The organism is Pseudoalteromonas sp. OANN1, from assembly GCF_024124685.1.
Classification (GTDB): domain Bacteria; phylum Pseudomonadota; class Gammaproteobacteria; order Enterobacterales; family Alteromonadaceae; genus Pseudoalteromonas; species Pseudoalteromonas piscicida.
Genome location: NZ_JAMXSE010000034.1, coordinates 1 through 56,590 on the forward strand (window position 1 = coordinate 1; position 56,590 = coordinate 56,590).

Consider the following 56,590-nt stretch of genomic DNA (forward strand, 5'->3'; position numbering starts at 1 on the left):
TTAACAAATTTAGGGGGAAGCAACATGACATCATGCCCCAGCGACAGCGCTTTGCGAGCAATATGCTGGGCGCTACCGCAAGCTTCCATCACGACCTTTGAACCCTCGGCTTTTGCTAGCAACTCAACATAGGTTCGCGTTTCATTGGCTTATTAAACTTGAGTTTATTGCCTTTCAGCTGTGCTACTTGGAAAATGTTTTTTGCCAAGTCGATAGCGATTAAATTAGACTGTGTCATGTATGGACTCCTTATTTGGTAAAAGTGTTTTGCAATATCTTTATACCGTACTCTCCCGTTAAGGGGGAGGAGTCCATACATCTCCCACCACAGTATCAGCACAGCGCAATATGGTAGGGGGTGGTTCACCCACCGATAGGTTGCAATGAAAGTTTCCAGCCGATGATAGTGTGGATTCCCCATGTGAAAGTAGAACATCGCCAGGGCCAAATAAGAGAAACCCGTTGCAGTAATGCGGCGGGTTTTTTGTTGTTTGGGGTATAGAGGTTTTTCTATACCTAAGTGAATGCACTCCCAGCACAGTATTAGCACAATGCAACATGGTAGGAGGTAGTTTATCAGCCCAAAATCTTAATAATCTATTTCTTATTGCTTAGGGTCGTAGGTTATGCTTTGAGGCACAGACTTCGCTTCTTGTTAAATGCTACTCTAATTAATGCTATCAGCAAGTACACTTAAAATATGTCGAATAAAGAAACATTTGCGATTTTTTTTGAGCTGTATATACTTACAGTAAATAAACCACTGTATGGAACACCAGTTAATGCGTCCTCTAACAAAACGACAAGAACAAATCTTTGAATTAATAAAAGTATTCATAAAAGATACTGGCATGCCTCCAACTCGTGCAGAAATAGCTGATGCTTTGGGTTTTAAGAGTGCAAATGCAGCGGAAGAACATCTTAAGGCGCTTGCGAAAAAGGGAGTTATCGAAATGGTCCCTGGTGCAAGCCGAGGGATTCGACTTGTAGAGGATGAATCCGAACAACTTGGTTTACCTATTATCGGTCGTGTTGCTGCTGGTGAGCCTATTCTGGCAGAGCAACATGTAGAAAGTCACTGTAATGTAGATGCGAGTTTTTTTAAACCTAATGCTGATTATCTTTTGAGAGTTAATGGTATGAGCATGAAGGATATTGGCATTATGGATGGTGATCTACTAGCTGTTCACAGTACTCAAGTGGCTGAAAATGGCCAAGTGATAGTGGCTCGTGTAGAAGAGGACGTGACAGTTAAACGTTTTGAAAAGAAAGGAAAGAAAGTCTTATTGCATGCTGAGAATGAAGAGTTTAATGCGATTGAAGTGGATCTTGAGCATCAAAATTTCTCCATTGAAGGGTTAGCCGTCGGCGTTATCCGAAGTGCTGACTGGATGTAGTTTTTGAGAGCGAGCGTAGCGTTAAAGATAAAGTTGCGCTTGCTTTAACTATATTTTGTTTAAAAAGTGATAATTAACTTTTCTAACTATGTGAAAGTAGGATGATTATAGTGACTTTAATCATTTAGCAATATTTTTAGTTTTCTGATCTTTATACACTATTTTTCATCATTCTTCGTTTTAATCCCTATAGTCCCCAGTTTTGATTCTAAAGTCGGTCTTCTCAAAAATCTTGCAATTTGTTTGTTTTTTGACTAATTGGTTAATAGTCGTGCAGTAAGTCTATGTACAAATAGACAATATGACAGTCATCCAATAATAACAAAAGACAACCACGAGTTGTCTTGAAGGAGACGTCAAATGAAAATTTGTCGATTAGTTGTAGCATTCATCGCAGTGCTAATCGCCATGCCCTCACTTGCTAACAGCGCTTATAATATGAGGCAAGGTGTTACAGACATTAGTCATCAAGTGTATGAGCTTCACATGACCATATTTCTAATATGTTGTGTCATAGGTGTGATTGTGTTTGGGATTATGTTTTGGGCGCTTATAAAACACAGAAAGTCAAAAGGCGTTGTTGCAGCGCAATTTCATGAAAGCACCAAAGTGGAAATACTTTGGACTGCAATTCCCTTCCTGATACTCATTGGTATGGCAATACCAGCCACAAAAACGCTTATTGCTATGGAAGACACGAGTAAAGCTGATCTGACCATTAAAGTCACAGGTTCTCAGTGGAAATGGCACTATGAGTATATGGGGCACGATGTTGAGTTCTATTCCTTACTCTCTACTTCGAAAGATGAAATTAGTGATCTTAAAGAAAAAAATGAAAATTACCTGCTTGAAGTTGATAAGCATTTAGTTATTCCCACCGATAGGAAAGTTCGCTTTTTGATGACCTCAGATGATGTCATCCATTCTTGGTGGGTGCCTGATTTTGCGGTGAAGAAGGATGCCAATCCAGGCTTTATAAACGAGGCATGGACAAAGGTCAACGATGAAGGAATTTACAGAGGCCAATGTGCTGAATTATGTGGCAAAGATCATGGCTTTATGCCAGTCGTCGTCGAGGCTGTAAGTCCTGATAAATTTGATAGTTGGCTTAACGATGCTAAAGCTGAAAAAGCAAAAGCAGAAGCTGAGTCACAAGCAGTAGCCCAACAAACTCTTTCGAAAGAGGAGTTAATGGAGGTTGGTGAACAAACTTACATGGCTTATTGCGCAGCTTGCCATCAACCAACGGGGCTTGGGCTACCAGGTGTCTTCCCTGCAATGAAAGGGAGTAAAGTCGTCACTGGAGATATTAAAGCTCATATAGATATTCTCCTTTTAGGCCGCCCAGGAACTGCGATGCAATCTTTCGCAAAGCAATTAACAATCAAGCAGATCGCGGGGGTTATCACCTATAAAAGAAATAGCTGGGGTAATGACACCGGCGATGTTATTCAGCCAAGTCAAATACAGCGTGAGATAGATGCATTAGAGGAGGGTAAGTAATGAGTGCCATCGTAGAAGAACATTCACACCATACAGCTCCCAAAGGCTTAAAGCGCTGGCTGTTTACCACCAATCATAAAGACATTGGAACACTGTATTTATTGTTCTCACTAAGCATGTTTTTAATCGGTGGTGCTATGGCGATGGTGATCCGAGCCGAGTTATTCCAACCAGGGTTGCAGCTTGTAGATCCGCATTTTTTTAATCAAATGACGACAGTACATGGACTAATAATGGTATTTGGCGCAGTCATGCCCGCATTTACAGGCCTTGCCAACTGGATGATCCCAATGATGATTGGAGCTCCTGATATGGCGCTACCTAGAATGAATAACTGGAGCTTTTGGATACTACCCTTTGCATTTGCAATTTTACTGATGTCGTTATTTTTGGAAGGCGGCGGGCCTGCTTTCGGTTGGACTTTTTATGCGCCACTATCTACAACGTATAGCAATGACAATACAGCATTTTTTGTTTTTGCGATCCATATAATGGGTATTAGCTCTATTATGGGTGCTATCAACGTTATCGTGACCATTGTCAATCTTAGAGCTCCAGGTATGACATGGATGAAGTTGCCTTTATTTGTCTGGACTTGGCTGATCACTGCATTTCTTCTGATTGCAGTTATGCCCGTACTCGCTGGCGCTGTGACTATGGTATTGACTGATAAGTTCTTTGGAACGAGCTTTTTTGATGCAGCAGGTGGTGGTGATCCTGTTATGTTCCAGCATATATTCTGGTTCTTTGGTCATCCTGAAGTGTACATCATGATATTACCTGCCTTCGGCATAATCTCTACGATAGTACCGACATTTTCAAGAAAGAAACTGTTTGGCTATGCATCAATGGTTTATGCAACCGCGTCGATTGCTCTGTTGTCGTTCGTCGTTTGGGCTCATCATATGTTTACTACGGGCATGCCTTTAGCTGGTGAGTTGTTTTTTATGTATGCAACTATGCTCATATCTGTGCCTACTGGCGTTAAGGTTTTTAATTGGGTAGCTACAATGTGGCGAGGTGCTATTAGTTTTGAGGTGCCCATGCTTTTTGCCATTGCGTTTATCGTACTTTTCACAATTGGCGGATTTTCCGGTTTGATGTTAGCAATTACGCCCGCAGATTTCCAATATCACGATACCTACTTCGTTGTCGCGCATTTCCATTACGTGTTGGTTACGGGTGCAGTATTCTCAATAATGGCCGCCGCATATTATTGGTTACCAAAGTGGACAGGTCACATGTTTGATATCAAATTGGCTAAATTTCACTTTTGGCTCTCTTTGGTTAGTGTGAACGTATTGTTCTTCCCTATGCACTTTGTTGGTCTTGCTGGCATGCCAAGGCGGATCCCTGATTATGCTCTACAGTTCGCTGATTTCAACGCGATCATTAGTATCGGAGGGTTTGCTTTTGGTCTTTCTCAACTGTTGTTTGTTGCAGTGGTTTATAAATGTATAAAAGGTGGAGAGCAGGCCCCAGGGAAAGTGTGGGATGGGGCTGAGGGATTAGAGTGGCAAGTACCATCTCCGGCTCCTTATCATACCTTTTCAACGCCACCGGAGATTAAATAATGCAACATGGACGCCTGCTTAAGAAGCTAATTTTGTTGACGCTAGGTATGTTTGCTTTTGCCTTTGCACTGGTTCCTCTATACGACGTTTTTTGTGATGTCACAGGCCTAAATGGTAAGCCATCCATGGAAATCGCCAAGCAGAGCGAGTCAATTGTGCAAAGTCGACAAGTAGATGTGAGCTTCACAACGCATAGTCAAAGCCAGGCGCCATTTAAGGTCGATGCAGTCGAGCATTCGGTTAGAATTCAACCCGGTAAGCTAACCGATGTCAAATTCATTGCAAAAAATTTGAGTGATAGTGAGCGTGTGTTGCAAGCGATCCCTTCAGTGTCTCCAGGGAAAGCGGCAAAGTATTTACACAAAATGGCCTGCTTTTGTTTTGATCAGCAACCAATGAAAGGCAAAGAAGAAGTTGAGTTTGTCTTGAGGTTCTATGTAGATACGGAGCTCCCAAGTGATGTTGAGGAACTCACGCTTTCATATACGTTGTTTGATATTACAGAGCGAGTTAGCAAACAAGACAGTGATGGACTGAATATGCTGGCCACTCGAGAGGAGTTCAAATATGAACCATGAACAAGAAAAATATTACGTGCCTGAGCAAAGTCCATGGCCAATCGTAGGGGCTTTTGCGCTTTTCTTTATCGCTGTTGGCGCTGGCTTAACGATTATTCAACTTAAATCAACCAGTAATAGTGGAGTAATGCTACTGCTCGTGGGTATTGCTGTGCTGATCTATATGATTTTTGGTTGGTTCAGGAATGTGATCCAAGAATCTCAAACTGGATTATATTCTGCCCAAATGGATCGTTCGTTCAAGCAAGGAATGGGATGGTTTATCTTTTCCGAAGTTATGTTTTTTGCTGCTTTTTTTGGCGCACTTTTTTATGCTCGAATGATAGCTGTGCCGTGGTTAGGCGGTGCAAGTAATAACGCCAGTACCAATGAGTTTTTGTGGCCTCAATTTGAAGCTGTATGGCCATTGCTCACAACTCCAGATGGAACTGTAACTCAAGCTATGGGTTGGCAGGGACTTCCGCTGATCAATACGATTATTCTATTAGCATCATCAGTAACCCTTAGCTTTGCTCACGTAGCTTTAGAAAAAGAGCAAAGGGCGAAAGTGAAGGCGTTCTTAGGATTAACAGTACTACTTGGCGTCGCATTCTTAACCTTGCAAGTGGAAGAGTATATTCACGCTTACCAAGATCTGGGGCTAACTCTCCAGTCGGGAGTTTACGGTAATACGTTCTTTTTGCTGACAGGATTTCATGGTTTTCACGTCACACTTGGTGCGATCATTCTTTTCGTTATATGGATAAGGGTATTAAAGGGTCACTTTACCGCTAAGAATCACTTTGCTTTTCAAGCTGGGGCTTGGTATTGGCATTTTGTTGATGTTGTTTGGTTGTGCCTGTTTGTATTTGTTTATGTGTTGTAACAACGGGTGAAGAGTGTAGCTTTATAAAGCCAAATTGAGCGGCAAGACAGATTAGAAGTACGACAGCTATTGATGCATAAACTCTTTGTTGCAATAGCCTCGCCATCGACTCTTGTTGCTCTGACTTGAGCATGACTAGCATAGCTCTAAATAGATTTAGAAAAACGAGTAGTAGCAATACAACAATAATAATTTTAATCATAAGGGGTGTCCGATGGATTTAGGTGCACTTTTTAAAGGTAGATCAAAACCCCCCATATTGGCAGCATTAATCGTTGTTCTTTTATGTGGCTCGCTCTCTTATTGGCAGTGGCAAAGAGCGCAGCAAAAACATGTGTTGCAGCATAAAGTTGAGATTGAAAAATCGCTAGGCGTGGCTAATGAGCAGCAAGTAACATCCCAGCCGCTCACGCAATATGTTAATGCTGAAGTGTCGATTACAGGGAATTTTGTAGGCGATGCGGTTTGGTATTTAGATAATCAAGTCGTGAAAGGCCGAGTCGGTTTTGATGTAATTGGCATTATAAAAATTTCCGAAACTGATGAGTATCTAGCTGTTAATTTAGGTTTTGTGCCTCAGCAGGTTAGTCGCGTGCCTACCGTTTACTCTCTTCCAAGTGGCACCGTTTCTCTACCTGTCTATATCAAATCTAGTGCTAGTAAGCGGTTCACCTTAGCTAAGTCTGCGGCTGAGGAGACAACAAAACAATCTGTGATTCAGTATATTGATGTTGATTACTTGTCTGCGGAGTCAGGTAAACCTCTTTTACCTCTAATTGCCTACATGACTAAAAATAGACTTGCTGGGACTGAGCCCCATTATCAACCGGTCGTAATGTCACCGCAAAAACATGAAGCTTATGCATTACAGTGGTTGCTTATTGCCTTGGCCGCGGTAGTAATTGGCTGGAAACTTTCAAAAAAGGAGAATAAAGATGTCTAAAAGCGCGGCATGGTTTATAGGGCTGTTCGTATTCCCCTTACTATTGGCATTTGTTGCCTTGAAGGTCGGCTGGATACCACATAGTACGACTAATCACGGTGAATTTTTAAGTCAGGAGGTTCGCCAATCAGAGCTGGTTTTAGATACTGAGTGGAGTATCGTTTATCAGCGACCAAAGCAGTGTAATAAGCAATGTTCTTTACTACTAGATAGCTTACCTAATTTGTATTTAGCGCTGGGGAAAAACCAGCAGAAAGTATCGCTTGTGGTATTACAAGAGCAAAATGAAAAAGGTATTGAGTACGCTACTTCTTTGCCGATATACCTCAACCAGTTAGATGATAACTATCTCTACCTAGTTGATAAAACAGGGTTATTTGTACTTAAGTATGCACCAGTAGCAAGCTTAGAAGAAATACGAAGTGTACAAAAAGGGCTACTGAGTGATCTGAAGAAATTATTGAACTACTCTCGTTCAAGTTAGGAGGTAAATATGTCCAAGGTAAGAATAAAAATCGCAATATTTGCCTGTTTCGTCGCAATAACGGTAGTGACACTTGGCGCCTTCACGCGTTTAAGTGATGCGGGACTTGGGTGTCCAGATTGGCCTGGGTGTTACGGCTTTTTAACAGTACCAAATGAGACTCATGAACTATCTGCGGCGAAAGACAATTTTCCACATTTAGAAGTGGAAGAAGAAAAAGCTTGGATTGAAATGATCCATCGCTATTTTGCCAGCTTCCTCGGGTTACTTATTTTGGCACTTGCATGCATAAGGCTGTTCAAGAAGCAAAAAACAAAAAGCCCTAATCGTCACTACTACTTACTGCTATTGCTTGTGTTATTTCAAGGGGCACTTGGGATGTGGACCGTGACGATGAATTTACAGCCAGTTATTGTGATGGGTCATTTACTAGGTGGGTTTAGTATTCTTGCATTGCTGGTGTTATTGGTTTTAAGGCTGAAATACACCACTATTACTGCTAGTGTAACTAGCCTTACCTGTCGTTTATGTTATGTGGCTCTTGGTGTGTTGATTATACAAATTGCGCTTGGTGGGTGGCTTGCAGCCAATTATGCTGCTCCACATTGTACAGGCTTGCCGCTATGTGACAATCTGCAACTTTTCTCTTGGCAGAGTTTATTTACGCTTCCTGAAGCTTCAGCGACTTATGAGTTTGGTGTTTTGCCATTCGAATCTAGAGTATCTATTCACTTTATCCATCGGATATGGGCAGTTATTACCGTTTTAATGTTACTTGCTGCATGCTGGCCACTGCTTAAAGCAAGTCAAAACCGAGTACTCCGACACTCAGCGCTTGTCGTTTTAGCTTTAGTTTCTATACAAGTTTTGGTTGGGGCTGCAATAGTACATTTTCAGTTTCCTCTATTGTTGACACTATTCCATAACTTCATGGCAGCTATGGTGTTATTAGCAATGGTGAGATTATGCTTTTTTATCAGCTTGGCGCAAAAAGTAGGGGTGAAATATGCTTCAATTAACTAATTTTTCAGAGCTTCAAAAAGCAACTACGCTATTACAAGCCTACTTTGGCATGTGTAAGTTCAAAGTAGTATGTATGTTAGTTATTACTGCTTGGGTCGGGATGATGTTAGCACCGCAAAGTGATAAAACATTATTGGCACAGTTAATGAATTTGTTTGGCATTGGTTTACTTTCAAGTAGTGCAGCAGCTGTAAATCATATCGTGGATAGAGAAATAGATAAAAAGATGGCGCGAACACGAAACCGACCGTTAGCGACAGACTCCGTTTCTGTATCATCAGCTTTAATCTTCGCGACGGGCCTCGCAATTTCAGGATATGCTCTATTAACTATTTTCGCCAATCAGTTATGTGCGCTACTTACCTTAGCCGCGCTATTCGGTTATGCCGTGGTTTATACGTTATTGTTAAAGCGCGCAACACCTCAAAACATAGTAATAGGGGGGTTAGCAGGAGCGATGCCACCTCTGTTAGGTTGGGTCAGTGAGACTGGTCAGCTTGGTGCAGAGCCTTGGTTGTTAGTAATGATCATTTTTGCTTGGACACCTCCCCACTTTTGGGCATTAGCTATTGCTCGTAAACGAGATTACGAAAAAGCCGAAGTCCCCATGTTACCAGTAACGCATGGAAACGAATTTACAAAACTCTGTGTGCTATTTTATACCATCATTTTGACTTTAGTCTGTTTGCTACCTTACCTAGTGGGAATGTCTGGTTGGATCTACTTGCTGGTCTCCGGCATAGCAAATGTCGCTTTTATTTACAAAGCCACAAAGCTTATGAGAACAAATAGTTTAGAGTATGCTATGAGGGTATTCTATTTCTCTATCTGGCATCTTTTGATAGTGTTCATTGCACTCTTTGTGGATAAAGCATTTATATGAAAAAATTTTTCTTAATTATCTCTATGTTAATTCTGTTTGGTTGTGGGCCTGCGCCAGATGTGTCGGAAAAAGTGGTTTGGTACCCTAAGCCTAAGGACGTGAAAGCGTTTGAATTAAGGGATCAATACGGTGAGGTAGTCTCAAATCAAGACTTTACCGATAAATGGAACTTGCTGTTTTTGGGTTACACTAGCTGTCCCGACGTGTGTCCTATGACGCTGTTGAAGCTAACTCACGTATATCAATCCGTAAAAAACAAAAGTGACTTACAAGTATGGTTTGTATCGGTCGATCCTAACCGAGATACTGAAGAGAGGCGTTTAGCCTACATCAAGCACTTTGATCCTAATTTTAAAGCGGTATCTGCCGATCATTCGGCTTTATTTCCTTTTGTGAGAGATCTCGGTTTAATCTACGCAATAAATCAGGAACAGACAGAAGAGTATTATGTTGATCATAGTGCGTCTGTAGCATTAATTAACCCTAAAGGCCAGCTTGAGGCTATTTTCAAACCTACACATACAGCTGGAGCTGTCCCTACAATCGATGACAAACTACTTCTCGCTGACCTAGAGAAGATCATCAATTAGTCTTATATCGGCACTGGTCGACCCCAGTGTCGCTGTACTATCTTACCTCTAACGCTTTAATTATTTGCGGATTTTTAATCAATCTTTGTGGCATTTTTACCATCACGGTCTAAGCTAATTTTATTACTCATTTTTACAAGGATAGTCTTCAGCTCATGTTGAAACTTCCACCTGAAATGGCGATTAACCATGTGGAAAGCCTGTACCATCAGATTTTCCAAGACTCTATGGAAACATCAGACATCACGATTGATATTAGTGAAGTGCAAAGAGCCGACACAGCGTCTATACAACTGCTCTGTGCCGTACAGAAACACTTGCTCTCTTTAGAACATAAAATTGTATGGCATGGTGAAAGTGACGCTTTAGCGCAGGCGGTAGATGAGTTGGGATTAACCCATTATTTATTCCATAGTATTGAAAATTAAGAGGTGAATATGAAAAAGATTTTAGCTGTGGATGATTCGGCGTCAATGCGCCAAATGGTTGGCTTTACTTTGAAAAAAGCAGGTTTTGATGTCACGGAAGCCAAAGATGGCAGTGAAGCGCTATCTATTGCTAAGCAACAAGGGTTCGATGCCGTGATCTCTGATGTAAACATGCCTGTAATGGATGGGATCACTCTTATTAAAGAGCTGCGCAGCTTACCCAACTATAAGTTCACCCCTTTACTGATGCTGACAACTGAGTCGGGGTTAGATAAAAAAACAGAAGGTAAAGCGGCGGGAGCAACAGGTTGGATAGTGAAGCCATTCAACCCTGAACAACTACTAGCGGTATTGAAAAAAGTCATAAGATAGATACAGAGAGGCGTCGATATGAGTATTGATTTAAGCCAATTTTTTGATGTCTTTTTTGAAGAGAGCTTTGAAGGTCTAGACATAATGGAAGCTGAGCTGCTGAATTTACAGCCAGGCCATGAAGACTCAGAAACGATCAATACTATATTTCGCGCAGCACACAGCATTAAAGGTGGCAGTGGAACATTTGGTTTTACTTCTGTCGCTAACTTCACGCATGTTTTGGAAACCTTACTCGATCAGATCAGGGATGGGCGTCGACAGTTGACCGCTGAACATGTCAATTTGCTGCTCCAATCCGTTGATTGTTTAAGGGCCTTATTAACCGCATTACAAGCCGAAGAAGAGCCAGATCTTTCCAATGCGAATGAGTTGAAAGTTAAATTTGAAGAGATTTTAGGTGGTAAAGAGAGTGCTAGCTCAGATACTGCCGATAGCACACCTCAAGGGCAAGAATCTCAAACCTATCAAATAGACTTTAAACCGCTCCCTCATTTGTTTAAAACCGGTAACGAGCCGCTTTATATGTTAAGTGAGCTGTCAGAATTGGGGGATTTAGAAACTCATGCGTTTTGTGATGCTATACCTGAGATTGATGACTTCAATCCAGAGGATTGCTACCTCAGTTGGAGGTTATACTTAACAACCAGTCATCCAGAATCGGCGATTAAAGAAGTATTTGAGTGGGTTGAAGATGATGCTGAAATTTCTATTACCTTATGTGGTGGTTTATTTGAAGATGATGTGAGTGTCTCCACAACGCCAGAACCAGAGAGTGAGAAGAAAGAAGCGTCGAGCAACGACACTCAAAATATTGATGTACCAAAAACACCCTCAGCGACAAAAGCTAAGCCTGAGGCTAGCAAGAAATCAGCAGAATCGACTTCGATCCGTGTTGGGATTGATAAAGTTGATTCGCTTATCAATATGGTAGGGGAGTTGGTTATTACCCAAGCTATGTTGACTCAATTAGGCGAGCAAGAACCGACTGAAAATACGCTTGCTGCGATGCAAGAAGGCCTCGCTCAATTAGCCCATAACACGCGCGATTTACAAGAAAATGTAATGCGTATCAGGATGTTACCTATTAGTTTTGTCTTCAGCCGATTTCCCCGTTTAGTAAGAGATACGTCACAGAAGTTGAATAAACAGGTTGAGCTAAAACTGCTAGGAGAGCAAACAGAATTAGATAAAACCGTGATGGAAAAAATTTCCGATCCTATGGTTCATTTAGTAAGAAACTCTTTGGATCACGGCTTAGAAACACCGGAAGACAGAATAAAAGCCGGAAAAGATCCCGTAGGTACGGTGACACTGAATGCTTTCCACCAAGGTGGAAATATTGTGATTGAAATCATGGATGATGGCAGAGGCTTGAATACCGAAAAAATAAAAAGTAAAGCAATTGCCAATGGCCTAATTCAAGCAACTGATGAGCTGACTATTGAAGAGGTTAATGAACTTATTTTTAGGCCAGGGTTTTCAACAGCTGATGAAGTGAGTGATATCTCTGGTCGCGGCGTAGGTATGGATGTTGTTCGACGAAATATTCAAGCATTAAACGGCAGCGTCGAAGTGACCTCTGCAAAAGGGGTTGGCTCGACATTTACGATTAGGCTGCCATTAACGCTGGCCATTCTTGATGGTCAACTGGTTAAAGTTGCAAAGCATACCTACATCATTCCACTTATTTCTATTGTTGAGTCTTTACAAATAGATATTAAAAAAGTGAGCAAAGTAGGTAATGGTTTAGAGGTGCTTCGGTTACGAGATGAATACATACCAATACTAAGGCTATATCAACTATTTAACCATGGTGGTGCAATAGAAGAGTTGGATAAAACACTGTTAGTAGTTGTAGAGAGTGATAATCACAAAGTGGGATTGTTGGTGGATGATTTACTAGCGCAACAACAGGTCGTTATTAAAAGTCTCGAAGCGAATTATCAGAAAGTAAATGGGATCTCAGGGGCGACAATTTTAGGTGATGGAAGAGTCTCTTTAATTGTTGATATTAGTGGTCTTATCAAACTGAGTGGCTTAAAGCGTCCAGGAACTCAAGAGTTATTAGTAGAACAAGAGTTAGATGAGGTGGTGTCATGATCACTGAAAAAGCCTCGATTAATGAACAAGTCATGCTTGCAGACAGAGATGACGATACACAATTTCTCACCTTTATGATGGCGGGAGAAGAATATGGCATGGATATTCTGGCCGTACAGGAAATCAGAGGGTGGGAAGAAGTCACTGCAATTCCAAATGCTCCTAAGTATGTGAACGGTGCGATTAATTTACGTGGCACGATAGTGCCAATCATAGATTTAAGGGTTCGATTCGGCTTACCGCAAATCGAATATGGAGCGCTAACTGTGGTTATCGTTGTCTCCGTTGTAATAAAAGAGGCAACAAAAATTATGGGGTTAGTTGTTGATGCGGTATCTGACGTATACAGCATCAACGAAGAAACAGCGAAGGATGTTCCAGATTTTCAAGACTCGGAAAATAGTCAATTTGTACAAGGACTTGTAAATGTTGGTGAAAAAATGGTCGTACTTTTAAATTTGAAAAAGATATTAGATCTTGAAGTAAAGCAGAATGAGCAATTGGTTGTCGGGGGATAACATGAGCGATCAAGCATTAGCAAGTCAACTCAACAATAGGGTTCTGATAGCGGGTGCCATAATATTTGTGGGCTTGGCAATTAGTGTTCAAATGTTGAATATTAATATGTCTACACAAGCCTATGTGGCGATGGTTATAGCAGCTGTTAGTGTGGTGCTGGCAATTTTACTACTTAAGCAAAGCGCAAACATTCTGCTTTCTAAGTTGCAAGATGTTGAGGAAATTGTTCCCGCGATCGAGAGCAAAGATGCTAGCTTGCTCAATGCAAGTAATGCGTCACGTCAATCATCTTTATACAAAGCAGTTGCTAATTTATTAAGTGGTGACGCGGCAGATAGTCAAGACCATAGCCATAGTTTGTTGCTAGCTTTAAAGGTCTGTCAGGCCAATGTTATGCTTGCAGATGCCTCTCTCAACATTGTGTATTTGAACGACTCCGTAACCAGTATGCTGCGTAAAAATCAGGCTAAGTTACAGCAAGAGTTACCTGGTTTTAATGTTGATAGCTTGATTGGTGCCAACATTGATACGTTCCATAAAAACCCGAGCCATCAGAGAGGCATACTAGCTAATTTGACCCGTCCATATGTCACACAAATCAAAGTGGCAGGTTTGACCTTTGATCTTATTGCCACGCCTGTTTTCGATGATGAAGGACAAAGGATCGCGACTTTAGTTGAGTGGAAAGACCTTACAAGAGAATTAGCGTTAGAGAAAAAGCAGGCGGATTTGGCGAGCCACAATGCTCGTATATCGAGCGCGCTGGACGTTTGTCAGGCAAACGTAATGCTAGCGGACGAAGGGTTGAATATTATTTATGTTAATGATTCGGTTGTGCGAATGCTCAGAGACAATCAAACGCAGCTTAGAAAATCATTACCGAACTTTGATGTGGATACACTTGTAGGGCAATGTATTGATGTATTTCATGCAAACCCCAGCCATCAAAGAAACCTCCTTGAGAAGCTGAGCGATGTATACAGCACAGATATCAAAGTTGCTGGCTTTACCTTTGGCTTAATTGCGACCCCGGTGTTTGATGAAGAGAAAAAGCGGATTGGTACCGTCGTTGAGTGGGACGACAAAACAGAGCGTTTAGTTCGTGAAGAGGAAGAAAAAACTGCCGCAGCTGAAAACTTGCGCGTCCGAAGAGCATTAGATAACGTTTCAACGAATACGATGATAGCAAATGAGCAGTTTGAGATCGTTTACTTGAATCGTGCAGTGAAAGATATGATGAGAAATGCTGAAAGCGATTTAAGGCGTGACCTGCCTAATTTTGATAGTAACCACCTTATGGGAGCGAATATTGATGTATTCCACCGTAATCCAAGTCACCAACGCAGTATGCTCTCTCGACTTGAAACCGAGTATAAAACGGAAATCGTTGTCGGCGGAAGAACCTTTGGCCTAGTCGCTAATCCGATATTTGATGGTAATAACGAACGCGTAGGCACCGTTGTCGAATGGGAAGATAGAACCAAAGAAGTCACAATTGAGAAAGAGGTGAATGGCCTAGTTCAGTCGGCTAATGGCGGTAATCTTAGTGTTCGTTTATCAGAAGATGGGAAAGATGGCTTCTACTTACGACTAACCAAAGGGTTAAATAGTTTAGTGTCTACAGTTGATGAAACGGTTACAGATATGGGGGACATGTTAGACGCCTTAGCAACTGGTAATTTAACCAGACGTATTGAAGGTGAATACCGTGGAGCATACGAAAAACTTAAAAAAGATGCCAATACTACCGCTGAGAAGTTAACTGAGGTACTTGGCCGGATCCGTACTTCTGCAAACTTGGTTGCTAGTGGTGCTGATGAAATCTCCCAAGGTAACGCGGATTTGAGTCAGCGAACTGAAGAGCAAGCCTCCTCACTAGAAGAAACAGCTTCTAGCATGGAAGAAATGACGAGCACAGTTAGACAAAATGCAGATAACGCGAAAGTAGCTAATGAGTTGGCCGAAGAGACTTGTGATAAGGCGACCAAAGGCGGTGAAGTAGTCACACGCGCAGTTGAAAGCATGTCTGAAATTAATGATTCAAGTAAGAAAATTGCCGACATTATAGGCGTTATTGATGAAATCGCTTTCCAGACAAACCTATTGGCATTAAACGCAGCCGTTGAAGCTGCCAGAGCCGGAGAACAAGGTAGAGGCTTTGCAGTGGTCGCGGGTGAGGTCCGTAATCTAGCTCAGCGTTCTGCAGCAGCGGCGAAAGAGATTAAAGATCTGATCAGAGACAGTGTAAGTAAGGTTGAAGATGGTACGTTACTGGTTAATGAATCTGGTGAAACGCTAAAAGAAATAGTTGAGTCTGTTAAGCGGGTGACAAACATGATTTCTGACATTGCTGAAGCGTCGATTGAGCAGAGTTCAGGTATTGAGCAGGTTAATAAAGCAGTGTCACAAATGGATGAAATGACGCAGCAAAATGCTGCCTTAGTTGAAGAAGCGTCAGCCGCAGGGGAGTCGATGGCTGAGCAAGCAAATGATATGAGAAGATTATTAAACTTCTTCACTCTTGATGAATCTTCACACCGTAGCTTAGAAATGTCTGAGTCACCGAAGAACTATAAAGCGCCAGAAAAGCAATTACCAAAACGGACAATGAACTCTAATAAGCCCCCTCAGCAAAACACGAAAAGTAATCAGTTTGCAGATGACTCGGAAGAGTGGGAAGAGTTTTAGGGTTAGGCAATAGATCAATTCCGTAGTGGGGGTTGGCTGAAGGAATACGACGATGCGAGAGTTTCTGTTGACCGATAAGGATTTTTCCGAAATTTCGGCTCGAGTCTATGACACATGCGGCATAGTACTCGGGCCGCATAAAAGGGAAATGGTTTACTCAAGGTTGGCAAGGCGCATAAGAGCCAATGGGCTAAAATCATTTGAGGCGTACTTGTCGTTTTTGGAAGAAAATCAAGATGTTGAATTTAGTCATTTTATCAATGCAATTACGACCAATTTAACCTCATTTTTTCGGGAAAATCATCACTTCGAATTTCTAACAAAGAAAATAGTTCCCGAAATTATTGCCAGACACAAACACGACAGAAGAGTCCGGATCTGGTCTGCCGGGTGCTCCACAGGTGAAGAACCCTATAGTATTGCGATGACCATTGCGAATGCTTTTCCTAATGGTTGGGATGTCAAAGTACTGGCAACAGATTTAGATTCCAATGTCTTAGGCAAAGCGAGTCTTGGAGAATATACGGCAAATAACGTCACGGGTTTAGACGAAGATAAGCTCAAAAAATGGTTTCTTAGAAGTGCTGATGGAGCAATGTATAAAGTGAAGCCTAAATTGCAATCCTTCATCCATTTTAAACGACTTAATCTTCTAGAACCATGGCCAATGAAAGGGCCCTTTGATGTTATTTTCTGTCGTAATGTTTTGATTTATTTTGATAAAGAAACAAAAGATAAATTGTTTGAGCAATATCATGACATGTTAGTTCCCAATGGTTACTTACTTATAGGGCACTCCGAAACGATGGGAAAAGAGCACCTAGAATTTAAAAATTTAGGTAAAACCATTTATCAAAAAGGCCAGTTGAATGAGAGAGTTTAGACCCGTTCTCAGAGGCTTCGAGCATGTAAAACGCTTTTGGGATTCAGGGCGTGCCAAAGTCGTTGCAAAAGTACTTCCGGGGGAGTTTTATGTATCTAAGCAGGATGAACTGATTTCGACTGTACTAGGTTCCTGCATTGCCGCTTGCGTATATGATGAGAAATTGGGGATAGGTGGTATGAATCACTTTATGTTACCCGGAGCAAAGGCACTAAGAGAAGTGCATGCGGATGACCTAAATTGCCGTTACGGTAACTGGGCGATGGAGTATCTGATAAATGAAGTACTCAAAAATGGGGCGTCTAGAAGCAATTTAAAAATTAAACTTTTTGGCGGCGGAAAAATTATTAGCGCTATGACTGATATCGGAGAAGGTAATATCAGGTTTGCTCAAGCCTATGTGGAAGAGGAAAGTTTAAATTTGATTTCACAGGATGTAGGCGGCCCCTGGCCAAGAAAAGTTATCTTTCATCCTCAAAGTGGCAAAGCGCAAGTGAAAAAGTTACGAACCATGCACAATAACACAATTGAACAACGTGAAGTGCGTTACTTACATGACATTGAGGCTCAAGACAATAAAACGGATATTGAGCTATTTTAGGTGTGAAATATGATCAAAGTTCTGATTGTTGACGACTCGCCGTTAATTCGTGGGTTGTTAAAAGAAATTTTAGGTCAGGCGGATGGTATTAAAGTCGTTGGCACCGCGGAAGACCCTTATGAAGCTAGAGAGCTCATTAAGTCTACTTCGCCTGACGTATTAACTTTGGATATAGAAATGCCAAAAATGAATGGCATTAATTTTCTTAAAAATTTAATGCGCTTAAGGCCTATGCCTGTTGTGATGATCTCTACGTTGACCCAAGAGGGCTCACCCGCCACGATAGAAGCACTAGAATTAGGTGCCGTTGATTTTATTTCTAAGCCCACCAGCAATGTTGCTGATACCTTAATGTCTTATTCCGATTTGCTGGTTAAGAAAATTAGAGTAGCGGCCGGTGCAAGAGTGAGGGCTTTTAAAGCACCAAAACAGGAAAGCGAATTAGAAATTGGCCGTAATTATACATTTTCTCGTAATACTATTTTAGCCATAGGCGCCTCAACTGGAGGAACTGAAGCTATCAGAGAGGTGCTTATGCGATTACCAACACACGCCCCTCCTGTTGTTATCACCCAACATATCCCACCAGTTTTCAGTACCTCATTCGCGCAAAGAATGGATCGCACCTGTGCGGTATCAGTCAAAGAAGCGGAAGATGGTGATGTTTTATTACCTGGTCATGTTTTCATAGCACCGGGAGACAAACATCTTAAGGTGGCACACACTGCAACCGGATATGTTTGCCGATTAGATGATACTGAGCCTGTTAATCGTCATAAACCCTCAGTTGAGGTGTTATTTAACTCCCTTGTGCCAATGGGGAAGCATGTTTGTGCTGCTATGCTTACGGGAATGGGTAGTGATGGAGCAAAAGCAATGCTAGCTTTGAAAACCGCTGGTGCCAATACATTTGCACAAGATGAACTTAGCTGTGTGGTATGGGGAATGCCTAGAGCGGCGTACGAGCTTGGCGCAGTGCAAAGCCTAGTACCTTTGAGTAAAGTGACTGAAACCATGCTGAGCGCGGTTAAAAAGTAGGGGTAAGAGCTAATTTGCTCCTACCCAAAGCTGTCATTTTTCAATAACCCAAGGTTGTGAAAACCAATAATATCGTCCTGTGTCTTTGATTGAAGGTGCCGTACAGTTATATCGAGACCGTCCTATGGATAGTGCTTTCGGGGTTTGGATACGTACGCTGGTTTCTGATAGCCACGTCAGCTCAGCTTGTCCAACACCTGAAACGTAGCATGCAAATTGACTCTGATGAAAATCCTTATTGTTAAAATGCAACGTGATTGCTGGGGTTTTATTGTTCGTAACGCTATCAAGGTAATCTAATTTTTGTAGAGAGAACGCTTTGGTCTCGAGCTTAGTTTTTAATGTTTCTAAGTTGCTGTAGTTTCCTGATGCGGGAAAGCGAGCGATACGTGTAAAATCTGAAGAAACACCAACCGCACCAGAGTGTTGGCCAATACCAATAAGTCCAAGCTCTGCTACTAGCTTTTGCAATTCATGGTTAAACTCACCGTAAGGGTATGCGAGGTAGGGGTAATCGTGGCCAATTTCTTCTTTAATACGCTGTTGTGACCATGTGATATCGTGCTCAACACGTGCACGCCACTGCGCCGCTGTTTCATTTTTTAGTTTGAGGTGGAGGTAATCGTGCTTAGCACTATGATTTGCGATAATAGCCCCGCGTTTTGCTAATGACCTCAGTTCATCCCACGTCATGACATAGCTTTTCTTTTCGTCAATAAGTTGAGGGTTGACGAAAATAGTATAGGGAAAGCCAAAAGATTCCAGGATCGGGGCCGCCGCAGTGATATTATTTTCATAGCCATCATCAAAGGTGATAGCTAACGTCTTTTCTGGTAGAGACTTACCCGACTTTAGGCTATCTAACAATTGTGGTAAAGGTATCACCGAAAAACCATGTTCTTTAATGTGGTTAAGATGAGATTTAAAGGTTTCTTCACTCACGCTGGTGACCGCTGGGAGTTTCTCACTCACGTGATGATACTGTAAGATAACCGCACCCCAACTATTTGCTGAGAATAGGGCCAAACCAAAAATAATATGTTGTATCAATTTCTTAAATGCCATAAAGCGCAACATCTGAGCCTCTTACTACTTGCAGGTCCGATGATACTATCAAATATTACGGTGCCACTGTTAGGATTAGTCGATACAGCAGTCATTGGTCATATGGGGGATGCGCATTTTTTGGCTGGGATAGCGCTAGGCTCTAGCGCTATCTCGGTACTATTTTGGCTTGCAAGTTTTCTGCGAATGAGTACTACAGGAGTGATCGCTCAATCAAGCGGCCAGCAAGACCATGACAAGCTAGCACGTTCACTATTTACCAGCATGCTCATTGCGCTGCTCTTTGCCGTGAGTTTGATTCTATTATCTCCTCTGCTGGTCCAAGTTATTGCTCAACTTTCAAATGCTTCTAGTGAAGTATTTGAGCAAGCAAAATTATATTTTCAAATCCGTGTATTTAGCGCGCCTGCAGCAATGTTAAATCTTGTGTTGCTGGGCTTTATGCTTGGAATGCATTACGGGCGAGGGCCATTCTATCTGGTGTTGTTCACGAACATAGTGAATATAGCTTTGGATATTTTATTTGTTGTCGGATTTGAGTGGGGAGTAGCAGGCGCAGCTTGGGCTTCACTGATTGCAGACTATTCGGCATTAGGCTTATCTTTGTTTTTGAGCGCATTGGTCGCAAAGCGCTACGGTATTTCGTTGAAATTCACTCTACCAAAGCGCGCGCAGTGGCTCAGTTTACTCACCTTGAATCGTGATATTTTTATTCGTTCCTTGATCTTACAACTCTGCTTTAGTTTTATGACTTTCTATGGCGCAAGACTTGGTGAGATCACGCTAGCGGCCAATGCTGTCTTACTGAATTTTTTGATGTTAGTTAGCTTTGCGATGGACGGTATCGCTTATGCTACCGAGGCAAAGGTCGGCAGAGCAAAAGGACAAGGCTCGTTGGGGCAATTGCAATTATGGGTAAAAGTAAGCCTGTTTTGGGGGGCTGCATTTGCGCTTTTATACAGCGCTATTTTTTATCTAGCTGGTGGCTGGATCATTAACTTATTAACCAATATCCCCGAAGTGATAACGTTGGCAGGTACTTATTTACCTTGGTTGGTGCTATTACCTTTGATTGCCATGAGTTGCTTTTTGTTTGACGGCATCTTTGTTGGGCTTACTCGTGCTAAAGAAATGCGAAATAGCATGTTAGTTTCTGCGGTATTCGGTTTCTTCTTGCCTTTTTTGATTGCCTTGCCACTCGGTAATCATGCGCTCTGGCTTGCGATGAGTTGTTTTATGGGGTTGCGTGGATTGACCTTGGCATATAAATATCACCTGCTCGCTCGAGAAGCTACTTTACTCGAATAATGGGGCTGTGTTAAGCAAATGGGTCGTTATCTTTTAGGGCTTGGCGGCGTTTTTCTCTGGCTTCTATCACTTGAGAAAAGCGATTAGCAAAAATACCAATATAACCGTAAAAGGCACAGCATAAACCAGGAAGTAAAAGCACTAAACCTGCGATTTGAAAGCGATGATCTTGATAATAACCCAGCGCGATAAAAGCACCCGCGAGTAACACAATAACAAGGCCAAAAAGGAAGAACTTGAGACTTCGCTTAGGGTGAGACCCTAAGCGATAAATGAGGGGTTTGCTCATTAATAGTAAGAGTGTTCGCCGCGCGCGTGCTCCGTGATGTCACGTACGCCGTTGATTTCTTCAAACTTAGCGATCATCTCTTTTTCGATGCCTTCTTTCAATGTGACATCAATCATTGAGCAGCCGTTACAACCACCGCCGAATTGAAGTACAGCAATACCATCTGCGGTAATTTCTACTAGGCTAACTTGACCACCGTGATTGGCCAGTTGTGGATTTACTTCTGTCACTAGCATGTGCTCTACGCGCTCAGCTAGGCTCGCATCATCACGTAATCGTTTAGCTTTGGCATTTGGTGCCTTAAGCGTCAACTGACTCCCCATTTTATCGGTAACGAAGTCGATATCGGCTTCTTCTAAAAATGGTGCGCTTTCTTCATCAACGATGGCTTCAAAACCATTAAACGGTAAGCGGATATCGCTTTGTTCAACGGCATCTGCTGGGCAATATGACACGCCACACTCAGCTTGAGAGGTGCCTGGATTAACCACGAAAACTCTAATATTAGTGCCTTCAGCCTGATCGGCTAATAGTTTCGCGAAATGGCTTTGGGCAGAATCTGAAATATGGATCATAATTCGCTCTATACTTGACTAAATTACTCGGTTAATACGTATCATACTCTCCTCGTCGTGTTGTCGCTAGTGTTCGGCGTAAAAATTTGGCAATCGGCGGTGCGCTTGTTAGCTTGAAAAGTAATCGGAATTAAAGGACATTATCATGCGGTTAATAAGCTGTATTATCGTGCTGTTGAGCTTTAGCTTGCAGGCCAAGCCCATTGCCTATTATTTTGGCGATGAAGTAAAATTTGATCCCACAATAACTACGCCAAAACAAGCGTTTGGATATGAAGTTGGGCAGTGGCATTTGCGCCACGATCAAATCGTTAATTATCTACATACCCTTGCAAGTGAAAGCCCAAGGCTGAGTGTCGAAACAATCGGATTTAGCCATGAGCGACGTCCTTTATTACTCCTAAAAGCGAGCTCGCCACAAAACCAACAAAACTTGGCGCGTATTCAGCAAGACCATATTGCTTCATTGAGCAGTAGTCAAAACCGTTCAGACCAGCCAGTTGTGATGTGGATGGGCTATAGCGTACACGGTAATGAGTCTTCAGGCAGCAATGCAGCGGTACTTATGGCATATTATTTAGCTGCGGCGCAGGGCGAGTCTGTTACACAGCTTCTTGATAATGCGGTGATATTGTTAGATCCAGCCTTGAACCCTGATGGCTTATCACGCTTTGCTACATGGGCAAACGCCAATAAGAGCATGTCTCTATCAACTGATCCTGCACATCGCGAGCATAATGAGTCTTGGCCTTCTAGTCGTACTAACCATTATTGGTTTGACCTCAATCGTGACTGGTTACTACTACAACATCCTGAGTCAAAAGCACGGATCAAAGCATTCCACCGTTGGAAACCTAACGTACTGACCGATTTTCATGAAATGGGCCCAAATAGTACGTATTTTTTTCAACCTGGGATCCCATCAAGGACTCACCCAATTACCCCATTACAAAACGTAGCGCTAACCAACGAGATTGGTAAGTTTCATGCCAAAGCCCTTGATGCGCAAGGGGAGTTATATTTTACTCAAGAGAGCTTTGATGACTTTTATTATGGCAAAGGTTCTACGTACCCCGACGTAAATGGTGCGGTTGGCATTTTGTTTGAACAAGCAAGTAGTCGAGGGCATGCACAAGAAACTCAGTATGGCGTGTTGAGCTTTCCTGAAACGATTAAAAATCAGGTTACGACGAGTCTCTCGACATTTCAAGCCAGCACGACACATAGACGCGCTTTACTTGACTATCAGCAGCAGTTTTATCAACAAGCGAACGAGCTTGCGAGTAAAGGTGAAATCAACGGTTACGTTGTTGCTCGCGGCAAAGATAACTACAGTTTTCAAGCGTTTGTGGATTTATTGAAACAGCATCAGATAGAGGTGAAATACCTCTCAAAAGCCAAAGAAGTTGATAACACCGAATATCAGCAAGGGGATTTATACATTCCACTAGCCCAGCCGCAATATCGCTTGATAAAAGCACTATTTAGCACACAGACGCATTTTAAGGACAACACGTTCTACGATGTTTCAGGTTGGACGATGCCGTACGCTTATGATTTAGATTTTGCCGCAGTAAAAAGTGGCTGGGGTTTAAAGCTTCAAGGTGAATCGAGCATTGAATCAAATATATTGGCTCCCGTTGCAGGAAGTTATGCCTACACCATAGAATGGCATCATTACCTGGCGCCACAATTAGCAAATCGCCTCTTACAGGCTGGAGTGAAAGTGGCAGCTGCAATGTCACCATTTTCAGCATCAACTACCTCAGGCTCTCATGACTTTCAGGCCGGTACATTGGTGATAGCAAGTGGTATTCAACAGCAAGCGGACTGGTTTACTCAGCTTGAAACAATCGCCAGAGAGCTTTCACTTCCAGTATATAGTGTGACTACAGGCATGACCCAAAGTGGCGTCGATTTTGGGTCAAGACAAATGCTGCAGCTGCAAAAGCCAGAAGCCCTCATCATAGGTGGTGCAGGTGTAAGTCAATATGAAGCGGGTGAGCTTTGGTATCATTTGGATAGACATTTAAAACTTGCTCCTTCAATTGTGGAAAAGCAGCATATCGAGAAACTCGATCTTACGCGCTACACCCACATTTTATTGGCTGATGGTAAATATGGAGATTTAAGTGACAAGAGCAAAGCTAAGCTCTTGAGCTGGGTCGCTAAAGGCGGTGTGATTTGGGGGCAAAAGCGTGGTGCGCAGTGGCTAATCGAACAGCAGCTACTAGACGCTGAAATGGTTTCAAGCAAAGAAATGCGAGCCCAGTTTGACAGCAAAAATCTCACCTTTGCAGATCAAGATAGCCTTTCGGCAAAACAGCGGATTGCCGGCGCGATTTTTGATGCGCGTTTGGATTTAAGCCATCCTTTGTCTTTTGGCTTTGAGAACCGGGAATTACCTGTCTTTAAAAATAGCACTTGGGTGATGCATCGTAATAATAAGCCATTTATCGAGTCGTTGACGTATACTAAAAAGCCTTTATTGGCAGGGTATGCTGATAATATTAACGTTGAACAGATCGCAGGTTCCTCTGTCTTGATAGCGTCAACGTCTGGACGTGGGGTGGCTGTAGGAATGACTGACAATCCTGTATTTCGTGGCTTTTGGTTCGGTTCTAGCCGACTGCTAAATAACGCGTTGTTCTTTGCACACGGCATAAGATAAGGTCCAGAACATTTAGCAAGTTGATTGATATCTGTTCTAGCTATATCAATCAAACAATACGCTTTTAAGCGTCGAATGGTGTGAGGCTGATAGCCATCGCCCACACCATTTTTGCCCCATTTTGTTTACACACTTTTGCCGCTGCATTCATGGTCGCACCCGTTGTGATCACATCCTCAAGTAATACTATATTTTTTCCTTCAACAGATTGGTTGAGCACAAAGGCATTGTTTAAGTTACGTTTTCGTTTAGCTTTGGTCAGCTCCGATTGTGGCTTGGTGTGTTTTGCTCTTTTGAGTATTGTCTGGCTGAGTGGTAGCCCTTGCCAAATTTGCTCAACTTGATTGTAACCTCGTCGGATTAACCGTCTTCGGTGTAGTGGCATACAACAAACAAGGTCTACGGGGAAAGCATCCTCTTCACTGAAGCGCTGCCATAGTGTTTGAGCCAGCAGGTTCAAGGCACATTGATACGCTTTGCTATGGTTAAACTTTACTCCTTGCAACCATGTGTTTATAGGCGTACGGTACCAACTCGCCACGGTTAACCCATCGCAGTCTTCAAGGCTAACCATGCGTTGGATATTGGGGTAATTAAGTAAATTTATCTCTTTATCCATAAAGTCTAAACAGGCTTGTAAGCAGTATGAACAAAGCAAGGTTTCTGTTGTGCTTTGTTCACAGCATACACAAGGCTGACACCACTTTTTAGGTAATAACCGATTAAGTTGGATCATTGCTTTCCATCCCGGGTTAGCTATCATGGCGTCAAGTTTGGTATAGAGAACAGATAAATGCAAAATGAAGTTGTGCTGCTCCATGGTTGGGGGATGAACAAAGCGGTGTGGCAGTTATGCGAGGAAGCTTTAGCACCTACAACACCAATTAAAGCGGTAAACCTTCCTGGGTTTGGTGGTACACCAAGCGCGGAGGGCGATTATTCTCTTGAGCGTAACGCTTTACTTATTGCTGAGCAGCTGATGCCACAAAGCGTATTGATAGGCTGGTCTTTGGGGGGCTTATTTGCATTGTATTTAGCTGCTCATTTTCCAGACAAAGTTAGCAAGGTTATTTTGGTCGCTTCAACGCCATTTTTTTGTGAGCAAGCTGATTGGCCCGGAATAGCCCCTAAGGTGCTAAACAACTTTGAGACTCAACTGCAAACCAATAGCGCAAAGACGATAGAAAGATTTTTAGCTATTCAAGCGATGGGCAGTGAATATGCCAGAGAAGACATCAAACAACTCAAAGCGCTACTAGGCACACTGCCGGAAGCGGAGGCGAAAGCACTAGCTGGTGGACTGGAGATATTGAAATCGCAGGACTTACGTGATGAATTTTCACGGCTGCAACTCCCCACAATAGGCATATTCGGCCGTTTAGATTCTCTTGTTCCACAAACGGCTGTAGAAAAAATGCAGGTACTCAATCCAAATTTTAAGGCTCATACGCTTGCAAAGGCCTCTCATGCGCCTTTTATCTCTCATAAAGAAGCTTTTTTATCACTCCTTAAATCAATTATTTAGAAATTTAGAATAATAAAGCGGCAAAAAATTGCCGCTTTTACTTTTCTTTGTTGATATTTTGCGCAATAATTAGTCAGTAAGAAAAGGTTTATCTAGGTGCGAATATGCCAATAGGTGATGTGTTAAATAATGGAATTGACGGTTATAACCGCGCTGCTCAGGGGATTGCCCAAGCAAGTGCTGATATTAACCGCGCTGCCATCGATCAACAAAGTGATTCTGAACGTGCATCTGGGCGGCAGTTGCAGGGTGCCAGTGCCGGTGAAGCTGTGACGGCTCCAGTGAGCGAAACCCCAAGCTTGACCGAATCAGTGGTAGCCTTAAAAGTTGAAGAGTTTAACGCGAAAGCCAATGTGCAAACTATTCGCACTGCAGATGAAGTGCTAGGTACGTTGATTGATATTAAAGTGTAATGAACATAGTAACGCCACCACCGGCGATGAATTTAAACACTGCCAACGTGTACACCGAAACGGTTGTACGCGATAATCAGCTGCGTGAAGCGATCCCAAAACCTGCACCAACTAATCCCTCATTTACTGAAAACCGCAACCTTTCCGATTCTGAAAAAGGCCGCTCTTCTAACGTAGACGATGCAAAAGTTTACGGTTCTGATGGTAAAACAGAGCAAAGCAAAACCATTCAAGGCAAAGAGGAAGGTGAAAAAGGCGAAGGCCAAGAAAAAGAAAAGAATGAACAAGAGCAGCAACAAACAGAGCAAGATGAGCAGGTCGTTCAAGAATTAAAATCTCGAGATAGAGAAGTAAGATTACATGAGCAGGCTCATGCCAGAGTAGGCGGGCAATATGCCGGATCACCGAGTTACGAATATCAGCGCGGTCCTGATGGCAATAACTACGCTATTGGTGGTGAGGTGATGATCGACGTTGCGCCGCTTGAAGGTGACCCACAGGGCACAATTGAAAAAATGCAAACGGTGAGAGCGGCAGCGTTAGCACCTGCAGAACCATCGGGCGCTGATAGGGCCATCGCAGCAGATGCTACTCAAAAACTCTCGGCGGCGCAGGCTGAGTTGGCAAAAGCTTCTATTAGTGGTGAAGAACAAATTGATAGCAAGCGGGTGCAAAATATTCAAACTCGTCGCTTGAGTGGTGAGCAGGCAAAAGCAGAGAGTGAAGAAGAGCAAGCCAAGCTGAAGCAGGATGCAGATCCTTACGCTGTCGCGATGCCAATTGAAGCTGATCCTGAAATCCAAGCAAGATCGCTCAGGATCTCAAACTTTTATCAACATGTAGCGATGCCTAATCAACCCGCATCGCTATCAGTGCAAATTTAACCGTAGGTATTGGCCTTCTCCTCCGCGGGTCATTGCAGTGAAAACGAGTTAAAACCCCCGACAAACGAAAAGCGCGACCAAGGCCGCGCTTTTCTTTGTTCATTGCATTGTTGAACCTGAACTCGGGATAACAACTTGTTCTCTAGCAGCTGTTATCCCTTACTACTGCGTTAAATTTGCTTGCAATAGGCCAGCTATTGACGCACAAATTTGCCTTGTATTAAGAAATAACTCCTGGCTAGAGCGATATTACACTTTTGAACTTAGTGATTTTAGTGGATTAACTTACTTCTTATCCCAAGTTCAGGTTATTGAGATTACTTCTTCAGCTTTGCGAAGGCTTCAGCAAACGCATTACCCATCGCGGCGTTACCTGCATCTCGTGACTTTGGCTTAGAAGACTTAGGCGCCGGTTTTCCTTTGTGCGGCTTAGCGTTTTGTTTTTGCGCTGGAGCTTGAGATATTTCATCGTTTAAGCGCATGGTAAAGCTAATGCGTTTACGAGGCACATCAACCTCAATCACTTTGACCTTAACGATATCTCCCGCTTTAACGACTTCACGCGGATCGGAAATAAACTTATCCGTGAGTGCTGAAATGTGAACAAGTCCATCTTGATGTACACCTACATCCACAAAAGCCCCAAAATTGGCAACATTAGAGACCACACCTTCTAAAATCATACCGACTTTAAGATCTGTGATTGTCTCAACACCAGCTTTAAACTGCGCCGTTTTAAATTCTGGGCGAGGATCTCGGCCTGGCTTATCTAATTCTTTGATAATATCAGTGACCGTTGGTACCCCAAACTTATCATCTACATAGTCGTTTGCCACAAGGCCATTCAAGACTTCGCGATTACCGATAAGGGTATTCACTTCCAGATTTTGTTTTTTACAAATCGCTTTGACAACCGGGTAAGCTTCTGGGTGCACTGCTGATGCATCCAGTGGATCGTCGCCATTGGCGATACGTAAGAAACCAGCTGCTTGTTCAAATGCTTTAGGTCCTAATCGCTCAACTTTTTTAAGCGCTTTGCGATCCGTGAAAGAGCCATTTTCGTCGCGGTATTTTACGATGTTGCTGGCTAATGTTTTATTCAAACCCGAGACGCGCGTTAATAATGGTATCGATGCCGTATTCACATCTACACCTACTGAGTTTACGCAGTCTTCGACCACAGCCGTTAGTGTTTGTCCTAACTGGCTTTGAGAAACATCATGCTGATATTGGCCAACACCGATTGATTTAGGTTCGATTTTCACAAGCTCTGCTAACGGATCTTGTAATCTTCTTGCGATAGAAACTGCACCACGTAGAGATACATCAAGATCTGGAAATTCGTTTGCGGCAAATTCAGAGGCTGAGTACACCGATGCGCCAGCTTCACTCACCATGATTTTGTTGAGCTTTAATTCGGTAGCACTTTTTAGCAGTTCTGCGGCCAGTTTGTCGGTTTCGCGAGACGCGGTTCCGTTACCGATAGCAATAAGCTCAACTTTGTATTGGCGGCACATTTGCTCTAGTGTCTTCAGCGACTTATCCCACTGGTTTTGAGGGGCATGAGGGTGGATAGTACTGGTTGCAATCAGTTTGCCTGTGGCATCGACAATAGCGACTTTACACCCGGTACGTAATCCCGGATCGATACCCATTGTCACTTTTGCACCAGCAGGCGCAGCCATCAGCAGATCTTTTAGGTTTTTCGCAAAAACTTCGATAGCGTCTAGCTCTGACTTTTCACGCATTGACCCTAAGAATTCATTTTCCAAGTGCAGGGTGATTTTAATTTTCCATGCCCACTGGACCACTCCCATTAACCAATCACTGGCAGCTTTACCAGAGACAGCTAGGCGGTAATGATCGGCAATGATCTGTGCACAAAACTGAGCTGGGTCCTCTGCGCTTGGTTCCGGGTTGATAGATAACTGCAAAAAGCCTTCGTTACGGGCTCTTAGCATCGCCAGCGCGCGGTGTGATGGAATTTTATTTAGCAGCTCATTATGTTCAAAGTAGTCACGGTATTTGCTTCCAGCTTCTTCTTTACCGGCAATGACTCTTGCTTCGATTTGCGCGTTGTCTTTAAGGTGTGCACGGAGTTTAGCAAGTAGCTTTGCGTCTTCTGCAAAACGCTCCATGAGAATAAACTTAGCGCCATCTAAAGCCGCTTTGCTGTCTGCAACGCCTTTGCTTTCATCAATGAAAGGAGTCGCTTGTTGCTCTGGGTCCAACGTTGGATCTGCAAATAAAGCGTCAGCTAAGGCTTCTAAACCTGCTTCTATCGCGATTTGGCCTTTTGTTCTGCGCTTTGGTTTGTATGGGAGATATAAATCTTCGAGTACGGTTTTGCTGTCGGCGGCTTGTATTTCTGCATTTAACTCAGCAGTGAGTTTACCCTGCTCATCGATGGTTTTTAAAATAAACTCGCGACGTTCATCGAGCTCTCGTAAGTAACCTAACCTTTGCTCAAGCAAGCGCAGTTGAGTGTCATCTAAGCCACCCGTTACCTCTTTACGGTAACGTGCAATAAATGGAACGGTTGCCCCTTCGTCTAGCAAACTAATAGCAGCATTAACTTGCTGTTCTCTGGCGTTAAGCTCCGTTGCTAAACGTTGTGTGATATTGCTCATGCAAAATCCTTATACTCTTCTTAATCGGTCTTTGTTGCCTAGATTATATTCACCTCAGGCAAACAAAATTTAGCTCAATGTTATCATTGTTCGGTGTTTCTGCGATATTCGATTTGGTTGATATACCAAAGTCTTCGGCCGTGCGGTGTGGTGACCGTAATTTCATCATCGACCTGTTTGCTTAGTAAGGCCCTAGCCATTGGCGCATCAATGGAGATGTAGTCATTGCGTTCATATATTTCATCAGGTCCAACAATACGAAATGCACGAACCTCGCCTTCTTCGCTTTCCACTTCTACCCAAGCGCCAAAAAATACTTTACCTTCTTGTTCGGGGCTGTATTCCACGACTTTTAGTTCGGGCATACGCTTTCGTAAAAAGCGCACCCGTCTATCTATTTGCCTTAATAAACGTTTATTGAAGGTGTAGTCGGCATTTTCGGAGCGATCGCCTAAACTCGCTGCCCAATTCACAATTTTGGTGATCTCTGGGCGCTTTTCAAACCACAGGTGATCATGTTCTTGCTGCAGTTGGCGGTATCCTTCGGGCGTGATCAAATTCGTTTTCATGTTTCTCAGGTGTTTTGGGTTAAACCCTTGTAATGTTCGGTAACAATCTAGTATCAATGTATGGTGTCGAAAAGCACCAAATTCAATTATATTTAAGCATAATAATATCATGGTCCATTATCGCCATGAGCGTTAAATGAACAGGATGATGATTTGTGCACGAAATGTCGCAGATCAGCAAGCTTTAGTAAATTAATAAATAGAAGAAATATAAATGGGAAATGAAACCACCAAAGTGCTCGTAGTTGACGACGATATGCGTTTGCGCAGTCTTTTAGAGCGTTATCTCGTAGAGCAGGGATTTATCGTCCGCAGTGCAGCCAATTCTGAACAAATGGACAGACTACTTGAACGCGAAAACTTTCACTTGATGGTGTTAGACTTGATGCTTCCTGGAGAAGATGGTCTTTCCATCTGTCGTCGTTTAAGACAAAAAGAGAATGAGATCCCAATTGTCATGTTGACGGCGAAAGGTGATGAAGTTGACCGTATTATTGGTCTTGAGCTTGGCGCGGATGATTACATTCCAAAACCTTTCAACCCAAGAGAACTGTTGGCGCGAATAAAAGCCATTCTTCGTCGTCGTGCCAAAGAAGTACCAGGTGCGCCTGCTGCAGAAGAAAATGAAGTGAGCTTTGGTAACTTTACCCTTAATTTAGCGACGCGAGAGATGCAACATGGGGAAGCGACGATTTCACTTACCTCAGGTGAGTTTGCGGTACTTAAAGCACTGGTGAGTCACCCTCGAGAGCCGCTGAGTCGAGATAAGTTAATGAACCTTGCTAGAGGGCGTGATTATAGCGCACTTGAGCGTAGCATTGACGTTCAGGTTTCGCGCTTGCGTCGTATGATTGAAGATGACGCCTCTAATCCTCGCTATATACAAACGGTGTGGGGTCTTGGATACGTATTTGTGCCTGACGGCGTGAAGTAGCCAGCATGTTACCTCGTAGTGCATTCGGGCAAACCGTCTTCTTTGTCGGCGCGTTACTATTAATAAATCAAGTCGTGTCTTACATTACCGTTACCTTATATGTCTTCAAACCAACTTTTGAACAAGTGAATCTGATGCTTGCTAAGCAGGTTAAAACGGTTTTCATTGATTGGGAAGATGGTGTTGAAGTCGACAATACGCTATCTCGCAAATTTTTCGAGATAACGGGTATTGAGGTGATGACGCAAAGAGAGGCCTATGTAAATGGGCTGGGGCAGGCCAAAGAATATACATTGCTGTCTCGTAGTATGTCGGAGCAACTAAATGGTTCTGCGCGAGTCAGGATAAGCCAAGGAGATCCGGTTGTTTATTGGGTCGAAGCACCGCAAGCGCCTGGGTATTGGGTAAGAGTACCGCTTAGCGGACTCAGTGAAACAAAAATGGAGTTTTTAGTTTTTTACCTCTCCAGTATTGGTTTTTTAAGTGTGTTAGGGGGGTGGCTTTTTGCTAGGCATCTAAACAAACCGCTAAAATCTCTACAAATTGCAGCTAGTCGAGTAGGCGTCGGGGACTTTTCAACACGTCTTGTCGAAGAAGGGTCAACAGAAGTTATTGAGGTGACTCGGGCATTTAATAAAATGTCTAAGGGGATCGCAGACCTAGAAAGTGATAGACGACTGTTAATGGCTGGTGTGTCGCACGATTTACGTACGCCCTTAACCCGAATTCGTCTAGCAACTGAAATGATGTCGGATGAAGAAGACTACCTGCGCGAAGGGATAATCGACGATATTGAAGACATGAATGCGATTATCGACCAATTCATTGAATACCTCCGTCATCACAACGGTGCGGAAATGTCGGCAGACGACGTTAACACGGTTATTGAAGAAGTCGTTCATGCAGAGCAGCAGCATCAGCGACCAATTCACTTGCAAGCAGAGGAATACTTACCAGCTGTGATGATGAATGCCGTCGCGTTAAAGCGAGTATTCACTAATATGATTGAAAATGCGATCCGTTATTCTGAACAAGATATTGAGGTGACGACAGAGTATAGCGCCAAGCACCGTGCTGTTATCGTAAAAGTAATGGACAGAGGGCCAGGTATCCCAGAGTCAGAGTTGGAGTCTGTATTCGAACCATTTAAACAGGGAGATCAGGCTAGAGGGAGTGAAGGGAGTGGCTTAGGGCTTGCCATTATCAAACGTATCGTGACTACACACGGCGGTAACGTAAGACTACGAAATCGAGATGGTGGTGGTCTGATCGCGGAGGTATCACTGCCAGCTTATCGGGGAAAGCTTGAGGAAGCATGATTTTCAAAAAGAGTAGGCGAGCAAGTTGAGCACAATAAAGCATAGGGATTTAAGCTATCAAAAGGGAATGTTAGATACACCGTATTTAAACCAATTGAAACGAGTGATAGCGACAAGCTTTTCCAATGTCGATGTAGAGCATTACTTTGCTCTGTACTTTGAAAAAGGCGAAAGCACAAAGCGCAGACTCCGGTTGTTTTTATCAGGCGGTGACATTGTCGGCTATTGCTTATTGACCTTTGATGATAGCAACAAGGATGTTTGCATTGTTGGCGCTTCAGCTGCTTTTTTACCTGACTTTAGAGGGAAAAACAGTACCTTTAGGTTTTCTCTTATCGAAGTATTAAAACGTTATATACGTAACCCACGTAGAAAACTGTTATATGCAGATACCATGCTCAGTCCCGCCATGTTCAGGGCCATGGCAAAAAATATCGCCGAAGTTTATCCAAATAACTTGCCTCAAAATAGCGCGATAGCAACGCTCTATGACACCATTAACCCGAGTGGCTTGGTAAGTTCCTATAACGGTCTAAGATGTTTGAAGGCTGTTGGACGCAAAACCAATTACAGCGAGGCTGAAATTACACGCTTTAGAGAAAGCAGCAAAACTGAGATTGCACTTTACTGTAGTGTTAACCCTGACTTTGATAAGGGGACTGCGCTTGTGACTATCATTCCAATCACATTGAAACAATTTGTTTTAACCTTTAAAAAGTTGGTGCTAAATAAGCTTTGGAATACGTCGGAATAGGGCTAATTTTCGCCCTATTGAGGGACTTGGCAATCGCTTTATTAGCAGATATCTACTGAACGACAAAGTCCCATTGACTCACAAATCGCAGGGTGAGTATCACAAATTTGCCAACTGCCACAATCAACTCTAGAGCCAAAAGTCGCGCCCGCGGCAGCAATTTTTCTAGTTGCCTGATTGTTTAGATCTTTCGCTTGCAGCGATTTTAGTTGTTTCTTTTTTAATTGTAATTTCATGGTTTTCCTTATACGTGCTGTTTAAATAATCAGCAATATATAAGCATGTATGTACCTAAATGTTAATACTAAGTTTGTTGAAAGATATTCATGTGTAAAAAATTAGGCACAAAAAAACGCCCAAACAAGGGGCGCTTTTGATAAAGGAATCTTTCTTAGATTAGCCGCGAGGACCTGCCGCTTTGATTGCTTCAGAAACATCGTATTTAGCGAAGTTTTCTTTGAAGTCAGCCGCAAGTTTAGCTGCATATTCAGCATACTTAGCTTGATCTTGCCATGTATTTACTGGATTAAGTAGCTTGCTATCAACACCTTCCACTGCCACTGGTACATCTAAATTTAGTGCCTCAATGTGCTGTGTCTCAACGCCCTCTAATGTATCGTTTACGATTGCATCAATCACGGCGCGAGTTGTTGGAATGTCAAAACGCTTACCAATGCCATAAGGGCCACCAGTCCAACCTGTGTTTACTAGGTAAACTTTAGCGCCAAACTCACGCACGCGTTTCATTAGTAGCTCAGCATACACGCCTGCTGGACGAGGGAAGAAAGGAGCACCAAAACAAGTTGAGAAAGTTGATTCGATATCAGAGGTTGAACCAATCTCAGTTGAGCCTACTTTCGCCGTGTAACCACTAAGGAAGTGATAAGCCGCGGCTTCTTCGCTTAGGATTGAAACTGGAGGTAATACGCCGCTCACGTCACAAGTTAAGAATACAACAGCACGAGGCTCGCCCGCGCGGTTTTCAACTTTACGCTTTTCAACATGCTCAAGAGGGTAAGCTGCACGCGTATTTTGCGTTAAGCTTGAATCGGTATAGTCAGGAGTACGCGTTTCATCTAGCACGACGTTTTCTAAAATAGTACCAAAACGGATTGCATCCCAAATAACAGGCTCGTTCTTTTGTGACAGGTCGATACATTTCGCATAACAACCGCCTTCAATGTTGAATACGCTACCAGGCGCCCAACCGTGCTCATCATCACCGATAAGAAAACGCTTAGGATCCGCAGAAAGAGTAGTTTTACCTGTTCCTGATAGACCAAAGAATAACGTTGTGTCGCCAGCTTCACCTACGTTTGCACTACAGTGCATAGGTAGCACACCTTTTGCTGGTAGTAAGAAGTTTTGTACAGAGAACATCGACTTCTTCATTTCACCGGCGTAATGCATACCTGCGATAAGCACTTTGCGCTGTGCAAAGTTAATGATAACGGTACCATCGCTGTTTGTGCCATCACGCTCAGGATCACAAACAAAAGAAGGAACGTTCATCACCTGCCATTCAGGTAAATCAGTTTTGTTATAAGAGTTAGGTTCGATAAACATGTTTTTAGCGAAAATGTGGTGCCAAGCAGTTTCAGTCGTTACAACGACTGGTAAATAGTGCTCTGGATCCGCACCGACTTCTAAGTGAGAGACGAAGTGGTCATTTTCAAGAACGTGCGCTTCTACGCGAGCCCATAAAGCATCAAACTTAGCACCTTCGAATGGGCGGTTTACGTTACCCCATTGGATGTCATTTTCTGTGCTTGATTCTTTTACGATGAAACGGTCGTTTGGTGAACGTCCAGTACGGCGACCAGTTTTTGCAACAAAAGCTCCATTTGCGGCTAAAGTGCCCTCGCCACGACGGATAGCGTGTTCGACAAGTTCAGCTGCGGTTAAATCGACAAAACGAGTAGCGCTTGAAGTCATGTTTATACCTAAAAAGTGAGAGTTGAACGGGATAGCTCTGGGGTACTCTTGCCCTTAGCTAAATTTATAGTAACAGATGAAATTGAGATATTCGAGCCTTTAGAGTGCTTAAAATTACATAAAAACGTCAAAAAACTTGAATAATTTCAATGATACCGGTGTCATAACTTTTGTATGTTTTATGACACCGGTATCACCCAATAGCCATAAAAAAACCGCCAAAAATGGCGGTTTCATTTTGTAATTAAGGGCTAAAGCGCAACTTAATTAAATAACGATTTAATATCTTGCTCGTTAAAAACGTAGTTTTTCAAGCAGTAATGACAGCTAATATTTACTTCGCCGTGCTTTTGCAAGTCTTCCATCAAGGCCTCTAATCCGACATTGGCCAGCGCATTCTCGGTTTTTTCACGGCTACATCCACATACAAACGAGATGGCTTGTGGTTCAAAAAGTTGAGGATTGTCTTCGTGATACAGTCTTGTTAGTACGGTATTGGCGTCTAAATCTAGTAGCTCTTCATCTTTAATCGTGTCGCTTAGTGCTTCAAGATGTTGGAAATCGGCGACAGACTTTTCCTTATTGACGGGCAGTACTTGTAAAAACAGACCTGCCGCTTTCACTTTATCGCCAACTAGGCTTGTTGCGAACCATAGGCGGGTTTTCAATTGCTCAGATTGTTCGAAGTATTCTTCTAAACATTCGGCAAGTGATTCTTTAGAAAGAGGAACTATGCCTTGATAGCGTTCGCCTTTTGTCGGTGTAATGGTGATAACCATATACCCTTTGCCCATTAGCTCAGGTACAGATGATCCTGAAACCTCAGATTGCAGCCTTGCCACGCCGCGCATCTGTTGTTTGTGATTACCATTGATCACCGCATATTTTACTGGACCATCACCTTGAAGCTGAACCGCAATGTCACCTTCAAATTTTAACGTAGCGGTCAGCAAACTTGTTGCAACTAATAACTCGCCTAATAGCTGTTGCACAGGCTCTGGGTAGTTGTGACCGCTAATGATGTCAGTAAAAGTCTGTTCTATTTGTACAAGCTCACCACGTACGTCTAGCTTGTCGAAAATATAACGATGAAGTAAATCAGTCTGCATCAATGAAAATCCTAGTTTGATTTCAATTTAAGTAATTCACGGCGTTGTTTCTTGTCCGGCTTAGTGGCAGGACGAGGCGCAAACAAGCTATTGTTTTGGCGCGCCAACGCGTTTTGCGTTCGTTTTTCAATACTTGCTTCAGACTCTTCATAAAGAGTTTGAGCAATAGGAGCCGCTTGTCGCTTTTCCATGATTTTGAGTATGGTTACTTCTTTCTCTTCATATCCTTGGGCCAACTTCACTACTGCGCCGACTTCAACCGTTTTACTTGGTTTACAGCGCTGACCGTTGTAATGTACTTTGCCACCTTGGACCATATCGCGAGCAAGCGCTCGTGTTTTGTAGAAGCGAGCAGCCCATAACCACTTATCAATACGAACTTTCTGTTCAGATTGGTTGTTTTCCTGTTGGAGTTTTGTCACAATTCGTTAACTATTTGCTAGTGTGAAATTTAACCTAACAAATTTAGCATATTTCGTTATGCAAACAAAGTAGATGACAGGCACTAAACTTGTGAGTTAATCGCACTTTACCTAAAAAATGAACTAATATGTGTGTCTATGTTCCAAGGTTAAGTTTAGATTCAGTTAATTGGCCTACGGTGTACCTATTTAATTAAAAGTTTAACAAATGCACGCTTGTTGAAAAAATTTCGAGGCGGTACACTGGGGCGTTCAAGAGAATAAGAAAAGTATTATATGGAATTACAGTTACAACAGCTTCAGAAGTTTTGGCTTGGTTTGCCTCATGCAAAATTGAGTCGTATCATTGTTGTCCTGTCGGTTGTTTACGTTGCGTTTCTCTTTTCGCAATTATTTTGGTTGTTATGGCCTGTGCCACAAACTCAACCCTTGCTCCCTGCATCACAACTGTATAGTCAATCAAATAGCGGTATCACAAGCCAAGGAATTGTCGCTCAAAATTTGTTTGGTGAGGCAAATGCTAAGCTTGATACCAAACCGCAGCCCGTGGTTTCTGATGCTCCGGAAACAACGCTTAACGTTAGGCTAACTGGTATCGTCGCTGTCAGCCAAGATGATGGTGCAGGCCTTGCTATTATTGAATCTCAGGGGCGTCAAGAGACCTATTCCGTTGACGCGCCAATCACAGGCACTCGCGCAAAGCTTGCTCGGGTACTACCTGATCGTGTGATTTTAGATGTTAGTGGGCGTTTTGAAACGTTGATGTTAGATGGCATAGAGTTTAGCCGCACTGTGGCGATGCCAACTAAGCCAAAGAAAATCGTCAACAGCACAACTTCACCTACCTCACCTCGAAATGAATTAGCTAATCGTCGCCAGGAATTGCTCAGCGATCCAGGTAAATTATTTGATTATATTAAGATTGCTCCGGAACAGCGTAACGGCGAAGTTATTGGCTATCGTCTCTCACCTGGAAAGGATCCTGAATTGTTCGAACAGGTGGGGCTAAAAGCGAATGATTTAGCAATCGCAATTAATGGGTTTCAGCTCACGGATATGAAACAGGCTATGTCAGCTATTAATGAACTTAGAACGAGCACAGATGCGAACATCACGATCGAACGAGACGGTCAGGTGATGGATGTGCAGTTTAGCCTGTAAAGTTACTAATTTTGGAGTTTTAGAATAATGGGTAAAAAGCTACACCTCACAAAAACCAAAAAAGGGTTAGCTAAGTATGCAACGCTCTTGATTGCTGCTGGTATTTCACTTTCTGTTTCTGCGGTTGAATATGCCGCGAACTTCAAAGGTACCGATATTAATGAATTCATTAATATCGTTAGTGATAAGCTGAATAAAACTATCATCATAGACCCTAACGTGCGCGGTAACATCAATGTTCGCAGTTATGAGTTGATGGATGAAAAGCTGTATTATCAGTTCTTTTTAAACGTGCTTGAAGTATATGGTTATTCAGTTATTGAAATGGATAGCGGTGTGCTTAAGGTGGTTCGTAGTTCTGATGGTAAAAAGTCGAACGTGCCTTTGGTATCTGGTGAAGAACTAGGAAATGGTGACGTAATGGTAACACGCGTTGTGCGCGTGAAGAACGTTAGCGTGCAAGAGCTTGGTCCACTTATTCGTCAATTCAGTGACCAAAAAGATGGTGGTCACGTAACCAATCTAAATTCAGCAAACGTGATGATGCTAACCGGACATGCGTCCTCGGTTAATCGCCTTGTTGATATTATCAAAACGGTTGACCAAGCGGGCGATAAGCGTGTTGATATCGTTAAGCTGAAGCATGCCACTGCCGAAGACGTTGTTAAAGTCGTTGAAAAGATTTTTCAAGACTCAGGGAAAGGTGGTGTACCAGACTTCCTTATCCCGAAAATTGTGTCAGATACCCGTACCAACAGCGTCATTGTTAGTGGCGAATCACAGGCCCGTAGCCGCGCGGCTGAACTCATCAAGCGTTTAGATGATGAACTACAATCTCAAGGCAATACTCAGGTTTTCTATCTGAATTACGCAAAAGCGGAAGATTTGGTTAAGGTTCTTCAAGGCGTGAGTAAATCGATTGAAGAAGAGCAAGCCGCAGGTCAGCAAGCAAGAACTCGCAGTAGTAGCAAAAATGAAACTAGCATTGAGGCGCACGAAGACTCTAACTCGCTGGTGATCACGGCGCAGCCAGATACCATGCGCTCATTAACTCAGGTGATTAAAAAGTTAGATATTCGTCGAGCTCAAGTACTGGTTGAAGCGATCGTTGTTGAGGTTTCTGAAGCTGATGGTATTAACCTTGGCTTACAATGGATCTCTGAAAAAGGCGGGATGCTGCAGTTTAATGATGGCAACACTGTTCCGATCGGTTCACTAGCTGTGGCTGCTGAACAAGCACGTGATAGAGAGATTAAAGGAACTATCGTTGGAACAGACGATAATGATGTATCTAATACCACCACTACCGAGCGCGGAGATTATAGCGGTTTGGCAGGCCTACTGAAAAATATCAATGGTCTGGCGGCTGGTATTGTGAAGAATGATTGGGGTGCAATCATTCAAGCGGTAACCACGGATACCAACTCAAATATTCTAGCTACACCGTCTGTTACCACTATGGATAACGAAGAAGCCTCAATGATCGTCGGTGAAGAAGTACCTATCGTGACTGGTTCTACTGCAAACGACAATAACTCAAACCCGTTCCAAACGGTAGACCGCCAAGAAGTGGGTATCAAATTAAAAGTAACCCCTCAGATTAACGATGGCACTGCGGTTCAGTTGACAATTGAGCAAGAAGTATCAAGCGTGAAAGGTGCGACGTCGGTGGATATTCGAGTGGCTAAACGTGCTATCAATACCACGGTTATCGCTGATGATGGCGGCATGGTTATCTTAGGTGGTTTGATTGACGAAACCGTTCAAGAAAGTGTTTCTAAAGTACCACTATTAGGTGATATTCCAGTGTTAGGCCACCTATTTAGATCAACAGGGACTAAGAAGGAAAAGCGTAACTTACTCGTCTTTATCCGTCCGACTATTGTACGTGATAGTCGCAGTATGAACGAGATTAGCCATTCAAAATATAACTTTATCCGTGGTGAGCAGCATAAACAAAGAGAAGATGGTATCGAGTTAATGCCATTTGAAGATACGCCAATCCTTCCTAAGTGGGACGACAAGCTTACTTTGCCACCGACGTATGAAGAGTTCTTGAAAGAACAAAACAGAAAAGAGCGTGAAAATGATTGATGAGAAAGTCACGCCAGATTTAGGAGCTGAAGCTGAAGAGATGGCAGCGCAGCTACAAAGCGCTGAGCCAATAGTAGGTGAAGTAGCTGAAATGCCTGTCGTACCGACGATTTCATTGCGTTTACCATTTTCATTTGCACGTCGAAAAGGGGTGTTACTCAGCCCTGATGGCGATCAGGCTAAGCTTTTTCACAAAGGCACGCTTGATCTTGAAACGCTGATGGAAGTACGCCGTGTTGCAGGCAAAACATTACGTCTAGAGGCGTTAGATGAAGACCGCTTTGAGCATATGCTTGAAGCGTCTTATCAAAGAGACAGCTCAGAAACACAACAGATGATGGAAGACATCGGCAACGAGATGGACTTGTTCTCGCTTGCTGAAGAATTGCCACAAACAGAAGATCTGCTTGCTGCGGATGATGATGCGCCTATCATCAAGCTCATTAACGCCATGTTGAGTGAAGCGATAAAAGAAGGTGCGTCGGATATCCATATCGAAACCTTTGAGCAAGAACTGGTTATTCGCTTTAGGGTTGATGGCGTACTGAAAGAAGTATTGAAGCCAAATCGTAAATTGTCTTCATTATTAGTGTCTCGTATCAAAGTAATGGCTAAGCTCGACATCGCAGAAAAACGTGTACCGCAAGATGGCCGTATTAGTCTGCGGATTGCGGGGCGAGCCGTGGATGTGCGTGTATCGACGATGCCATCAAGCTTTGGTGAGCGCGTGGTGCTGCGTCTACTAGACAAAAATAATGCGCGATTAGATCTTGAAGATTTGGGCATGACCCAAGCAAACCGCGACGCGTTTGCAGAGATAATTGCTAAACCGCACGGTATTATACTGGTTACCGGTCCAACGGGTTCAGGTAAGAGTACGACCTTGTACGCCGGCATGACACAAATCAATTCTAGGGATCGTAATATTTTAACGGTTGAAGATCCGATTGAATATGAGATCCCAGGCATTGGCCAAACACAAGTAAATCCAAAAGTGGATATGACATTCGCTCGAGGTTTACGTGCGATCCTACGTCAAGATCCCGATGTGGTGATGGTTGGTGAGATCCGAGATTTAGAAACCGCGCAAATTGGTGTTCAAGCATCTTTGACCGGCCACTTGGTACTATCCACACTACACACGAATACGGCCGCCGGTGCTATCACGCGTATGGAAGACATGGGGGTTGAGCCGTTTCTTTTGAGTTCATCACTGCTAGGCGTGCTGTCACAGCGATTGGTAAGAACGCTTTGCCCTAACTGTAAAGAAGCGCATTTAGCGGATGAACGAGAATGTGAACTGCTGGGGGTGGCCAAAGACAGTGGCACGCAAATCTTCCGTGCAGTCGGCTGTGAAGAGTGTAACTTCAATGGTTACAAAGGTCGTACGGGTATTCATGAGCTTCTCATCGTTGATGAGCCTATCCGTGAACTTATTCATAACGGTAAAGGTGAGCAAGCGGTAGAGAAGTATATTCGTAAGCGTACGCCAAGCATCCGACAAGATGGCTGTTCGCGAGTACTTGCTGGTCAAACAACCTTAGAAGAAGTAATGCGTGTAACGCGTGAGGAAGGCTAATGGCAGCGTTTGAATACCGCGCCTTAGATGGTAAAGGCAAAGAGAAGAAAGGAATCTTAGAGGCGGATACGGCGAAGCAAGTTAGGCAAATGCTGAGAGAAAAAGCCATGATGCCACTTGAGGTTTTGCCTGCTGCTGAGAAAGATAAAAACCAAAGTAGTGGTGGTTTTACGCTTTTTAAAGGCTACCGTCCCTCGGTATCAGACCTTGCCTTGATCACGCGCCAGTTGGCGACCTTGATCCAATCTTCTTTACCTGTTGAAGCTGCGGTGATGGCTGTAGCTGAGCAATGTGAAAAGCCAAGATTAAAGCGTATGCTGATGGCGGTAAGATCAAAAGTCGTTGAAGGTTACACACTGGCAGATGGTATGTCGGAGTTTCCTCACGTATTTGATCACTTGTACCGCTCAATGGTTGCTGCTGGAGAAAAGTCAGGGCACTTAGATGAAGTACTAAATCGCTTGGCCGATTACACTGAGCAGCGTCAACATATGCGTAGCCAAATTACGCAAGCGATGGTGTATCCCATTATTTTGGTCATCTTTGCTATCGCGATTGTTTCCATTCTATTGGGGACGGTAGTACCAAAGATCTTGAAGACCTTTGAGAAATCCAAGCAAGCACTGCCTTGGACAACTGAGTGGGTTATGGCTGCCAGTAATTTTGTACAAAACTACTGGATGATTACGTTGGCAGTGGTTGTCATTGGCACCTACGCGATTAAAAAAGCATTACAAAAACCTAAGATCCGCTTTTGGTACGATAGCAAGCTGCTGAGTTTACCGGGTCTTGGAAAGGTAACTCGCAGTGTGAATACTGCACGATTTGCGCGTACCTTAAGTATTCTCTCATCGAGTTCTGTTCCGCTACTTGAGGGTATGAAAATCTCAGGCCAAGTACTAGAGAACGAAAAAATCAAAGCCTCCGTTGCAGAAGCGGCGACTCGGGTGAGTGAAGGTGCAAGCCTTAGAGCGTCGTTGCAACAGACCAAAATGTTCCCACCTATGATGCTGCACATGATTGCCAGCGGTGAAAAGTCGGGTGAATTAGAACAGATGCTTGAGCGTGCAGCGAATAACCAAGAAAGAGAATTTGAAAGTATGGTAAATGTCTCGCTGAAGTTGCTAGAACCTGCGATGATAGCGACGATGGCAATTATTGTACTGTTTATAGTTATGGCGATTCTTCAGCCGATTATGGCGATGAACAAAGCCGTAGGATTGTAGTCAAAAAGGAAAGGCCATCGCATGTTTTTGCATGGTCATCAATAACAGCATTGAGGTAAACATTGTGAAAAAACAATCAGGTTTCTCACTACTAGAAGTGATGGTGGTACTTGTTATCATCGGTATGATCTTATCTATCGTTGCACCTAACGTGATGGGTCAACAAGAAGAAGCTGCAAAAGAAAAGGCACGTCTAGATATTCGTCAAATTGAAGACGCAATGAAGATGTACAAGTTAAAAAACAAACGTTACCCAACCACAGAGCAAGGCTTGGAAGCGTTGGTAACGCAAACCAATATTGACCCGGTACCAAAACGTTTCCCTGAAGGTGGCTTTATTTCTAAGCTTCCAGAAGATCCATGGGGCAATCCTTACCAATTAGTCAGCCCAGGTGAAATGAGCCAAATCGATATCTTTTCAATGGGTCCGGATGGCGAAGTTGGAACTGATGATGATATCGGTAACTGGGATACGGAAGACGAACGTTAATCTATGTTAGCACCTCTGCATAAACCGGCATTAGCTAAGGTAAAGGGCTTCAGTTTACTTGAAGTCCTTATTGTCTTGGTGATCATTGCTTTTTCAGTAAATCTCATTACTTATACCGTCAGTGATAGTGATGAGGAAGAGCTCGAAACCATGGCTATGCGTGTGCAGGGGACGATTAATCTTGCGTCAGAATTTGCAGTACTAAATCAGGTTGAGCTTGGTTTTCACCTAGATAAAGGTGTGATTGAGTTTTTGGTTTTTGACGGTGAGAAGTGGCGAACTTTCGAAGCGGACGATATCTACAAACCAATTGAACTGCCAGAGCAGTACAAAGTGGAATTGATCTTAGAAGATCTGCCGTGGTCTCAAGATAACTTACTTGAGCAAGCAAATTGGCGAGAATTGATGAGTGGCGGTGACGACGACAATTTACTTGAGCTTAAAAAGCTCAAGATCCCGCAAGTACTTATTTTATCTTCCGGTGAAGTCAGCGCATTTAGATTAAGTGTGGAAAATAAAGAGCTGCAGGAGCCAATATTTTTTGTCGAAGGCGAATTTATGGCGCCAGTGGGGCTGAAGCGGGAACCTGAAGAATGAGCGCTAAAAAAAGCTTAGGATTTACCTTACTTGAAGTCATGGTTGCGCTAAGTATTTGTGCTGTCGCTGGTATTGCTGCAATGCAAGCAACAAGCGAACATATAAATCATATCAGCTCGCTTGAAGAGCAGACTTATGCGTCGTGGGTGGCAGAAAATCGCTTGGTATTTTTGCGCGCGCAAGGCGATGACTGGCATGGGAAGAATGGTAACAAAGGCGAAGAGGAAATGGCCGGGGTCACTTGGTATTGGCAACAGCATATCCAACAAACGGCAGATCCTAGCTTTGTAAAGCTCACCGTGCACGTTTTCCGCGAGCCTGAACTCAAAAACTCAGTGTATGACATCACCACTTTTATGTACCGGAGTAAGTAGTGACAGTGCATACACCTCAGCGTGGTTTCACGCTAATAGAAGTATTGTTAGCACTGGCTATTTTAGCGGTAGTGGTGACAGCGACTCATCAAATTTTAGATTCAACGTTGAAGGCCCAAGCGGCTTCAGCGGAAAAAATTGCCGAAATTGAAGGTCTACAAACGACTTTCCGCTTGATGGATCAGGATTTTAATCAGATCACTAAGCGAGAAGTCAGAAATGAAGCAGGGGATTTTAGCCCAACTTATATCATCCATGGCCGGTATGAGCTTGAGAGCCAATATGATGGTATCGCTTTTGTTCGTGATGGTTGGACTAACCCTATTAGTTTATTGCCACGTTCTGAACTACAGGCCGTGGGCTATCGGGTTATCGATGACAAGCTTGAGCGTATTTATCGAGTATATGTTGACCAGCTTGATGGAACAGAGCCCCGCGCGCAGGTCATCTTGGAAGATGTAGAAGAGTTAAAGTTTGAATTTTTGGATGACAAACTAAAATGGCAAGCTGATTGGAAGTCTAAATCGTTACCTAAAGCGGTTAAAGTGACGTTGCAAAGAAAAGACTCGGATCCAATAAGCCGTTTATTTTTAACGCCAGGCAGTGGTGTCGCTGATGATAAGGGGCAACAGCCATGAAGCAGCAAGGTGCAGCACTCGTCATCGTACTTTTCATCGTTGCATTGGCAGCGACAATTGCCGCTGAAATGGCGAGTAGTTTAATGGTGCAGGTACAAAAGGCCTCGAATATTCAAACTCAGCAACAAGCCAAGTGGTATAGCTATGGTGCTGAGGAATTAGTCAAAAGAGCGTTGATACAAGCAAAAAAAGATGATCCTGATACCGTTAATCTAGACCAGCCTTGGGCTCGTGAAGAAGTGCCTTACCCTGTTGATCATGGTACGTTGAGCGGCAAAGTTACAGACTTACAGGCATGCCTAAACCTGAATGCCTTGAGAGCAAAGTCACAAACAAATGGAAATAACCAAGGTGGTCAGCAGATTGGTGGAAAGAATACAAACCCAGCCCATGCAGCGCTATTGGAACTTTTGAAGAATATTGAGGATTTGCCGAGTAACGAGAGCGAGGAAGCCCTTGCTGATAGTGTGTACGATTGGCTTGATGAAGATAGCATTACTTATCGCTCAGGGGCAGAAGAAGACGAGTATATGTCTAATCAGACTCCTTATTTAACGGCTAATAATTTGATGGCGTCTGTTAGTGAGTTACGCGTGATTAAGGGCTTTAACCCGCTGGTGATGGAAAAGATTAAGCCTTATGTTTGCGTGATCCCTGGAAGTGAGGAGCTCGCGGTAAACGTCAATACGATATTGCCAGAACAAGCGCTTTTACTCAGTGCGCTTATACCTGGTTTATCGAAGTCAGGTGCTGAAGCTATTATTTCTGCAAGACCAAAAAAAGGTTTTACTGATATTAATGAATTTTACACGGAAGTCGCGAATCAAGGGGTCAAAGACCCTAATAAGACTTCCAAAACTTTTACGATTAACAGCAATTATTTTCAGTTGCGAGCAACAGCTGTGTTTGATGAGCGACGCTTTTCTCTCACATCAATTATAGAAACAAAAGATGGTAAAGCGTACGTGCTTGCTCGTAAATTTGGAGGCGTAGAGTGACAGAACAATTATTGATCCGTGTGGATCAGTCACACCAGGCGACAATACACTGGTTAGTGTGGTCAACAGAACAACAACAAATTATTGCCAGTGGTGAACTAGAAGGGAGTGAACAGCTTGGTAGCCTTGCCGAAAAAGCGCAAACGAGACCGGTTGTATTGTTACTACCAGCGACTGCGGTACAGTTACGCACGCTAGAATTACCAGCAAAATGGAATAGGAAACTAGAGCAAGCCTTACCGTTTATGCTTGAGGAACATGTTGCGACCGACATCGATGCGCTATTTATCGCGATTGGTAAACCGGGCATGAAAGCCGACACACATACTATAGATGTTGCGATTTGTGATAGCAGTTGGCTACAAAGCTGGTTTAGTGCTTTCGATGATGCAGGGATCAGTGTAAGTAAAGCGCTACCGGATGCTCTATGTTTGCCGCTTCATGAAGAGATGACTAGTGCCGTGCAGTTAGGTCAGCAATGGCTATTCAAACACAATGCTTGGCAAGTTGGCACTGCTGAACTTAGCTGGGTCAACGAGTACCTCACCATTGCGGGTGTTAAGCAGCTGGCGCATTTTAGCCCGGCAATCGATTTCTCAGAAACGATAACGCTTACAGCGCAACAACAAGATTACGATTTACCTTTAGCCATCTTCGCGAAATCGCTATCAAACATTGATTTTAATTTGCGTCAAGGTCGGTTCGCTGCGAAGAAAAAGCAGCCGCAGTGGTGGCGTGACTGGCGCAGTGGACTAATAGCGGCGAGTGTGGCAGTAGTGAGTTTTATCGCAATTAAAGGCACTCAGCTGTATGTGATAAGTCATCAAGCTAATCAGCTAGAAACCCAAGCGGTCGCTATGTATCAACAGGCATTTCCAAATAAAGTAGTACGTCCGCACTTATTGAAAAAACAGATCCAAAATGAGCTTGATGCGTTATCTGGCACGGAGCAGGGCGGTTTGCTCGAATTAACTAATCACTTTGTGGCGATTTATGAAGAGGTCGATGCTTTCGCTCCTGAAACGCTGCGTTATGACAAACGTAGGAATGAACTCAGAATTAGAGCGCGCGCAAAAGAGTTTCAGGTATTTGGTCAGGTCAAAGCAATTTTAGAGCAACGCGGTGTAAGTGTTGAACAGGGCGCCCTGAACAATGATGGTGACTTTGTGGTGGGTGAAATTCGCATTCGAGGTGCAGCATGAAGCAGCAAGTAGTAAACTATTGGCGTGGTTTAAAAGAGCAAGAACAAAAACTGTTGATTGTTGCTGGCGTTATTTTTGTCGTTTTTGTTCTAGTAATGGGTATATTCAAACCTTTGAATCAGGCTGTCAGCGATGCCGAAGCTAAGCTAAAACGTAACCACGAACTCGTAAATTGGGTTGGTCAAAGCGTGAGTAAGCTGAAATCTAGCAGTCCCGCACAGGTGATTAGCGGCGGCAATATCAGCCAGATAGTCAATAACACCCGTGGCCGCTTTCAAATTGATATCAGCAAAATGCAACCTAGTGGCGAAAGCTTGCGTTTAACCATCGATGATGTGGAATTTAATAAACTTGTTGCTTGGATAGATGAACTGACAAATAAGCATGGAGTAAAAGTAGAAAACCTAGACCTTACACAAGGGAATTTACCTGGCTTTGTGCGTGTTAGTCGCTTGGTTTTAGAGAAATAATTATGAAAAAAACACTATCTCTACTCATTATATTTTTACTCGCATTTATTATTTTTAGTGCTTTTTCTATGCCTGCAGCGGTGTTGCTGCAAGTTTTTAAAGGCCAATTGCCAGCTAATTTGCAGCTAGGTGCAGTAAATGGTTCTGTTTGGCATGGTCAAGTGAGCGGTGTGAGATTTAATAACATTCAATTGAATCAGGTTAAGTGGGAGCTTGAACCGTCGTCATTACTACTCGGTGAGTTGGCAGGCAATGTACAGTTTGGTAATGCGAGAGATAAAAATGAGATCTCAGGAAAAGCTAATTTCTCATCGAATTTAGTAAGTAAATCCGTGACGGTAAATAATGCCTCACTTCGTTTCAGTGTTGAGCAGGCTATGGACCAAGTAACTCTGCCATTGCCGGTTGATGCCAAAGGGCGCGTTATTGTCAATGTGAAGGAGTACCAAAGTGGTGCACCGTACTGCGAAGGACTAAATGGTGAGATAAGTAGTCCAAATATTGATGTTAAAGGCATGAATGGTTGGTTTAGTATCGGCGACCTTAGTGGTCAGCTCGATTGTAAATCAGGAGATATTGCCGTGGTTGTTGACCCTGAAAATCGTCTGGGCTTACAGGCTGATGCGACACTAGCTGCCAATTTCCAGTTTCGCGTGTCTGGTAATGTCAAGCCAGATGCAAGTCTACCAAAAGAAGTACACGATGCTGTTAAGTTTTTGGGTAGACCGGATGGCGAAGGTCGTTACCCAGTAAATTTATAATATACTTCTGTCATATCAGACTTTAGTTATACCAATTTGCTTAATTAAGTGACCTATTTTGAGGCGAGAAAATCTTGTCGATAACACCGCTACCGCGTCCTGCTATCGCCAAGGTACCTACATCCATGTAGGCAAGGCGAAAATTTTGCTATTTAGTTGTTCTAAATGAGAAATTTTTAACGCAGTTAGCGTAAGATTTGCTCCTTCAAATTGAACAAGTATTAAGACCAATTGGTATTAATCTAATCTCAGGTTAGTTATTAATATAAAAGCATTTTTGTAGGCGCTGAGACGGCGCCTAAGTTCAAGGCAACACTATGCACGACTTCTCTTTTACTGCAGCTGATCAGCTGAATTTAGAAAACTACTTTTCTGCGCGCAAACTTTCTATTGATATTGCTTTTTTACAAGGATATCTATTTGCTACCTGTATAGACCCAAACGGTATCGAGGTAGATAAGTGGCTTAAGACTTTAACCAACGCAGATCCCGAACTAGATGAGAGTATTGCATTTGCATTGATGGCTTTACATCATGAGATTTCTGAACAGGTATATGAAACTGAGTTTCAATTGCCTTGGAATGGTGAAACACCACTTGAGCAAAAAATTAATTGGGCCGAAGGGTTTTTAATGGCGGCGACGCCCTTTTATGAGCAATTGATGTCCAGTCCGCTCGCCGATGATATTAAACAAGCTTTGCAAGTGAGCACAGAACAACTGGGGCTTTTTGCACTTGGTGAGCAACAGTTAACGATTTACTGTGAGAAAGTAGGACAGTCACTGACCGAGTTTCAACTAACTCAAGCGCAATTGGCTGACGAGTTTGCTGCTTCTTATGCTGAGTTAGTCGAAGTTGCCGCAGTGAATAGCGGACTATTTGAATAATCAAAAATGCTTTACGCGAGATCTAGCTCGATAAATGTGCAACCCTGTTGGCATTGTGCCACAGCTCTATTTGATGTCGATTGGCTTAAACTGAGAGCAATGGGTTGCTGACAGCTTGGGCAATTGACAACACGTCCCTGACTAAGCTTTTTGATGAGTGCTTTTTGATCATTAAAGGATTTTGCCGACTTTTTATTTAATTGACTAAAGTCCATTATAATCCCTTCGCTTCATGTATGGCTTGCTCTGCAATTTCACAGATTTTGACAAGATCGGGGCCGTAAAAATACAAGTTATAGTCGTTTTCTTTACAATACTTGAGGTGGAAAAGCCTTACTTTTTCATCTGTTGCAAGGGCTTCGTCAATATAGCGCTTTTCGTCATCTGTCATGGTAATTGCTTTTACGACATTGGCTCTGGCGATTCTTGCAGCCGTACTGCGTTGTACTTTGCTGGACTCGCTTAGCACTTCAACGCCTTGACCGAGCAATCTATCTCTTGGCTCTTTAATCAATGGATGATCCACAGTAAACAGAGCAACGACTATAATGGCTAATACTAAGAATTTTTTCATAATCTGACGCTGATTTGATCTAGCTAACAAAAATCTTGTTCCTAGTGTAATAAACTTGTCTGTCAGGTCGCAACAAGTCTCTCATCATTTATGGTGGGTTTTAGCTCAACTTACTATTAATCATAGAGTTTCAAAGCGTATAATAGTAAGCGCTAAACTATGTCATGGGGCACATTGCAATAGTTTAGCCTGTATTTTTAAAGGTCACTGTAGCAAGTGCATCTCGTTCCAAAGCACTAAGGAGCTTCCATGGAGAACGAAAGAATCAAGGTTAAAAACATACCGTCTGAAGTAAAAATTCAAAAGCCAATAGGTGGCACTGAAGGGAAATCGCTCAATAGCTCTACGCCCGATCGTTTTAATCCTCGTAATCGCATATATGTCCGGGCGGTGTCTGGCCTACATCAACTGCTAAGAAGGCGTATCGGCTTTATTGGCATGTTGGCATTTATGGCTTTACCTTGGTTAAACTTTCACGGCCATCAAGCGGTGTTGTTCGATATTTTTGAGCAGAAGTTTAATATTTTTGGTATGACACTATGGCCACAAGATCTGACTATCTTTGCTTTTATTCTGATGATAGCGGCATTTGCTCTGTTCTTGGTGACTACCTTCTATGGCCGGGTATGGTGCGGCTACACCTGCCCGCAAACCGTTTGGACGTTTATTTTTATTTGGTTTGAAGAAAAATTTGAAGGAACAGCAAACCAACGGAAAAAATTAGATCAGAGACCGATGGATTTTGACAAGTTTTGGCGAAAAACGGCAAAACACGGTAGCTGGATACTCTTTTCACTGTATACCGCAATTACTTTTGTTGGTTACTTTACCCCAATCCGCTCGTTGATCCCTGATTTACTCACTTTTTCTGCAGGCTTTTATTCCGTCATTAGCATTATTGTGTTTACCATTTGTACCTATGGTAATGCTGGCTGGATGAGGGAAATTATGTGTTTACATATCTGTCCTTACTCTCGCTTCCAATCAGCCATGTTTGATAAGGATACATTTACCGTCGCCTATGATAGCGAACGAGGTGAAAGTCGAGGTCCTCGAGGACGCAAGCAAGATCCAAAAGCACTAGGTCTAGGAGATTGTATTGATTGTAATCTGTGTGTTCAGGTGTGTCCTACCGGTATCGATATTCGTAATGGTTTGCAATATGAATGCATCAACTGTGGTGCGTGTATTGATGCCTGCGATGGTGTTATGGATAAGATGAACTACCCGCGCGGATTGATTGCTTACACTACAGAGCGCAATTTAGAATCATCCAGCGAAAAGACCAAACCAGTACGTGGTAAATTAATCGGTTATTTAATGATTCTGGTCGTTATCACGGGTGCATTAGTTGCGAACATTGCGATGCGTAAGCCGATGGATCTTGATATTATTCGGGATAGAAATCAGCTTTATCGTGTCAATATTGAGGGATTGGTAGAAAATACCTATACCTTGAAAGTGATAAACAAAGCGCAAGTTGAGCAGAAATTTTCTATTGCAATAACAGGTCTAAGTAATTATCAAGTGATCGGTAAGCAAGAGGTGCACTTAGCTGCAGGCACGACATTAGATGTGCCACTCTCTGTTGTGATTGATCCATATGATTTGAAAAAGCCAGTCACTGAATTTGAGTTTGTGCTTATTAACCAAGACGATCCTGAAGAGCGGCTGGCGCAGCCGACCAATTTCTTCAAAGGAAGATAATAGAGTAAGGTAAAAGCGAGGTATAAAACCTCGCTTTTTTATAAACATTATGAACGATTTTAGTTTTAACGCGTTGACACCGGATCTTATTTTAGATGCGATTGAGGCACTTGAGATATATCCGACAACGGGATTATTGGCCTTAAACAGCTATGAAAACCGTGTTTATCAATTTGGTGCTGAGGACGGCAAGCGTTATGTGGTGAAGTTTTACCGCCCAGCGCGTTGGACGGATGAACAAATTCTAGAAGAGCATGAATTTGCATTGGCAGCGAAGGAAGCTGAAGTGCCTGTTGTAGCGCCTTTACTTATTACTGGACGTAGTCTGCATTTTTATGAAGGTTATCGCTATACGTTGTTTCCAAGCGTTGGTGGACGCCAGTTCGAGCTCGATAATCTAGACCATTTAGAAATTTTAGGCCGTTACCTAGGGCGCTTGCATTGTCTGTCGGCTGAGCGAGCATTCGAGCATAGACCACAGCTCAATACCCAGCGTTTTTTGGTTGATGCGCAACAAACACTGCTAAAAAGCCAGTTAGTGCCTAGTCATCTACATACTCCATTTGTTACTATTCTTGAGCAAGTTATTAACAAAGCAACCTCAAAGTATCAAGTTGCCAAAACACTTCGGCTTCATGGGGATTGTCATGCTGGAAATTTATTGTGGTCTAGAGATCAATTGATGTTGGTGGATCTTGACGATTGTCAGCAAGGCCCTGCAATACAGGACTTGTGGATGATGTTAAATGGCGACCGCAACGAGCAATTGGTACAGTTAGATACCCTACTTATGGGTTACGAAGAATTTATGCCGTTTGATTCAAAAGAGCTTGCGTTAATTGAGCCGCTACGTGCCATGAGAATGGTGAATTATATGGCTTGGTTGGCACAGCGCTGGCAGGATCCTGCATTCGAACGGAACTTTTCTTGGTTTGCGACAGACAAATACTGGGAACAACAGATCTTAGCGTTAAAAGAGCAATTTGCTGCATTAGATGAACCAAGTTTGAGCCTATTTCCTTAAAATTAGAGAGAGTAACATGCTAAAAAAATTAAAAATCGCACTTATTGCATTACTTTTGCCCATTGCTGCGATGGCTTCAGACTTTACCGAAGGTGAGCACTACACAACCTTAACAACCGAACAGAGTGAATCAGAGAAAGTTACCGAGTTTTTCTCCTTTTACTGTCCGCACTGTTTCCGCTTTGAGCCAATTGCTAAAGCGATTGAAAAGAATTTACCTGATGGGGCGTACTTTGAAAAAAGCCATGTGAACTTCCTGCGAGGCGTTCCTACAGAAACGCAGAGCAACCTAAGCTATGCCTATATTATTGCTGATCAAGCAGGCAAAGCGGATGTGATTGCTGAGAAGATTTTTAATGCTATTCATGTTGAAAGAAACAAACTGTTAGACATTAAAGATTTGAAAACGCTAATGGAGTTAAATGGGATTTCTGCTGAAAAGTTTGATCAGGCTGTAACGAGCATGCCAGTAGTGAGTGCTGAAAATAACATGCTTAAAGCACAAGAAAAGTTTTCTGAAGCGGGGGCGCTTACAGGCGTTCCAACTTTTATCGTAAACGACAAATACAGAATCGAAATGAAAGGTATCAAGAGCCAAGAGCAGCTTGATGAATTGATCGCATATCTATTAAAAAAATAAGGACTGGAGAAAGTTAGTATGTTGAAAGTATTAAAAGGCTTAGCGGTTGCACTAATGCTTCCTCTTCTTGCTCAGGCTGCGCCATTTGAAGAAGGTGTACATTATGAAGTTATTGCCGAGCGTGGCACGAAAAAGCCTGAGGTAATGGAGTATTTTTCTTTTTATTGTCCAGCCTGTAACGCAATGGAAAATTTAATCGTTGACGTTAAACCAAAGCTAGATGAGGGCGTTAAGTTTAAAAAGAGTCACATAGATTTTGTTGGTCCAAGGGAGCCTGAGATCCAACAGGTGTTGGCGCAAGCACTTGCAACTGCAGAAGTGCTGCCTCAAAAAGACAAGATAATTGCAGCCATGTTTAATCACATTCATGGCAAGCGTGCAAAAATCAATGAACTTGCTGATGTAAAAGATATCTTTATTGCGCAAGGTGTTGAAGAAGAGAAATTTGATAAACTTTATGCTAGTTTCTCCGTTCGTACCAAAACATCAAAAATGCAGCGTATGCAGAAGACCCTTTCTGATAAAGGCGCGCTAACAGGGGTACCAATGTTCGTGGTAAACGGTAAATACAAGCTATTGCTTCGTGAGTCTGGTACGACTAAGCCTGAGCAAATTGCTGCTTTGGTGAATTATTTAGCAAAGAAATAAAACCTAATTTGTATTAGACTAGCCCTGCAATTGTTGCGGGGCTTTTTTATGTTTAAGATTTTAGTTTCTAGTTGTTTATTAGGTTATCCGGTGAGGTATGACGCCTCTTCACAAAGCCTTCAAGACAATACCTTGCAGTATTGGCGGCAAAAAAATTGGGTCTTACCGCTATGCCCTGAAGTATCAGGTGGTTTACCAACACCTCGTCCATCGGCTGAAATAGTAGATGGTAAAGTTTTGAGTAAACAAGGGGATGATTTTACCTCTGCGTTTGAACTCGGTGCTAAAAAAGCGCTAGCGGCTTGTCTTCAGCACGATATAAAGTTTGCGTTGTTAAAAGAGTCCAGTCCGTCTTGCGGTAGCAATCTGATTTACGATGGTAGTCATACAGGTAAAAAAATAGTAGGGCAGGGGCTGACGGCGTCTTTATTGCAGCAATCCGGTATTCAAGTCTTTAGCGAAACTCAACTGCCAGCACTTATCAAAGCGATGGCAGCCAGTCGTAATCGTTAGAGATCACTTTCGCACTAAGTAAACGCCAGATTCAATATGATGGGTATAGGGGAACTGATCGAAAATCGCCATACGTGCGATTTTATGTGTTTCACATAACAAGGCTAAATCACGCTCTAACGTGTCTGGATTGCATGAGATATAAATAATGTTGTCGTAGTTGCTAACTAAGCGACAGGTCAATTCATCCATACCAGCACGAGGCGGGTCGACAAGAATCGTTTGGCAATCATAGGACTGTAAATCAATACCATCTAATCGAGAAAACTTCTGCCCTTTCATGGCTTGTGTAAACTCTTCACTCGACATACGAATAATATCTAAGTTATCGACTTTGTTTGCTGCAATATTAAATTGTGCAGACTTTACTGATGATTTAGAGATCTCAGTAGCCAGCACTTTATTGAATGAACCAGCCAGTGCAATTGAAAAGTTACCGTTACCACAATAAAGCTCAAGTAGATCGTTGCTTAGCGGTTCACTAATGGACTGCGCCCAAGCTAGCATTTTCTGATTCACTTCCGCATTCGGTTGCGTAAAGCTGTTCTCAACCTGCTGATAAATATATTCTTTACCGTCAACGCTTAGCTTTTCAGTTACATAGTCATTGCCAAACACAATCTTTTGTTTTCTAGCACGACCTATAAAATCAACTTTGTAGGTTTGTTGCAACTCGGTTCTTAATGTCTGCATGGCAGTTTGCCACGCTTCATCTAACTGCTTGTGATAAAGTAAGCTGATCAGTACTTCACCGCTCAGCGTAGTGAGATAGTCGATCTGAAACAGTTTACGACGCAATATTTCGTTGCCTTTCAGCTGATGTATCATCACCTGCATCATTTCATTGACAAGCAGCGCACCAGGATCAAAGCTATCAACACGGATCTTTTCTTTTGTTTGCTGGTCAAACATGATGTGAAACAGATCTTCACCCTCATGCCATACTCTAAATTCACAGCGCTGGCGGTAATGGCGAGTTGCAGACTCATACACTTCAAGTGCTGGTGCATTAAACTGTGCAAATTGTGTTGTGATACGCTCAGCTTTATCTGCTAACTGTTGCTCGTATGCTGAATCATCAATTTTTATTACTGCCATGCTAAAACCATCTATGTTGAATTAAGAGGCGCTATTTTAGGGAGCGTTGCTAATTTGTCCAGTCTAGCATCACTGATGCGTCTGGTTTGCTGTTTTTTTAATCATTATACTTTAGCTTTGCGCAAATATGCCGATAATCTAACTAATATATTGGAGGGCATACCATGAAAATCGGGCAATTAAATCAGTTGCTCAATCCAGCGATGCAGCATAAGCCTGGAAAGAGCAAAGGGATAGGACCAAACATCCAAATTAATTCAGACAGCTATGCGGGGAATAAATCTAAGCTAGCGGCTAAAATTCTTGATGATAAGCTAGCAGAAGCGTTGGGGATTGAGAAACCGACACAAGATAAAAAAGACAAGCCACTATTTGATTTTGAATCTATTGTCAAAAATGTACTCGATTTTGTTCAGGGTGCAGTGAAGAAAGCCAAAGTCGACGGCAAAAATGATGACGAATTGAAATCCATGCTCGATGGGGCACGTAAGGGCGTGTTACAGGGGATTGATGAAGCCAGCGAAGAGTTAAAAGGCATGGGCGCTTTCAATCCCGACATCGAAGATGGTATTGAAAAGTCACGAGAAGGGATTTTTAAAGGTTTAGATGATTTTGAAAAAGAGCTGTTTGAAGAAAAATCGCCAAAGGCATTAGCGATCAGTGCCGCACAGTTTGCGAGTCTCTCTAATCAGGCTGAATATGCATTTACAACTGCTGAAGGGGATGAAGTCGTTATTTCATTCTCCGATGCGTATTCTCAGGGAGCCGCTGCGAGTGTTGCACAAAAAGGTAATGATTATGGCATGGCATATGGCACTAAGTCCTCTCATGAGGTCAGTTTCTCAATTAAGGTAAATGGTGAGTTGAACGAAGAGGAGCAGCAGGCAATTAACGATATGATGGAAGATATCCGCAATGTCAGTGACTCTTTTTTCGGTGGCGAATACGATGAAGCTTTCGATTTGGCAAAGTCGCTTAGCTTAAACTCTGATCAGATCACTAATTTCACGATGGATCTAAGACAAAGTAAAACGT

At 42.9% G+C, this 56,590-nt stretch carries 60 protein-coding genes (1 of these 60 cut by a window edge); 45 read left to right on the forward strand and 15 right to left on the reverse strand.

Annotated elements, in window-relative coordinates:
• Positions 1-115 precede the first annotated feature (115 nt).
• Positions 116-238, reverse strand: a complete 123-nt coding sequence (locus NH462_RS22955; RefSeq protein ID WP_290442497.1) for a hypothetical protein — start codon at positions 236-238, stop codon at positions 116-118.
• Between the two features lie 544 nt (positions 239-782).
• On the opposite strand from NH462_RS22955, the gene lexA reads away from it, so the two are divergent.
• The 5 genes from lexA to NH462_RS21230 all read left to right on the forward strand — a co-directional run bounded on the left by lexA (position 783) and on the right by NH462_RS21230 (position 5,917).
• Complete coding sequence (gene lexA, locus NH462_RS21210; protein WP_010378434.1) at positions 783-1,397, forward strand: transcriptional repressor LexA; 615 nt, start codon at positions 783-785, stop codon at positions 1,395-1,397.
• Positions 1,398-1,757: 360 nt separating this feature from the next.
• Positions 1,758-2,900, forward strand: coding sequence for a cytochrome c oxidase subunit II (coxB, locus tag NH462_RS21215; RefSeq protein WP_017219465.1), 1,143 nt, complete (start codon positions 1,758-1,760; stop codon positions 2,898-2,900).
• On the forward strand, positions 2,900-4,474 hold the full coding sequence (gene ctaD / locus NH462_RS21220; protein WP_017219464.1) for a cytochrome c oxidase subunit I: 1,575 nt from the start codon (positions 2,900-2,902) through the stop codon (positions 4,472-4,474). The genes coxB and ctaD overlap by 1 nt, the downstream gene beginning before the upstream one ends.
• Entirely contained in the window at positions 4,474-5,052 is a 579-nt protein-coding gene (locus tag NH462_RS21225; protein ID WP_253107692.1) for a cytochrome c oxidase assembly protein, read from the forward strand. The genes ctaD and NH462_RS21225 overlap by 1 nt, the downstream gene beginning before the upstream one ends.
• Complete coding sequence (locus NH462_RS21230) at positions 5,042-5,917, forward strand: cytochrome c oxidase subunit 3 (protein WP_253107693.1); 876 nt, start codon at positions 5,042-5,044, stop codon at positions 5,915-5,917. The genes NH462_RS21225 and NH462_RS21230 overlap by 11 nt, the downstream gene beginning before the upstream one ends.
• On the opposite strand, the gene NH462_RS23085 is transcribed toward NH462_RS21230, so the two are convergent.
• Positions 5,823-6,119, reverse strand: a complete 297-nt coding sequence (locus NH462_RS23085) for a DUF2909 family protein (protein ID WP_081629166.1) — start codon at positions 6,117-6,119, stop codon at positions 5,823-5,825. The genes NH462_RS21230 and NH462_RS23085 overlap by 95 nt on opposite strands.
• 12 nt (positions 6,120-6,131) lie before the next feature.
• On the opposite strand from NH462_RS23085, the gene NH462_RS21235 reads away from it, so the two are divergent.
• From NH462_RS21235 to NH462_RS21295, 13 genes are all read left to right on the forward strand, one after another.
• The gene (locus NH462_RS21235) at positions 6,132-6,860 is read left to right on the forward strand and encodes an SURF1 family protein (RefSeq protein ID WP_253107694.1); all 729 of its coding nucleotides are present in this window, start codon (positions 6,132-6,134) and stop codon (positions 6,858-6,860) included.
• Positions 6,853-7,344, forward strand: a complete 492-nt coding sequence (locus NH462_RS21240; RefSeq protein ID WP_253107695.1) for a transmembrane cytochrome oxidase associated protein — start codon at positions 6,853-6,855, stop codon at positions 7,342-7,344. Before NH462_RS21235 ends, NH462_RS21240 begins: the two co-directional genes overlap by 8 nt.
• 9 nt (positions 7,345-7,353) lie before the next feature.
• The gene (locus tag NH462_RS21245; protein WP_253107696.1) at positions 7,354-8,367 is read left to right on the forward strand and encodes a COX15/CtaA family protein; all 1,014 of its coding nucleotides are present in this window, start codon (positions 7,354-7,356) and stop codon (positions 8,365-8,367) included.
• Positions 8,351-9,250: a heme o synthase gene (gene cyoE, locus NH462_RS21250; RefSeq protein WP_253107697.1), complete on the forward strand. Its 900-nt coding sequence runs from the start codon at positions 8,351-8,353 to the stop codon at positions 9,248-9,250. Before NH462_RS21245 ends, cyoE begins: the two co-directional genes overlap by 17 nt.
• Positions 9,247-9,840, forward strand: coding sequence for an SCO family protein (locus NH462_RS21255; RefSeq protein ID WP_010378443.1), 594 nt, complete (start codon positions 9,247-9,249; stop codon positions 9,838-9,840). Before cyoE ends, NH462_RS21255 begins: the two co-directional genes overlap by 4 nt.
• A gap of 155 nt (positions 9,841-9,995) precedes the next feature.
• Positions 9,996-10,268 carry an STAS domain-containing protein gene (locus NH462_RS21260; RefSeq protein WP_010378445.1) on the forward strand — a complete coding sequence of 91 codons (273 nt, stop codon included), beginning with the start codon at positions 9,996-9,998 and terminating at the stop codon, positions 10,266-10,268.
• A 9-nt stretch (positions 10,269-10,277) separates the two neighbouring features.
• A complete protein-coding gene (locus NH462_RS21265) occupies positions 10,278-10,640 on the forward strand; it encodes a response regulator (protein ID WP_010378447.1) in 363 nt (120 codons plus the stop codon).
• Positions 10,641-10,658: 18 nt separating this feature from the next.
• Positions 10,659-12,743, forward strand: coding sequence for a chemotaxis protein CheA (locus NH462_RS21270; RefSeq protein WP_010378448.1), 2,085 nt, complete (start codon positions 10,659-10,661; stop codon positions 12,741-12,743).
• Positions 12,740-13,261, forward strand: coding sequence for a chemotaxis protein CheW (locus NH462_RS21275; protein WP_010378450.1), 522 nt, complete (start codon positions 12,740-12,742; stop codon positions 13,259-13,261). The genes NH462_RS21270 and NH462_RS21275 overlap by 4 nt, the downstream gene beginning before the upstream one ends.
• Before the next feature lies 1 nt (position 13,262).
• A complete protein-coding gene (locus NH462_RS21280; RefSeq protein ID WP_253107710.1) occupies positions 13,263-15,950 on the forward strand; it encodes a methyl-accepting chemotaxis protein in 2,688 nt (895 codons plus the stop codon).
• Between the two features lie 52 nt (positions 15,951-16,002).
• Positions 16,003-16,833 carry a protein-glutamate O-methyltransferase CheR gene (locus NH462_RS21285; RefSeq protein WP_010378455.1) on the forward strand — a complete coding sequence of 277 codons (831 nt, stop codon included), beginning with the start codon at positions 16,003-16,005 and terminating at the stop codon, positions 16,831-16,833.
• Complete coding sequence (gene cheD / locus NH462_RS21290) at positions 16,820-17,434, forward strand: chemoreceptor glutamine deamidase CheD (protein ID WP_010378457.1); 615 nt, start codon at positions 16,820-16,822, stop codon at positions 17,432-17,434. The genes NH462_RS21285 and cheD overlap by 14 nt, the downstream gene beginning before the upstream one ends.
• Positions 17,435-17,443: 9 nt before the next feature.
• Positions 17,444-18,472, forward strand: a complete 1,029-nt coding sequence (locus NH462_RS21295; RefSeq protein ID WP_017219453.1) for a chemotaxis response regulator protein-glutamate methylesterase — start codon at positions 17,444-17,446, stop codon at positions 18,470-18,472.
• A 33-nt stretch (positions 18,473-18,505) separates the two neighbouring features.
• Here the strand turns inward: NH462_RS21295 and NH462_RS21300 are convergent, their stop codons facing one another.
• A complete protein-coding gene (locus NH462_RS21300; protein ID WP_010378460.1) occupies positions 18,506-19,549 on the reverse strand; it encodes a polysaccharide deacetylase family protein in 1,044 nt (347 codons plus the stop codon).
• Here NH462_RS21300 and dinF point away from each other — a divergent pair.
• Positions 19,514-20,845 (forward strand): MATE family efflux transporter DinF, encoded by a 1,332-nt coding sequence (dinF, locus tag NH462_RS21305; protein ID WP_290442498.1) that lies wholly within the window; start codon positions 19,514-19,516, stop codon positions 20,843-20,845. The two genes, NH462_RS21300 and dinF, sit on opposite strands and share 36 nt — an antisense overlap.
• 10 nt (positions 20,846-20,855) lie before the next feature.
• Here the strand turns inward: dinF and NH462_RS21310 are convergent, their stop codons facing one another.
• Entirely contained in the window at positions 20,856-21,134 is a 279-nt protein-coding gene (locus NH462_RS21310) for a hypothetical protein (RefSeq protein ID WP_010378465.1), read from the reverse strand.
• Positions 21,134-21,709 carry a Fe-S biogenesis protein NfuA gene (gene nfuA, locus NH462_RS21315; RefSeq protein WP_010378467.1) on the reverse strand — a complete coding sequence of 192 codons (576 nt, stop codon included), beginning with the start codon at positions 21,707-21,709 and terminating at the stop codon, positions 21,134-21,136. The genes NH462_RS21310 and nfuA overlap by 1 nt, the downstream gene beginning before the upstream one ends.
• Positions 21,710-21,854: 145 nt before the next feature.
• Here nfuA and NH462_RS21320 point away from each other — a divergent pair, with 145 nt between their 5' ends.
• Positions 21,855-24,380, forward strand: coding sequence for a M14 metallopeptidase family protein (locus NH462_RS21320; protein WP_253107699.1), 2,526 nt, complete (start codon positions 21,855-21,857; stop codon positions 24,378-24,380).
• 64 nt (positions 24,381-24,444) lie between these two features.
• Here the strand turns inward: NH462_RS21320 and NH462_RS21325 are convergent, their stop codons facing one another.
• Positions 24,445-25,116 carry a phosphoribosyltransferase family protein gene (locus NH462_RS21325; protein ID WP_253107700.1) on the reverse strand — a complete coding sequence of 224 codons (672 nt, stop codon included), beginning with the start codon at positions 25,114-25,116 and terminating at the stop codon, positions 24,445-24,447.
• 57 nt (positions 25,117-25,173) lie between these two features.
• On the opposite strand from NH462_RS21325, the gene bioH reads away from it, so the two are divergent.
• The 3 genes from bioH (at position 25,174) to NH462_RS21340 (ending at position 27,202) form a co-directional block, all read left to right on the forward strand.
• Complete coding sequence (bioH, locus tag NH462_RS21330; protein ID WP_010378473.1) at positions 25,174-25,905, forward strand: pimeloyl-ACP methyl ester esterase BioH; 732 nt, start codon at positions 25,174-25,176, stop codon at positions 25,903-25,905.
• Positions 25,906-26,009: 104 nt separating this feature from the next.
• Positions 26,010-26,318 carry a hypothetical protein gene (locus NH462_RS21335; RefSeq protein ID WP_010378475.1) on the forward strand — a complete coding sequence of 103 codons (309 nt, stop codon included), beginning with the start codon at positions 26,010-26,012 and terminating at the stop codon, positions 26,316-26,318.
• Positions 26,318-27,202: a putative metalloprotease CJM1_0395 family protein gene (locus NH462_RS21340; protein ID WP_010378477.1), complete on the forward strand. Its 885-nt coding sequence runs from the start codon at positions 26,318-26,320 to the stop codon at positions 27,200-27,202. Before NH462_RS21335 ends, NH462_RS21340 begins: the two co-directional genes overlap by 1 nt.
• Positions 27,203-27,519: 317 nt before the next feature.
• Here the strand turns inward: NH462_RS21340 and NH462_RS21345 are convergent, their stop codons facing one another.
• A complete protein-coding gene (locus NH462_RS21345; RefSeq protein ID WP_253107701.1) occupies positions 27,520-29,832 on the reverse strand; it encodes a Tex family protein in 2,313 nt (770 codons plus the stop codon).
• 83 nt (positions 29,833-29,915) lie between these two features.
• Positions 29,916-30,401, reverse strand: a complete 486-nt coding sequence (gene greB / locus NH462_RS21350) for a transcription elongation factor GreB (protein WP_010378480.1) — start codon at positions 30,399-30,401, stop codon at positions 29,916-29,918.
• Positions 30,402-30,615: 214 nt separating this feature from the next.
• Here greB and ompR point away from each other — a divergent pair, with 214 nt between their 5' ends.
• Genes ompR through NH462_RS21365 form a run of 3 tightly spaced genes read left to right on the forward strand, consistent with a single transcriptional unit; the run spans position 30,616 to position 33,408 of the window.
• Complete coding sequence (ompR, locus tag NH462_RS21355; protein ID WP_010378483.1) at positions 30,616-31,335, forward strand: two-component system response regulator OmpR; 720 nt, start codon at positions 30,616-30,618, stop codon at positions 31,333-31,335.
• 5 nt (positions 31,336-31,340) lie between these two features.
• On the forward strand, positions 31,341-32,654 hold the full coding sequence (gene envZ / locus NH462_RS21360; RefSeq protein WP_253107702.1) for a two-component system sensor histidine kinase EnvZ: 1,314 nt from the start codon (positions 31,341-31,343) through the stop codon (positions 32,652-32,654).
• Between the two features lie 25 nt (positions 32,655-32,679).
• Positions 32,680-33,408 (forward strand): hypothetical protein, encoded by a 729-nt coding sequence (locus NH462_RS21365; RefSeq protein WP_253107703.1) that lies wholly within the window; start codon positions 32,680-32,682, stop codon positions 33,406-33,408.
• Between the two features lie 41 nt (positions 33,409-33,449).
• Here NH462_RS21365 and NH462_RS21370 read toward each other — a convergent pair whose 3' ends face one another.
• The 4 genes from NH462_RS21370 to hslR form a co-directional block, all read right to left on the reverse strand.
• Positions 33,450-33,644 (reverse strand): hypothetical protein, encoded by a 195-nt coding sequence (locus NH462_RS21370; protein WP_010378488.1) that lies wholly within the window; start codon positions 33,642-33,644, stop codon positions 33,450-33,452.
• 160 nt (positions 33,645-33,804) lie between these two features.
• Positions 33,805-35,343 carry a phosphoenolpyruvate carboxykinase gene (locus tag NH462_RS21375; RefSeq protein WP_010378491.1) on the reverse strand — a complete coding sequence of 513 codons (1,539 nt, stop codon included), beginning with the start codon at positions 35,341-35,343 and terminating at the stop codon, positions 33,805-33,807.
• 263 nt (positions 35,344-35,606) lie between these two features.
• On the reverse strand, positions 35,607-36,452 hold the full coding sequence (gene hslO / locus NH462_RS21380) for an Hsp33 family molecular chaperone HslO (RefSeq protein WP_253107704.1): 846 nt from the start codon (positions 36,450-36,452) through the stop codon (positions 35,607-35,609).
• An 11-nt stretch (positions 36,453-36,463) separates the two neighbouring features.
• Positions 36,464-36,874 (reverse strand): ribosome-associated heat shock protein Hsp15, encoded by a 411-nt coding sequence (hslR, locus tag NH462_RS21385; RefSeq protein ID WP_010378496.1) that lies wholly within the window; start codon positions 36,872-36,874, stop codon positions 36,464-36,466.
• Positions 36,875-37,150: 276 nt separating this feature from the next.
• Here hslR and gspC point away from each other — a divergent pair, with 276 nt between their 5' ends.
• The 13 genes from gspC (at position 37,151) to NH462_RS21450 (ending at position 49,351) form a co-directional block, all read left to right on the forward strand.
• The gene (gene gspC / locus NH462_RS21390; protein ID WP_010378497.1) at positions 37,151-38,035 is read left to right on the forward strand and encodes a type II secretion system protein GspC; all 885 of its coding nucleotides are present in this window, start codon (positions 37,151-37,153) and stop codon (positions 38,033-38,035) included.
• A gap of 27 nt (positions 38,036-38,062) precedes the next feature.
• Positions 38,063-40,129 (forward strand): type II secretion system secretin GspD, encoded by a 2,067-nt coding sequence (gene gspD / locus NH462_RS21395; RefSeq protein WP_039490902.1) that lies wholly within the window; start codon positions 38,063-38,065, stop codon positions 40,127-40,129.
• Positions 40,130-40,220: 91 nt separating this feature from the next.
• Positions 40,221-41,708 (forward strand): type II secretion system ATPase GspE, encoded by a 1,488-nt coding sequence (gspE, locus tag NH462_RS21400; protein ID WP_171039519.1) that lies wholly within the window; start codon positions 40,221-40,223, stop codon positions 41,706-41,708.
• A complete protein-coding gene (gene gspF / locus NH462_RS21405) occupies positions 41,708-42,934 on the forward strand; it encodes a type II secretion system inner membrane protein GspF (RefSeq protein WP_010378505.1) in 1,227 nt (408 codons plus the stop codon). The genes gspE and gspF overlap by 1 nt, the downstream gene beginning before the upstream one ends.
• Before the next feature lie 64 nt (positions 42,935-42,998).
• Complete coding sequence (gspG, locus tag NH462_RS21410; protein ID WP_026001105.1) at positions 42,999-43,424, forward strand: type II secretion system major pseudopilin GspG; 426 nt, start codon at positions 42,999-43,001, stop codon at positions 43,422-43,424.
• A 3-nt stretch (positions 43,425-43,427) separates the two neighbouring features.
• Positions 43,428-44,021, forward strand: coding sequence for a prepilin-type N-terminal cleavage/methylation domain-containing protein (locus tag NH462_RS21415; RefSeq protein WP_010604370.1), 594 nt, complete (start codon positions 43,428-43,430; stop codon positions 44,019-44,021).
• Positions 44,018-44,395, forward strand: coding sequence for a type II secretion system minor pseudopilin GspI (gspI, locus tag NH462_RS21420; RefSeq protein ID WP_010378513.1), 378 nt, complete (start codon positions 44,018-44,020; stop codon positions 44,393-44,395). The genes NH462_RS21415 and gspI overlap by 4 nt, the downstream gene beginning before the upstream one ends.
• The gene (gspJ, locus tag NH462_RS21425; RefSeq protein ID WP_010378515.1) at positions 44,395-45,033 is read left to right on the forward strand and encodes a type II secretion system minor pseudopilin GspJ; all 639 of its coding nucleotides are present in this window, start codon (positions 44,395-44,397) and stop codon (positions 45,031-45,033) included. Before gspI ends, gspJ begins: the two co-directional genes overlap by 1 nt.
• Positions 45,030-46,031, forward strand: coding sequence for a type II secretion system minor pseudopilin GspK (gene gspK / locus NH462_RS21430; RefSeq protein WP_017219433.1), 1,002 nt, complete (start codon positions 45,030-45,032; stop codon positions 46,029-46,031). The genes gspJ and gspK overlap by 4 nt, the downstream gene beginning before the upstream one ends.
• The gene (gene gspL, locus NH462_RS21435; RefSeq protein WP_010378519.1) at positions 46,028-47,233 is read left to right on the forward strand and encodes a type II secretion system protein GspL; all 1,206 of its coding nucleotides are present in this window, start codon (positions 46,028-46,030) and stop codon (positions 47,231-47,233) included. The genes gspK and gspL overlap by 4 nt, the downstream gene beginning before the upstream one ends.
• A complete protein-coding gene (locus tag NH462_RS21440) occupies positions 47,230-47,703 on the forward strand; it encodes a type II secretion system protein M (RefSeq protein WP_010378522.1) in 474 nt (157 codons plus the stop codon). The genes gspL and NH462_RS21440 overlap by 4 nt, the downstream gene beginning before the upstream one ends.
• A gap of 2 nt (positions 47,704-47,705) precedes the next feature.
• Positions 47,706-48,464: a type II secretion system protein N gene (locus NH462_RS21445; RefSeq protein WP_253107705.1), complete on the forward strand. Its 759-nt coding sequence runs from the start codon at positions 47,706-47,708 to the stop codon at positions 48,462-48,464.
• A 317-nt stretch (positions 48,465-48,781) separates the two neighbouring features.
• Positions 48,782-49,351, forward strand: a complete 570-nt coding sequence (locus tag NH462_RS21450; RefSeq protein ID WP_253107706.1) for a UPF0149 family protein — start codon at positions 48,782-48,784, stop codon at positions 49,349-49,351.
• An 11-nt stretch (positions 49,352-49,362) separates the two neighbouring features.
• On the opposite strand, the gene NH462_RS21455 is transcribed toward NH462_RS21450, so the two are convergent.
• Both NH462_RS21455 and NH462_RS21460 read right to left on the reverse strand, forming a co-directional pair.
• A complete protein-coding gene (locus NH462_RS21455; protein WP_010604378.1) occupies positions 49,363-49,566 on the reverse strand; it encodes a hypothetical protein in 204 nt (67 codons plus the stop codon).
• Positions 49,566-49,925: a hypothetical protein gene (locus tag NH462_RS21460; protein ID WP_026001103.1), complete on the reverse strand. Its 360-nt coding sequence runs from the start codon at positions 49,923-49,925 to the stop codon at positions 49,566-49,568. Before NH462_RS21460 ends, NH462_RS21455 begins: the two co-directional genes overlap by 1 nt.
• Before the next feature lie 249 nt (positions 49,926-50,174).
• Between NH462_RS21460 and ccoG the strand changes: the two genes are divergently transcribed.
• Genes ccoG through NH462_RS21485 form a run of 5 tightly spaced genes read left to right on the forward strand, consistent with a single transcriptional unit; the run spans position 50,175 to position 54,457 of the window.
• Positions 50,175-51,632 carry a cytochrome c oxidase accessory protein CcoG gene (gene ccoG / locus NH462_RS21465; RefSeq protein WP_010378532.1) on the forward strand — a complete coding sequence of 486 codons (1,458 nt, stop codon included), beginning with the start codon at positions 50,175-50,177 and terminating at the stop codon, positions 51,630-51,632.
• A 49-nt stretch (positions 51,633-51,681) separates the two neighbouring features.
• On the forward strand, positions 51,682-52,656 hold the full coding sequence (locus NH462_RS21470; protein ID WP_010378535.1) for a serine/threonine protein kinase: 975 nt from the start codon (positions 51,682-51,684) through the stop codon (positions 52,654-52,656).
• Between the two features lie 16 nt (positions 52,657-52,672).
• A complete protein-coding gene (locus tag NH462_RS21475; RefSeq protein WP_010378537.1) occupies positions 52,673-53,296 on the forward strand; it encodes a thiol:disulfide interchange protein DsbA/DsbL in 624 nt (207 codons plus the stop codon).
• 18 nt (positions 53,297-53,314) lie between these two features.
• Complete coding sequence (locus NH462_RS21480; protein WP_017219427.1) at positions 53,315-53,944, forward strand: thiol:disulfide interchange protein DsbA/DsbL; 630 nt, start codon at positions 53,315-53,317, stop codon at positions 53,942-53,944.
• Between the two features lie 48 nt (positions 53,945-53,992).
• Positions 53,993-54,457 (forward strand): DUF523 domain-containing protein, encoded by a 465-nt coding sequence (locus tag NH462_RS21485; RefSeq protein WP_010378542.1) that lies wholly within the window; start codon positions 53,993-53,995, stop codon positions 54,455-54,457.
• A 3-nt stretch (positions 54,458-54,460) separates the two neighbouring features.
• Here the strand turns inward: NH462_RS21485 and trmA are convergent, their stop codons facing one another.
• Complete coding sequence (trmA, locus tag NH462_RS21490; RefSeq protein ID WP_253107707.1) at positions 54,461-55,555, reverse strand: tRNA (uridine(54)-C5)-methyltransferase TrmA; 1,095 nt, start codon at positions 55,553-55,555, stop codon at positions 54,461-54,463.
• A gap of 164 nt (positions 55,556-55,719) precedes the next feature.
• On the opposite strand from trmA, the gene NH462_RS21495 reads away from it, so the two are divergent.
• Positions 55,720-56,590: the 5' portion of a DUF5610 domain-containing protein gene (locus tag NH462_RS21495; protein ID WP_253107708.1), read on the forward strand. Its footprint extends 257 nt past the window's final position; 871 of the gene's 1,128 nt are visible here — the first part of the coding sequence; the start codon lies at positions 55,720-55,722; its stop codon lies off the right edge, out of view.

Excerpts from the sequence above, each read along its gene's own strand:
- NH462_RS21320 (WP_253107699.1), top strand. The coding sequence starts at position 21,855 with ATGCGGTTAATAAGCTGTATTATCGTGCTGTTGAGCTTTAGCTTGCAG.
- gspC (WP_010378497.1), top strand. The coding sequence starts at position 37,151 with ATGGAATTACAGTTACAACAGCTTCAGAAGTTTTGGCTTGGTTTGCCT.
- gspD (WP_039490902.1), top strand. The coding sequence starts at position 38,063 with ATGGGTAAAAAGCTACACCTCACAAAAACCAAAAAAGGGTTAGCTAAG.
- NH462_RS21335 (WP_010378475.1), top strand. The coding sequence starts at position 26,010 with ATGCCAATAGGTGATGTGTTAAATAATGGAATTGACGGTTATAACCGC.
- NH462_RS21310 (WP_010378465.1), bottom strand. The coding sequence starts at position 21,134 with ATGAGCAAACCCCTCATTTATCGCTTAGGGTCTCACCCTAAGCGAAGT.
- NH462_RS21480 (WP_017219427.1), top strand. The coding sequence starts at position 53,315 with ATGTTGAAAGTATTAAAAGGCTTAGCGGTTGCACTAATGCTTCCTCTT.
- NH462_RS21445 (WP_253107705.1), top strand. The coding sequence starts at position 47,706 with ATGAAAAAAACACTATCTCTACTCATTATATTTTTACTCGCATTTATT.
- NH462_RS21470 (WP_010378535.1), top strand. The coding sequence starts at position 51,682 with ATGAACGATTTTAGTTTTAACGCGTTGACACCGGATCTTATTTTAGAT.
- NH462_RS21295 (WP_017219453.1), top strand. The coding sequence starts at position 17,444 with ATGATCAAAGTTCTGATTGTTGACGACTCGCCGTTAATTCGTGGGTTG.
- cheD (WP_010378457.1), top strand. The coding sequence starts at position 16,820 with ATGAGAGAGTTTAGACCCGTTCTCAGAGGCTTCGAGCATGTAAAACGC.
- NH462_RS21260 (WP_010378445.1), top strand. The coding sequence starts at position 9,996 with ATGTTGAAACTTCCACCTGAAATGGCGATTAACCATGTGGAAAGCCTG.
- NH462_RS23085 (WP_081629166.1), bottom strand. The coding sequence starts at position 6,119 with ATGATTAAAATTATTATTGTTGTATTGCTACTACTCGTTTTTCTAAAT.
- trmA (WP_253107707.1), bottom strand. The coding sequence starts at position 55,555 with ATGGCAGTAATAAAAATTGATGATTCAGCATACGAGCAACAGTTAGCA.
- coxB (WP_017219465.1), top strand. The coding sequence starts at position 1,758 with ATGAAAATTTGTCGATTAGTTGTAGCATTCATCGCAGTGCTAATCGCC.
- gspK (WP_017219433.1), top strand. The coding sequence starts at position 45,030 with ATGAAGCAGCAAGGTGCAGCACTCGTCATCGTACTTTTCATCGTTGCA.
- NH462_RS21240 (WP_253107695.1), top strand. The coding sequence starts at position 6,853 with ATGTCTAAAAGCGCGGCATGGTTTATAGGGCTGTTCGTATTCCCCTTA.
- gspF (WP_010378505.1), top strand. The coding sequence starts at position 41,708 with ATGGCAGCGTTTGAATACCGCGCCTTAGATGGTAAAGGCAAAGAGAAG.
- gspI (WP_010378513.1), top strand. The coding sequence starts at position 44,018 with ATGAGCGCTAAAAAAAGCTTAGGATTTACCTTACTTGAAGTCATGGTT.
- ompR (WP_010378483.1), top strand. The coding sequence starts at position 30,616 with ATGGGAAATGAAACCACCAAAGTGCTCGTAGTTGACGACGATATGCGT.
- lexA (WP_010378434.1), top strand. The coding sequence starts at position 783 with ATGCGTCCTCTAACAAAACGACAAGAACAAATCTTTGAATTAATAAAA.
- NH462_RS21270 (WP_010378448.1), top strand. The coding sequence starts at position 10,659 with ATGAGTATTGATTTAAGCCAATTTTTTGATGTCTTTTTTGAAGAGAGC.
- bioH (WP_010378473.1), top strand. The coding sequence starts at position 25,174 with ATGCAAAATGAAGTTGTGCTGCTCCATGGTTGGGGGATGAACAAAGCG.
- NH462_RS21255 (WP_010378443.1), top strand. The coding sequence starts at position 9,247 with ATGAAAAAATTTTTCTTAATTATCTCTATGTTAATTCTGTTTGGTTGT.
- NH462_RS21415 (WP_010604370.1), top strand. The coding sequence starts at position 43,428 with ATGTTAGCACCTCTGCATAAACCGGCATTAGCTAAGGTAAAGGGCTTC.
- NH462_RS21455 (WP_010604378.1), bottom strand. The coding sequence starts at position 49,566 with ATGGACTTTAGTCAATTAAATAAAAAGTCGGCAAAATCCTTTAATGAT.
- ccoG (WP_010378532.1), top strand. The coding sequence starts at position 50,175 with ATGGAGAACGAAAGAATCAAGGTTAAAAACATACCGTCTGAAGTAAAA.
- NH462_RS21440 (WP_010378522.1), top strand. The coding sequence starts at position 47,230 with ATGAAGCAGCAAGTAGTAAACTATTGGCGTGGTTTAAAAGAGCAAGAA.
- NH462_RS21325 (WP_253107700.1), bottom strand. The coding sequence starts at position 25,116 with ATGATCCAACTTAATCGGTTATTACCTAAAAAGTGGTGTCAGCCTTGT.
- NH462_RS21475 (WP_010378537.1), top strand. The coding sequence starts at position 52,673 with ATGCTAAAAAAATTAAAAATCGCACTTATTGCATTACTTTTGCCCATT.
- NH462_RS21300 (WP_010378460.1), bottom strand. The coding sequence starts at position 19,549 with ATGTTGCGCTTTATGGCATTTAAGAAATTGATACAACATATTATTTTT.
- hslO (WP_253107704.1), bottom strand. The coding sequence starts at position 36,452 with ATGCAGACTGATTTACTTCATCGTTATATTTTCGACAAGCTAGACGTA.
- NH462_RS21485 (WP_010378542.1), top strand. The coding sequence starts at position 53,993 with ATGTTTAAGATTTTAGTTTCTAGTTGTTTATTAGGTTATCCGGTGAGG.
- greB (WP_010378480.1), bottom strand. The coding sequence starts at position 30,401 with ATGAAAACGAATTTGATCACGCCCGAAGGATACCGCCAACTGCAGCAA.
- NH462_RS21230 (WP_253107693.1), top strand. The coding sequence starts at position 5,042 with ATGAACCATGAACAAGAAAAATATTACGTGCCTGAGCAAAGTCCATGG.
- cyoE (WP_253107697.1), top strand. The coding sequence starts at position 8,351 with ATGCTTCAATTAACTAATTTTTCAGAGCTTCAAAAAGCAACTACGCTA.
- NH462_RS21450 (WP_253107706.1), top strand. The coding sequence starts at position 48,782 with ATGCACGACTTCTCTTTTACTGCAGCTGATCAGCTGAATTTAGAAAAC.
- NH462_RS21370 (WP_010378488.1), bottom strand. The coding sequence starts at position 33,644 with ATGAAATTACAATTAAAAAAGAAACAACTAAAATCGCTGCAAGCGAAA.
- NH462_RS21280 (WP_253107710.1), top strand. The coding sequence starts at position 13,263 with ATGAGCGATCAAGCATTAGCAAGTCAACTCAACAATAGGGTTCTGATA.
- NH462_RS22955 (WP_290442497.1), bottom strand. The coding sequence starts at position 238 with ATGACACAGTCTAATTTAATCGCTATCGACTTGGCAAAAAACATTTTC.
- NH462_RS21225 (WP_253107692.1), top strand. The coding sequence starts at position 4,474 with ATGCAACATGGACGCCTGCTTAAGAAGCTAATTTTGTTGACGCTAGGT.
- NH462_RS21275 (WP_010378450.1), top strand. The coding sequence starts at position 12,740 with ATGATCACTGAAAAAGCCTCGATTAATGAACAAGTCATGCTTGCAGAC.
- NH462_RS21285 (WP_010378455.1), top strand. The coding sequence starts at position 16,003 with ATGCGAGAGTTTCTGTTGACCGATAAGGATTTTTCCGAAATTTCGGCT.
- nfuA (WP_010378467.1), bottom strand. The coding sequence starts at position 21,709 with ATGATCCATATTTCAGATTCTGCCCAAAGCCATTTCGCGAAACTATTA.
- NH462_RS21375 (WP_010378491.1), bottom strand. The coding sequence starts at position 35,343 with ATGACTTCAAGCGCTACTCGTTTTGTCGATTTAACCGCAGCTGAACTT.
- ctaD (WP_017219464.1), top strand. The coding sequence starts at position 2,900 with ATGAGTGCCATCGTAGAAGAACATTCACACCATACAGCTCCCAAAGGC.
- NH462_RS21235 (WP_253107694.1), top strand. The coding sequence starts at position 6,132 with ATGGATTTAGGTGCACTTTTTAAAGGTAGATCAAAACCCCCCATATTG.
- NH462_RS21340 (WP_010378477.1), top strand. The coding sequence starts at position 26,318 with ATGAACATAGTAACGCCACCACCGGCGATGAATTTAAACACTGCCAAC.
- NH462_RS21265 (WP_010378447.1), top strand. The coding sequence starts at position 10,278 with ATGAAAAAGATTTTAGCTGTGGATGATTCGGCGTCAATGCGCCAAATG.
- NH462_RS21460 (WP_026001103.1), bottom strand. The coding sequence starts at position 49,925 with ATGAAAAAATTCTTAGTATTAGCCATTATAGTCGTTGCTCTGTTTACT.
- NH462_RS21345 (WP_253107701.1), bottom strand. The coding sequence starts at position 29,832 with ATGAGCAATATCACACAACGTTTAGCAACGGAGCTTAACGCCAGAGAA.
- gspE (WP_171039519.1), top strand. The coding sequence starts at position 40,221 with ATGCCTGTCGTACCGACGATTTCATTGCGTTTACCATTTTCATTTGCA.
- NH462_RS21245 (WP_253107696.1), top strand. The coding sequence starts at position 7,354 with ATGTCCAAGGTAAGAATAAAAATCGCAATATTTGCCTGTTTCGTCGCA.
- envZ (WP_253107702.1), top strand. The coding sequence starts at position 31,341 with ATGTTACCTCGTAGTGCATTCGGGCAAACCGTCTTCTTTGTCGGCGCG.